The 56,801-nt window shown below is 65.3% G+C and carries 56 protein-coding genes and 1 pseudogene (1 of these 57 cut by a window edge); 26 read left to right on the top strand and 31 right to left on the bottom strand.

The window, feature by feature from the left end:
• A protein-coding gene (locus tag ACQP2U_RS14665) for a putative bifunctional diguanylate cyclase/phosphodiesterase (protein WP_433715145.1) crosses the window boundary here: on the top strand, positions 1-577 show its 3' portion. Its footprint begins 1,169 nt before the window's first position; the window shows 577 of its 1,746 coding nt (coding positions 1,170-1,746); its start codon lies off the left edge, out of view; the stop codon is at positions 575-577.
• A 5-nt stretch (positions 578-582) separates the two neighbouring features.
• Here the strand turns inward: ACQP2U_RS14665 and ACQP2U_RS14660 are convergent, their stop codons facing one another.
• The 4 genes from ACQP2U_RS14660 to ACQP2U_RS14645 form a co-directional block, all read right to left on the bottom strand.
• Positions 583-4,053, bottom strand: coding sequence for a protein kinase domain-containing protein (locus ACQP2U_RS14660; RefSeq protein WP_433715144.1), 3,471 nt, complete (start codon positions 4,051-4,053; stop codon positions 583-585).
• A 183-nt stretch (positions 4,054-4,236) separates the two neighbouring features.
• The gene (locus tag ACQP2U_RS14655) at positions 4,237-5,004 is read right to left on the bottom strand and encodes a maleylpyruvate isomerase family mycothiol-dependent enzyme (RefSeq protein WP_433715143.1); all 768 of its coding nucleotides are present in this window, start codon (positions 5,002-5,004) and stop codon (positions 4,237-4,239) included.
• A gap of 3 nt (positions 5,005-5,007) precedes the next feature.
• Positions 5,008-5,463, bottom strand: a complete 456-nt coding sequence (locus tag ACQP2U_RS14650) for an SRPBCC family protein (RefSeq protein WP_433715142.1) — start codon at positions 5,461-5,463, stop codon at positions 5,008-5,010.
• A gap of 189 nt (positions 5,464-5,652) precedes the next feature.
• Entirely contained in the window at positions 5,653-6,831 is a 1,179-nt protein-coding gene (locus tag ACQP2U_RS14645; RefSeq protein WP_433715141.1) for a cytochrome P450, read from the bottom strand.
• A gap of 275 nt (positions 6,832-7,106) precedes the next feature.
• Between ACQP2U_RS14645 and ACQP2U_RS14640 the strand changes: the two genes are divergently transcribed.
• The 3 genes from ACQP2U_RS14640 to ACQP2U_RS14630 all read left to right on the top strand — a co-directional run bounded on the left by ACQP2U_RS14640 (position 7,107) and on the right by ACQP2U_RS14630 (position 10,549).
• On the top strand, positions 7,107-8,399 hold the full coding sequence (locus ACQP2U_RS14640; RefSeq protein ID WP_433715140.1) for a transcriptional regulator: 1,293 nt from the start codon (positions 7,107-7,109) through the stop codon (positions 8,397-8,399).
• A gap of 90 nt (positions 8,400-8,489) precedes the next feature.
• Positions 8,490-10,013: an aldehyde dehydrogenase gene (gene adh / locus ACQP2U_RS14635; protein WP_433715139.1), complete on the top strand. Its 1,524-nt coding sequence runs from the start codon at positions 8,490-8,492 to the stop codon at positions 10,011-10,013.
• Positions 10,013-10,549, top strand: coding sequence for a DUF779 domain-containing protein (locus ACQP2U_RS14630; protein ID WP_433715138.1), 537 nt, complete (start codon positions 10,013-10,015; stop codon positions 10,547-10,549). Before adh ends, ACQP2U_RS14630 begins: the two co-directional genes overlap by 1 nt.
• 35 nt (positions 10,550-10,584) lie before the next feature.
• Here the strand turns inward: ACQP2U_RS14630 and ACQP2U_RS14625 are convergent, their stop codons facing one another.
• A complete protein-coding gene (locus ACQP2U_RS14625; protein WP_433715137.1) occupies positions 10,585-10,788 on the bottom strand; it encodes a hypothetical protein in 204 nt (67 codons plus the stop codon).
• 88 nt (positions 10,789-10,876) lie between these two features.
• Positions 10,877-12,589 carry a putative PEP-binding protein gene (locus tag ACQP2U_RS14620; RefSeq protein ID WP_433715136.1) on the bottom strand — a complete coding sequence of 571 codons (1,713 nt, stop codon included), beginning with the start codon at positions 12,587-12,589 and terminating at the stop codon, positions 10,877-10,879.
• Between the two features lie 146 nt (positions 12,590-12,735).
• Here ACQP2U_RS14620 and ACQP2U_RS14615 point away from each other — a divergent pair, with 146 nt between their 5' ends.
• The 4 genes from ACQP2U_RS14615 to ACQP2U_RS14600 are packed head-to-tail and all read left to right on the top strand — an operon-like array spanning position 12,736 to position 16,971.
• Positions 12,736-13,503, top strand: a complete 768-nt coding sequence (locus ACQP2U_RS14615) for a DeoR/GlpR family DNA-binding transcription regulator (protein ID WP_433715135.1) — start codon at positions 12,736-12,738, stop codon at positions 13,501-13,503.
• Positions 13,500-14,450, top strand: coding sequence for a 1-phosphofructokinase (gene pfkB, locus ACQP2U_RS14610; RefSeq protein ID WP_433715134.1), 951 nt, complete (start codon positions 13,500-13,502; stop codon positions 14,448-14,450). The genes ACQP2U_RS14615 and pfkB overlap by 4 nt, the downstream gene beginning before the upstream one ends.
• Positions 14,451-14,461: 11 nt before the next feature.
• Entirely contained in the window at positions 14,462-16,684 is a 2,223-nt protein-coding gene (locus tag ACQP2U_RS14605) for a fructose-specific PTS transporter subunit EIIC (protein ID WP_433715133.1), read from the top strand.
• 29 nt (positions 16,685-16,713) lie between these two features.
• Complete coding sequence (locus ACQP2U_RS14600; protein WP_433715132.1) at positions 16,714-16,971, top strand: HPr family phosphocarrier protein; 258 nt, start codon at positions 16,714-16,716, stop codon at positions 16,969-16,971.
• A gap of 103 nt (positions 16,972-17,074) precedes the next feature.
• Here ACQP2U_RS14600 and ACQP2U_RS14595 read toward each other — a convergent pair whose 3' ends face one another.
• Positions 17,075-17,755, bottom strand: coding sequence for a winged helix-turn-helix transcriptional regulator (locus ACQP2U_RS14595; RefSeq protein ID WP_433715131.1), 681 nt, complete (start codon positions 17,753-17,755; stop codon positions 17,075-17,077).
• A gap of 157 nt (positions 17,756-17,912) precedes the next feature.
• Here ACQP2U_RS14595 and ACQP2U_RS14590 point away from each other — a divergent pair, with 157 nt between their 5' ends.
• A complete protein-coding gene (locus ACQP2U_RS14590) occupies positions 17,913-18,341 on the top strand; it encodes an organic hydroperoxide resistance protein (protein WP_433715130.1) in 429 nt (142 codons plus the stop codon).
• A gap of 171 nt (positions 18,342-18,512) precedes the next feature.
• On the opposite strand, the gene ACQP2U_RS14585 is transcribed toward ACQP2U_RS14590, so the two are convergent.
• A complete protein-coding gene (locus tag ACQP2U_RS14585) occupies positions 18,513-18,920 on the bottom strand; it encodes a RidA family protein (protein ID WP_364350150.1) in 408 nt (135 codons plus the stop codon).
• Positions 18,921-19,056: 136 nt separating this feature from the next.
• Here ACQP2U_RS14585 and ACQP2U_RS14580 point away from each other — a divergent pair, with 136 nt between their 5' ends.
• Positions 19,057-19,437: a winged helix-turn-helix transcriptional regulator gene (locus ACQP2U_RS14580; protein ID WP_433715129.1), complete on the top strand. Its 381-nt coding sequence runs from the start codon at positions 19,057-19,059 to the stop codon at positions 19,435-19,437.
• 85 nt (positions 19,438-19,522) lie between these two features.
• Here the strand turns inward: ACQP2U_RS14580 and ACQP2U_RS14575 are convergent, their stop codons facing one another.
• Positions 19,523-20,458, bottom strand: coding sequence for an AraC family transcriptional regulator (locus ACQP2U_RS14575; RefSeq protein ID WP_433715128.1), 936 nt, complete (start codon positions 20,456-20,458; stop codon positions 19,523-19,525).
• Positions 20,459-20,588: 130 nt separating this feature from the next.
• Between ACQP2U_RS14575 and ACQP2U_RS14570 the strand changes: the two genes are divergently transcribed.
• Positions 20,589-21,281: an NAD(P)H oxidoreductase gene (locus ACQP2U_RS14570; RefSeq protein ID WP_433715127.1), complete on the top strand. Its 693-nt coding sequence runs from the start codon at positions 20,589-20,591 to the stop codon at positions 21,279-21,281.
• Positions 21,282-21,292: 11 nt separating this feature from the next.
• Here ACQP2U_RS14570 and ACQP2U_RS14565 read toward each other — a convergent pair whose 3' ends face one another.
• A complete protein-coding gene (locus ACQP2U_RS14565) occupies positions 21,293-21,745 on the bottom strand; it encodes a VOC family protein (protein WP_433715126.1) in 453 nt (150 codons plus the stop codon).
• Between the two features lie 131 nt (positions 21,746-21,876).
• Between ACQP2U_RS14565 and ACQP2U_RS14560 the strand changes: the two genes are divergently transcribed.
• On the top strand, positions 21,877-22,761 hold the full coding sequence (locus tag ACQP2U_RS14560; protein WP_433715125.1) for an aromatic prenyltransferase: 885 nt from the start codon (positions 21,877-21,879) through the stop codon (positions 22,759-22,761).
• 171 nt (positions 22,762-22,932) lie between these two features.
• Here the strand turns inward: ACQP2U_RS14560 and ACQP2U_RS14555 are convergent, their stop codons facing one another.
• The 5 genes from ACQP2U_RS14555 to ACQP2U_RS14535 all read right to left on the bottom strand — a co-directional run bounded on the left by ACQP2U_RS14555 (position 22,933) and on the right by ACQP2U_RS14535 (position 27,800).
• Complete coding sequence (locus ACQP2U_RS14555; protein WP_433715124.1) at positions 22,933-23,454, bottom strand: flavin reductase family protein; 522 nt, start codon at positions 23,452-23,454, stop codon at positions 22,933-22,935.
• Positions 23,447-23,956, bottom strand: a complete 510-nt coding sequence (locus ACQP2U_RS14550) for an NADPH-dependent FMN reductase (protein WP_433715123.1) — start codon at positions 23,954-23,956, stop codon at positions 23,447-23,449. Before ACQP2U_RS14550 ends, ACQP2U_RS14555 begins: the two co-directional genes overlap by 8 nt.
• A gap of 23 nt (positions 23,957-23,979) precedes the next feature.
• Positions 23,980-25,188 carry an SfnB family sulfur acquisition oxidoreductase gene (locus tag ACQP2U_RS14545; protein ID WP_433715122.1) on the bottom strand — a complete coding sequence of 403 codons (1,209 nt, stop codon included), beginning with the start codon at positions 25,186-25,188 and terminating at the stop codon, positions 23,980-23,982.
• Entirely contained in the window at positions 25,188-26,303 is a 1,116-nt protein-coding gene (gene sfnG / locus ACQP2U_RS14540; protein ID WP_433715121.1) for a dimethylsulfone monooxygenase SfnG, read from the bottom strand. The genes ACQP2U_RS14545 and sfnG overlap by 1 nt, the downstream gene beginning before the upstream one ends.
• 123 nt (positions 26,304-26,426) lie before the next feature.
• A complete protein-coding gene (locus tag ACQP2U_RS14535; RefSeq protein ID WP_433715120.1) occupies positions 26,427-27,800 on the bottom strand; it encodes a styrene monooxygenase/indole monooxygenase family protein in 1,374 nt (457 codons plus the stop codon).
• A 124-nt stretch (positions 27,801-27,924) separates the two neighbouring features.
• On the opposite strand from ACQP2U_RS14535, the gene ACQP2U_RS14530 reads away from it, so the two are divergent.
• On the top strand, positions 27,925-28,410 hold the full coding sequence (locus ACQP2U_RS14530; RefSeq protein WP_433715119.1) for a GAF domain-containing protein: 486 nt from the start codon (positions 27,925-27,927) through the stop codon (positions 28,408-28,410).
• Between the two features lie 386 nt (positions 28,411-28,796).
• On the opposite strand, the pseudogene ACQP2U_RS14525 reads toward ACQP2U_RS14530, so the two are convergent.
• Positions 28,797-30,019, bottom strand: a pseudogene (locus tag ACQP2U_RS14525) (acyl-CoA dehydrogenase family protein).
• Positions 30,020-30,198: 179 nt separating this feature from the next.
• Between ACQP2U_RS14525 and ACQP2U_RS14520 the strand changes: the two are divergent.
• On the top strand, positions 30,199-31,341 hold the full coding sequence (locus ACQP2U_RS14520) for an LLM class flavin-dependent oxidoreductase (protein WP_433716471.1): 1,143 nt from the start codon (positions 30,199-30,201) through the stop codon (positions 31,339-31,341).
• A 199-nt stretch (positions 31,342-31,540) separates the two neighbouring features.
• Here ACQP2U_RS14520 and ACQP2U_RS14515 read toward each other — a convergent pair whose 3' ends face one another.
• Positions 31,541-32,920 carry a lipase family protein gene (locus ACQP2U_RS14515; protein WP_433715118.1) on the bottom strand — a complete coding sequence of 460 codons (1,380 nt, stop codon included), beginning with the start codon at positions 32,918-32,920 and terminating at the stop codon, positions 31,541-31,543.
• Between the two features lie 265 nt (positions 32,921-33,185).
• On the opposite strand from ACQP2U_RS14515, the gene ACQP2U_RS14510 reads away from it, so the two are divergent.
• Both ACQP2U_RS14510 and ACQP2U_RS14505 read left to right on the top strand, forming a co-directional pair.
• On the top strand, positions 33,186-33,662 hold the full coding sequence (locus ACQP2U_RS14510; RefSeq protein ID WP_433715117.1) for an N-acetyltransferase family protein: 477 nt from the start codon (positions 33,186-33,188) through the stop codon (positions 33,660-33,662).
• 134 nt (positions 33,663-33,796) lie between these two features.
• Positions 33,797-34,222 carry an FAD-binding protein gene (locus tag ACQP2U_RS14505; protein WP_433715116.1) on the top strand — a complete coding sequence of 142 codons (426 nt, stop codon included), beginning with the start codon at positions 33,797-33,799 and terminating at the stop codon, positions 34,220-34,222.
• Positions 34,223-34,338: 116 nt separating this feature from the next.
• On the opposite strand, the gene ACQP2U_RS14500 is transcribed toward ACQP2U_RS14505, so the two are convergent.
• On the bottom strand, positions 34,339-34,659 hold the full coding sequence (locus ACQP2U_RS14500; RefSeq protein ID WP_433715115.1) for a DUF3349 domain-containing protein: 321 nt from the start codon (positions 34,657-34,659) through the stop codon (positions 34,339-34,341).
• Positions 34,660-34,667: 8 nt separating this feature from the next.
• On the bottom strand, positions 34,668-34,772 hold the full coding sequence (locus ACQP2U_RS14495) for a hypothetical protein (RefSeq protein WP_433716470.1): 105 nt from the start codon (positions 34,770-34,772) through the stop codon (positions 34,668-34,670).
• Positions 34,773-35,110: 338 nt separating this feature from the next.
• Here ACQP2U_RS14495 and ACQP2U_RS14490 point away from each other — a divergent pair, with 338 nt between their 5' ends.
• A complete protein-coding gene (locus ACQP2U_RS14490; protein WP_433715114.1) occupies positions 35,111-35,263 on the top strand; it encodes a hypothetical protein in 153 nt (50 codons plus the stop codon).
• 90 nt (positions 35,264-35,353) lie between these two features.
• On the top strand, positions 35,354-35,947 hold the full coding sequence (locus ACQP2U_RS14485; protein ID WP_433715113.1) for a hypothetical protein: 594 nt from the start codon (positions 35,354-35,356) through the stop codon (positions 35,945-35,947).
• 189 nt (positions 35,948-36,136) lie between these two features.
• Here ACQP2U_RS14485 and ACQP2U_RS14480 read toward each other — a convergent pair whose 3' ends face one another.
• From ACQP2U_RS14480 to ACQP2U_RS14455, 6 genes are all read right to left on the bottom strand, one after another.
• The gene (locus tag ACQP2U_RS14480; RefSeq protein ID WP_433715112.1) at positions 36,137-36,379 is read right to left on the bottom strand and encodes a hypothetical protein; all 243 of its coding nucleotides are present in this window, start codon (positions 36,377-36,379) and stop codon (positions 36,137-36,139) included.
• Between the two features lie 336 nt (positions 36,380-36,715).
• Positions 36,716-37,894 (bottom strand): lipase family protein, encoded by a 1,179-nt coding sequence (locus tag ACQP2U_RS14475; RefSeq protein ID WP_433716469.1) that lies wholly within the window; start codon positions 37,892-37,894, stop codon positions 36,716-36,718.
• A 431-nt stretch (positions 37,895-38,325) separates the two neighbouring features.
• A complete protein-coding gene (locus tag ACQP2U_RS14470; protein WP_433715111.1) occupies positions 38,326-38,526 on the bottom strand; it encodes an EF-hand domain-containing protein in 201 nt (66 codons plus the stop codon).
• 661 nt (positions 38,527-39,187) lie between these two features.
• Positions 39,188-39,508: a hypothetical protein gene (locus ACQP2U_RS14465; RefSeq protein ID WP_433715110.1), complete on the bottom strand. Its 321-nt coding sequence runs from the start codon at positions 39,506-39,508 to the stop codon at positions 39,188-39,190.
• A 37-nt stretch (positions 39,509-39,545) separates the two neighbouring features.
• Positions 39,546-39,968, bottom strand: a complete 423-nt coding sequence (locus ACQP2U_RS14460; protein WP_433715109.1) for an Hsp20/alpha crystallin family protein — start codon at positions 39,966-39,968, stop codon at positions 39,546-39,548.
• Positions 39,969-40,102: 134 nt separating this feature from the next.
• Positions 40,103-40,921: an SDR family NAD(P)-dependent oxidoreductase gene (locus ACQP2U_RS14455; RefSeq protein ID WP_433715108.1), complete on the bottom strand. Its 819-nt coding sequence runs from the start codon at positions 40,919-40,921 to the stop codon at positions 40,103-40,105.
• Between the two features lie 127 nt (positions 40,922-41,048).
• On the opposite strand from ACQP2U_RS14455, the gene ACQP2U_RS14450 reads away from it, so the two are divergent.
• Positions 41,049-41,696, top strand: a complete 648-nt coding sequence (locus ACQP2U_RS14450; protein WP_433715107.1) for a TetR/AcrR family transcriptional regulator — start codon at positions 41,049-41,051, stop codon at positions 41,694-41,696.
• A 138-nt stretch (positions 41,697-41,834) separates the two neighbouring features.
• Here ACQP2U_RS14450 and ACQP2U_RS14445 read toward each other — a convergent pair whose 3' ends face one another.
• Positions 41,835-42,479, bottom strand: coding sequence for a TetR/AcrR family transcriptional regulator (locus ACQP2U_RS14445; RefSeq protein ID WP_433715106.1), 645 nt, complete (start codon positions 42,477-42,479; stop codon positions 41,835-41,837).
• A gap of 173 nt (positions 42,480-42,652) precedes the next feature.
• Here ACQP2U_RS14445 and ACQP2U_RS14440 point away from each other — a divergent pair, with 173 nt between their 5' ends.
• On the top strand, positions 42,653-43,933 hold the full coding sequence (locus ACQP2U_RS14440; protein ID WP_433715105.1) for a cytochrome P450: 1,281 nt from the start codon (positions 42,653-42,655) through the stop codon (positions 43,931-43,933).
• Positions 43,934-43,956: 23 nt separating this feature from the next.
• Positions 43,957-44,820, top strand: coding sequence for an enoyl-CoA hydratase/isomerase family protein (locus tag ACQP2U_RS14435; RefSeq protein ID WP_433715104.1), 864 nt, complete (start codon positions 43,957-43,959; stop codon positions 44,818-44,820).
• 245 nt (positions 44,821-45,065) lie between these two features.
• Here ACQP2U_RS14435 and ACQP2U_RS14430 read toward each other — a convergent pair whose 3' ends face one another.
• Together ACQP2U_RS14430 and ACQP2U_RS14425 are read right to left on the bottom strand one after the other, a co-directional pair.
• Positions 45,066-46,610, bottom strand: a complete 1,545-nt coding sequence (locus tag ACQP2U_RS14430; RefSeq protein ID WP_433715103.1) for a carboxylesterase/lipase family protein — start codon at positions 46,608-46,610, stop codon at positions 45,066-45,068.
• Between the two features lie 115 nt (positions 46,611-46,725).
• On the bottom strand, positions 46,726-48,378 hold the full coding sequence (locus tag ACQP2U_RS14425) for an MFS transporter (protein WP_433715102.1): 1,653 nt from the start codon (positions 48,376-48,378) through the stop codon (positions 46,726-46,728).
• A 370-nt stretch (positions 48,379-48,748) separates the two neighbouring features.
• Here ACQP2U_RS14425 and ACQP2U_RS14420 point away from each other — a divergent pair, with 370 nt between their 5' ends.
• Positions 48,749-49,690 (top strand): LysR family transcriptional regulator, encoded by a 942-nt coding sequence (locus tag ACQP2U_RS14420; protein WP_433715101.1) that lies wholly within the window; start codon positions 48,749-48,751, stop codon positions 49,688-49,690.
• A 92-nt stretch (positions 49,691-49,782) separates the two neighbouring features.
• On the opposite strand, the gene ACQP2U_RS14415 is transcribed toward ACQP2U_RS14420, so the two are convergent.
• From ACQP2U_RS14415 to ACQP2U_RS14405, 3 genes are all read right to left on the bottom strand, one after another.
• Entirely contained in the window at positions 49,783-50,592 is an 810-nt protein-coding gene (locus tag ACQP2U_RS14415; RefSeq protein ID WP_433715100.1) for a sugar phosphate isomerase/epimerase family protein, read from the bottom strand.
• 21 nt (positions 50,593-50,613) lie between these two features.
• Complete coding sequence (locus ACQP2U_RS14410; protein WP_433715099.1) at positions 50,614-51,690, bottom strand: NAD(P)H-dependent amine dehydrogenase family protein; 1,077 nt, start codon at positions 51,688-51,690, stop codon at positions 50,614-50,616.
• Positions 51,691-51,898: 208 nt separating this feature from the next.
• Complete coding sequence (locus ACQP2U_RS14405; protein ID WP_433716468.1) at positions 51,899-52,501, bottom strand: TetR family transcriptional regulator; 603 nt, start codon at positions 52,499-52,501, stop codon at positions 51,899-51,901.
• A gap of 163 nt (positions 52,502-52,664) precedes the next feature.
• On the opposite strand from ACQP2U_RS14405, the gene ACQP2U_RS14400 reads away from it, so the two are divergent.
• From ACQP2U_RS14400 to ACQP2U_RS14385, 4 genes are all read left to right on the top strand, one after another.
• Complete coding sequence (locus ACQP2U_RS14400; RefSeq protein WP_397034493.1) at positions 52,665-53,498, top strand: mycofactocin-coupled SDR family oxidoreductase; 834 nt, start codon at positions 52,665-52,667, stop codon at positions 53,496-53,498.
• Positions 53,499-53,509: 11 nt separating this feature from the next.
• Positions 53,510-54,331: a mycofactocin-coupled SDR family oxidoreductase gene (locus ACQP2U_RS14395; RefSeq protein ID WP_433715098.1), complete on the top strand. Its 822-nt coding sequence runs from the start codon at positions 53,510-53,512 to the stop codon at positions 54,329-54,331.
• A gap of 70 nt (positions 54,332-54,401) precedes the next feature.
• A complete protein-coding gene (locus ACQP2U_RS14390) occupies positions 54,402-55,232 on the top strand; it encodes a carboxymuconolactone decarboxylase family protein (RefSeq protein WP_433715097.1) in 831 nt (276 codons plus the stop codon).
• An 8-nt stretch (positions 55,233-55,240) separates the two neighbouring features.
• Complete coding sequence (locus ACQP2U_RS14385) at positions 55,241-56,719, top strand: aldehyde dehydrogenase family protein (protein ID WP_433715096.1); 1,479 nt, start codon at positions 55,241-55,243, stop codon at positions 56,717-56,719.
• The last annotated feature ends 82 nt before the right edge of the window (positions 56,720-56,801 follow it).

Genomic DNA, 56,801 nt, shown 5'->3' with positions numbered 1-56,801 from the left:
GGGCGCGCGGGTGCTCGAGCGCGCGTGTCGCGACAGTCGGGATTGGCATGACCGCTTTCCCGGCCGGACGCCAATCGTGAGCGTCAATGTTTCCGCCGCCGAGGTCGCCGATCCGACGTGGCTGGACCGGGTACAGGATGTCATCGGCGAGACCGGCATCCCGCCGGATCAGCTACAACTCGAACTGACCGAGCGGGCATTCATGCACACCACCGGTCGCCCACTGCAGGCATTGCGCACGTTGTCCGAGGCCGGTGTGCGCATCGCCATAGACGATTTCGGTACCGGCTACTCCAATCTCGCCTACCTGGGCCAACTGCCGCTCGATGTCGTCAAACTCGCAGGACCGTTCATCCGCTGTATCCGCACCCCGGAATCGCCCGGTGCCACCGATCTGCTGGTGCTCGAATCCATTATCGAACTCATCCATGCCCTCGGTTTCACCCTCACCGCGGAGTGCGTCGAGACGCGATATCAGGCTGAGCGGCTGGAATCGCTCGGCTGCGACAGCGCACAGGGCTGGCTTTTCCACCGTCCCATGCCGGTGGAGGAGATCACCGAACTACTGTCCCGCTGACGATCTCAGATTCGTTGCGCCGCCTGCGCATTGACCAACGCGAGCAAGAATTCCGTTGGCACATCGGGCCATTCGGGGCGCCAACGACCAGCGAGCTGGTCTTCGTATACGGCAGCGAGTGTGGCGACCACGTGTGGTCCCCCGTCCAGCAGATAGCGGACCGATCCGAGTTCGGCACACTGGGCGGTAACCGTTGCCAACAGGGTCTTTGCCGCATCGATGCGGCCTGCGGCGGCGAGGCAGGCGATCAGCATTCGGCGCGCCTTCAGCAATTCCCTCGGCCGCTCGACTGTTTCGAGCAGATCCACCCATTCCCGCGCCCATGCGCAGGCGAGTTCGGTCTTTTCCGGCGTTTCCGCGGCGAGCAGCAGCCGGATCGCGGTGAATTCCTCGTATAGTACGGTGAATTCGTCGATCGGATCGACCGGCTCGCGGCGATCTCCGTATTCGACCACGGGTAGCGGACCGAATTCCGGATGCGGCGGCAATCCGAGTCGCAGCCGCTCGTTCTCCACCTCGGCGCCCAGTCGCGGTAACGACATCGAACGGGCCACCCGCGCACCTTCGTTCAATCTGCGAATCGCGGCCGCGCGATCCCCGCGCAATGCTTTGATGCGGGCCCCGACGACATAGCGCGCCAATTTGAAATCGACGACACCGGCCTCGGGCCCCAACTTGTAGCCGTCATCGAGCAGCCGCTCGGCTTCCGCGACTTGCCCACGCTCATAAAGCAATTCGCCCAGCAGGGATCCGGCCAACCGCGCGCCGTAGGAATGGCTGCCGCCGGATTGCTTGGCCACCTTCATCGCCTTGCGGAAGTACCGCTCCGCACTGGCGATATCGAGTTGCAGGCTCGCGGCCAGCCCGAGAAAGCACAGGCCGTGAATGTTGTTGTAAAAGCCCTTGTTCTGGCGCATATACGGTGCCGACCAGTCCTGGATGCGCAGCGCCTCCTCGAAGTCGTAGCGATAGCCCGCGGCGAAGGTCGCGACATTCGCGCCGATCGCCACCACATACGGTGACAGTTCCTCGGCCCGGAAAAAGCAGGGCGCCAGCAGGTCGTCGACTCCGGCCAGCACATCCGCGCGCACCGCGACCACCGCGTGCAGCACACCGGCCTCGGCCCGCAGTCGCGCGGTGTCGGCTTCGTCGAGTTCACCGAGGTTCAGCGTCGATTCCGCAAGGCGCAGTGCGCGTTCGGCCGGTGCGGCCCGGTGCAGCAGAATATTCGCCCAGGCCAGATCCAATTGCAGCCGCGGATGCGTTTCGATGATGGTGGCGGGCAGCTTGTTGACCAGACCGATGAGACTGGCGAACTGCCCGTATTCGAGCAGCGACATCCCGTCCCGCTCGACTATCTCGATGGCCCGCTGCTCGTCCCCGGCCAGCAGGGCGTGATCGACAGCCTCGCTGACCTGTCGATGCTCGGCCAGCCACCTCGAAGCCGAACGATGCAGTTCGGTGATCCGTTCGGGCCGATCGCGTTCCAGCCGCTGCTGCAGGAAATCCTGGAACAGGTGGTGATAGCGGAACCAATTGCCGTCGTCGAGCTTGCGCAGGAACAGATCCTGGAGTTCGATCTGCTTCAGCATTGCCTGCCCGTCCGGTGCACCGGTGAGCGCCGAGGCGAGTTCACCACAGATCCGCTGCGTGATCGAGGTCGCCACCATGAAGTCGAGGATTCCGGGTTCGAGGGTGTCCAGAACGTTCTCCACCAGAAATTCGCTGATCGCGTGATGGCGGCCGGTCAGATGGCTGATCAACTCGCCGGGATTGTCACTGCCGCGCAGGGACAGTGCCGCCAGTTGCAGTGCGGCGACCCAGCCTTCGGTGGATTCGGTGAGATCCTCGACATCGGCGCGATCCAACTCGAGTCCGCCCAGCTCGACCAGGAAGGAATACGCCTCTGTGACATCGAAACGCAATGCGCGGGGGCCGATTTCGACAAGTTCGTCGCGGGCTCGCATCGAACTCATGGGCAGCCCTGTTTGATTACGACTGGTAACCACCAGATGCAATGTGGGACTACATCCTTCGAGCAGAAAGCGCAGTGCGTGAGTGGTGGCGGGGTCGGTGGCGCAGTGCCAGTCGTCGATGACGACGACGAGGTCCTCACCGCGCCGATCGATATCGTTGATCAGCGAGGTCAACACATAGCGTTCGGATTCATCGCCGTGCTCCTCGAGCAGTTCGCCGAGTTCGCGCGCCAGCGAGGGGCGCGCGAGGCGAATGGCTTCGATCAGATGCGAGAGAAACCAGACGACATTGTTGTCGTCGTGGTCGGCGGTCAGCCAGGCCACCGCAACACCCTCGGCGGTCAGCGCCTCGCACCATTGGGCGGCGAGAGTGGTTTTGCCGAATCCGGTGGGGCCGTGGATGACCGCGAGCCTGCGGTTGCGTCCGTCTCGCAGCAGTGCGAGCAGGCGCTGGCGATCGACCAGTGGGCGATTGGCCACCGGTGGCCGCAAGCGGGTGGCGGGCACGGGCGGGGTGATGGTCGATGACGTCGCCGAGGTGCGGCGGCGACCGGAGGTGGGCGTTGGTGACGGCCGATGTCCGACGGGTTCGGCGGCAGGCACCGGAACCGGCATGTCGTCGGGCGGCAGACCGTGCCGCTCCTGGATTTGGCGCAGTTGCTCACCGAATTCGCCTGCGCTGGAGGGCCGTTGCGCGCGTTCACGCGACATCGCGCCTTCGATCGCGGCGGTCACGTCCGGAGGCAGGCCCGCCTCCCCCAGATCCGGTATCGGCTGTTTGGTGATGCGCAGGAACTGGGCGACCAACTGCTCGCCATTGCGTCGTTCGAAGACCGCGTGACCGGTGCTGGCGCAGAACAGAGTCGAGGCCAGGCTATAAATATCGGAGGTCACGTCGGGAACATGCCCCTGCAGCACTTCGGGCGCGGTGAAAGCGGGTGAACCGGTAATCGTGCCCGCGGTGGTCTCGAAACCGCCGACCAACCGGGCGATGCCGAAATCGGCCAGCTGTGGTTCACCGTATTCGGTGAGCAAGATATTGCCGGGCTTCACATCACGGTGCAGCAGGCCGCGCCGGTGCGCGGTCTCCAGTGCGCCCGCGATTTTCACGCCGATATGCAGCGCATCCTGCCAGCCGATCGGCCCATGCTCCTGGATGCGGGTGTCCAGGGAGCCGTGCGGGTGGTACGGCATCACGATGTAGGGACGTCCGGTCGTGGTGGAGCCCACCTCGAAGACGCCGACGATATTGGGATGGCCCGACAGCTTACCCATGGCGAGTTGTTCGCGGACGAAGCGCTCGAGATTCTCCGATTCCAGATCGGCGGTGAGCACCTTGATCGCCACCATGCGCTCGAGCGCGGGCTGGGCACACCGATAGACAACACCGAATCCGCCACGTCCGATCTCGGCGGCATCGGTGAATCCGGCAGCGGTCAGCTCTGCCGCGAACCCTGAGGTGAGGTCGCGTTGCGTGGAAAGCGGATCGATATGCGACACGACGACCCCGATTACAACTACCAGCCAGCTACTTCGAGCATATTCCCGTTGCGACGATTCCGCCCGCGCTCGGTAGCATGCCGCCGCAATTCCTGCGGTGCGGGTGATCCTGGTGGCCTAATGTCCGGATCGCCGGAACTATTCGCGCCGCGCACTCCCGAGGCTACCGGTCGGCGAACTGTGTCACGATCCGTCCTCGGTGAGCCAGAATCCGGTTCGCTCGCGCCACAGGTCGAGCAGGGCACTGTCGCCGCTGATTTCGAGCCTGCCCAGGGCCGGGCGCTGGTAGACGAACCGAAGGAGATCGGCGGCACTACCGTGCACCACCACCGATGCCGGTTCGTCGGCGCGACGCCAGGTCGGCGCCGAGCCGGTCAGATCGACGAGCCAGTCGTGGTTCGGTGTGTGAAACGACAGCCGCCGCCCCGGCCCCAGCAAACCGGACCGACCGTCTTGCGGTTCATAGGCTTCCGGCGCGGCGGCGACCTCTAGCCACTCTTCGAAGCCGTCTGCCACGACATCTTCGGGCACGTCGAGCTCGGCCTCTGCCGCCGCCGCGGCATCCCAGCCGTGCACCACCGCCTCGTGCAGTGCGCGCCGCGCCCAGAAGACCGTCGTGCCACCGGGACCCGGCGTCCAGACCTTTGTCTCGGGCCCGGCCGTCGTCAGGGTTTCGGCCAGCCGGGCGGCGCCTTCGGTGAGCCACGGCACGACCGCGCTCGGATAGTCGGACAGATCGCTGAACTGTGCGTCCGAGACCGGTTCCGCGGCGCGGGTGCGCACGATCGTCTCCATCCAGCGGTGGTACCCGCCGATGTGCCGCAGCAGCTGTCCGAGGTTCCATCCCGGACAGTCCGGCACCGGAAGCGTCGGATCGAAATCCTCGGCGAGCGATGCGAGTGTGCCGGTCTGCCTCGGGATTTCGGCACAGAGTTGGTCGAAAGGCAGCAATGCCTACCCTTCGGCGATGGCGGCGAGTCGGTCCACGGACGCTTGCAGCTTGTCCGGCGTGGTGGCGCGGGCGCGTGGGAGCCGGTTCTCGTCGTTCAATCGGGACCAGTCGTAGGTATGCGTGACCCGAGTGTGTACCGCGTCCACCGGCTCGAGCTCCCAGCGCCACAGGTGACCCGGCGGTTCGCTCGCCGGTTCCGCTGGTAGCCAGGCGATCCGGCGGCCCTCTTCGAATTCCACGATGTGGTTCTCGCGGATGGGCCCCTTGGTGGTTGTCATGGCGAAGACCTCGCCGACCTTCCGTACGCGCTGCCCCGCCGGGGCTTCGGCCAGGTTGTCGTTGCCGTCCCATCGCGGCTGTTGCGCGGGATCGGCGATCAACTCGAAGATTTCCGCCGCCCCGGCCGCGATCTCGCGGCTGGCGGAGACAATGCGTGGCACCTCGCTGTCATAGGTCATGCCATGATCGAAGCATCCGAACCCGACTCCCGCCAGATCTTCGATCCGTGGGAGCGGATTCTCCGCTTCCGGCGGGTGCCCGATCGTCAGCAACGTGCGCTCGTGACGGTAGGACGCACCGCGCACGACGTCGATCGGGACACCGCTGGAGCCAGCTGCGGCAAATGCACCGCATTACTGCAGGGCGCGTCAGAAGACTTGCAGCGGAGGGGATTTCGGGAAAGTGACCGGCAGCGCGACCAGCGCGCGGTGGAACGGACCTGGTCGCCATTCCAGTTCTTCGACCGAGACGGCCAGCCGCATTTCCGGGATGGCGTCGAGTAGTTGATCGATCGCGTCCTGTGCGACCAGGGTCGCGATATTGCGGGCGGGGCAGGCATGCGGGCCGACGCTCCACGCCAGGTGCGAACTGTTGTCGGTGTACTCGCCGGTGGTGATCGCGGGATCGTTATTGCAGCCCGTCATGCTGATGACGACCGGCTGGTGCGCGGGCAACCATGAACCCTCGATCAGCACCGGCTGCTTCGGAAAGGTGATGCAGTAGTTCGATAGCGGCGGATCGGTGAACAGCACCTCGTCCAACGCATCGCGCGTGGACAGGGTGCCGCCCAGAATGCCGCCACCGAAGCGGGTGTCGGTCAACATCAGTCGCAGCGTATTGACAATCAGATTCTGTGTAGGTTCCATACCCGCGCCGTACAGGCTCAGGACCTGGTGAATCATCTCCGGATCGTCGAGCTTCGCCGGATGTGCGAGCAGCCCGGAGACGATATCTTCGCCCGGCTCGTCGCGCTTGAGACAGACCAGCTCGAACATGGCATCCATGACCATCTTGTTGCCCTCGACGGCGGCCTCCGCACCCTCCATCAGGGCGGCCATGCCGGTCGCGGCACGCTGGCCGATCTCCTGCGGGCAACCGAGCATCGCATTGATCATCGCGAAGGACAGCGGTAATGCGTACTGCCCGACCAGGTCCGCCGTACCGTCCTCACAGAAAGTGTTGATCAGCGGAATGGCGATCTTCTCCACGGTGGAATGCAAGGCGAACAGGTCGACGAGACCGACACCGGCCACGGTCGCCTCCCGGTAGCGGGTGTGCTCGAGGCCGCTGGAACGAATCGCCGCCGGACGCCATTCGAGCATCGGACGCACCGGGCAGTCCTCGGGAACACCCTTCTGCCAGTTTCGCGAATCGTGCGGAAAATGGTCGGGATCATTGAGGATCTGCAGTGCGGTGTAGTAGCCGATCACCAGGGTCGCCGGTACACCCGGCGCCAATTCCACCGGCACCAGCGAACCGTATTTCTTGCGCATCTCGCGGTACGCCTCGTGTGGGCTCGCGGCGAATTCCGGTGAGAACAAAGACATTCGGGGGCCATCGGTATCGATCGGCGATCCGTGCGCGACAGGGAACGGGCAAGTGGTGGTGGTTGCCGACTCTGGCGTGGTCAAGAGACGTGACTCCAGTCGTTGTGCAGAAGCGATGAGCATGGTGCGCGACCGCAGGCGCATCCGTGCGCCTGCGCAGAGCAGACTCAGCCTACGTCGGCGACTCGGTCGGCGCGTATCGAGCGCCACCACCCTTGGCCATACAACATGTGACGGGCATTACAGTGGATAGGGGCCGACACGAAGGACACCGATTGAGCACAGCAGCGCACGGCAATCCCTGGGTGGCCGTTCGACCAGAGGATGACCTCGCGCAATTGGCGCGACAGGTGTCCTGTGCGCATCGCTGCTTCATCGAAGGCGACGCGGGGCTGCCGAGTGATCCGGTGCGCCCGGTGGTGCTGGATTCGTGGCGACGCAGCCTCAGCAACGGCGTCGACCCGGACCGCTTCGGCGCCGGTGTCGACCTCGATGGCCTAGAGCTGCAACGGTATCGGGCCACGCATCCGACCGCGCTGATCCGACCGGTGGTGCGCAAACTACTGGTCGAAGACGCCGCCGATGCCGGACTGCTCGTCGCGATCAGCGATGCCGAGGGCCGATTGCTGTGGGTGGAGGGCGATTCGAAGGTCAAGGACCGGGCGCTGGCCATGAATTTCGTCGAGGGCGCGGACTGGAGCGAGGACCGGGTCGGCACCAATGCCCCCGGCACCGCGCTCGCCCTCGATCACCACGTGCAGATCTTCGGTGCCGAACACTTCAGCCGCGTGGTGCACGAATGGAGTTGTTCCGCTGCGCCCGTACATGATCCGCGCAGTGACCGGATCATCGGCGCCATCGATATCACCGGCGGACCGCGTGTCGCGGCACCGGAGGTGTTGTCGCTGATCCGCGCGACGGTCTCGGCCGCGGAAGCCGAACTGCGCCTGTTGATGCTCGACGCGCCGAAACCGCTCGCGTCGACGGCCTCACGCCTCGAGGTACTCGGCCCGGCTCGGCCGACCCTGATCCGCGATGGTGAGCGCATCCGCCTATCGCAGCGGCATGCCGAAATCCTTTTGCTGCTGGCCAACTTCCCGGAGGGACTGAGTGCCGACCATCTCGCCATGCTGCTCGACGAATCCGAGCTGGATCCGGTGACGGTGCGCGCGGAGATGTCGCGGGTGCGAAAGATGTTGGGCGCCAATGGTCTCGGTTCGCGTCCATATCGGCTGCTGATGGATCTCGATACCGATGTCGACGAGGTGCGGCGGGCCCTCGCGCGCGGCGATACGTCGGCGGCATTGCGCGCCTATCCCGGCCCGATCCTGCCGCGATCGCTCGCACCGGGCATCAACGAACTGCGCGTCGAATTGCGCGGACGCCTGCGCGCGGCCCTGCTGACGGCCGGTGACCGCCGCCTGCTCGCCCGCTGGACCGGTTCGGCCGAGGGTCGCGAGGACGTTGCCGCCTGGACCGCCTACCTCTCCTCCCTGGACCGACGATCGTCGCTGTATGCCCAGGTGAAGACCCAATTACGACTGCTCGACCGCAAATTGGGCATCTGACCAGTTTCTTGCAACTGTCGTGCAACATGGACGCTTCTAGTGTTCCGGATCACACCTGACATAGGAAGTCAGCAGATCGAGGAGCATTCGATGACCGTCTTCGCCCGCCCAGGCACACCCGGCGCCGCCATGTCGTTCCAGACGCGATACGACAACTGGATCGGCGGCGAATGGGTCGCGCCCGTCAAGGGGCAGTACTTCGAAAACCCAACGCCGGTAACGGGTCAGCCGTTCTGCGAGGTCGCGCGGGGCACCGCGGAGGATATCGAACTGGCCCTCGATGCCGCGCACGCCGCCGCACCCGCCTGGGGCAAGACCTCGGTCGCCGAGCGCGCGGTCATCCTCAACAAGATCGCCGACCGCATCGAGGAGAACCTGGACGCGATCGCCCTCGCGGAGGCCTGGGACAACGGCAAGCCGATCCGGGAAACCCTGGCCGCCGATATCCCGCTGGCCATCGACCACTTCCGCTACTTCGCCGGTGCCATTCGCGCACAAGAGGGTTCGCTATCGCAGATCGACGCCGACACCGTGGCCTATCACTTCCACGAGCCACTCGGTGTGGTCGGGCAGATCATTCCGTGGAACTTCCCGATTCTGATGGCCACCTGGAAACTCGCGCCCGCACTCGCCGCCGGTAACGCGGTCGTGCTCAAGCCCGCCGAGCAAACTCCCGCCTCGATCATGTTCCTGATCGGCCTGATCGGTGATCTGCTGCCACCCGGGGTGCTCAATATCGTCAACGGTTTCGGTGTCGAGGCGGGTAAGCCGCTGGCCTCCAGCCCGCGGATCAAGAAGATCGCCTTCACCGGTGAGACCACCACCGGTCGCCTGATAATGCAGTACGCATCGCAGAACCTGATCCCAGTCACGCTGGAACTCGGCGGTAAGAGCCCCAATATTTTCTTCAGCGACGTCCTCGCCGCCAATGACGACTTCCAGGACAAGGCGCTCGAGGGCTTCACTATGTTCGCGCTGAACCAGGGGGAGGTCTGCACCTGCCCCTCGCGCGCGCTCATCCAGGCCGATATCTACGACGAATTCCTCGCGGCCGCGGTGGTGCGCACCAAGGCTGTGCGCCAAGGCGATCCGCTCGATACCGAAACCATGATCGGCGCACAGGCCAGCAATGATCAGCTCGAAAAGATCCTGTCCTATCTCGAAATCGGCAAGGGTGAGGGCGCGACATTGCTGACCGGTGGCGAGCGCGCCGATCTCGGCGGCGATCTGTCCGGCGGATACTACGTCCAGCCAACGGTTTTCGCGGGCAGCAACTCGATGCGGATCTTCCAGGAGGAGATCTTCGGACCTGTTGTCTCGGTAACATCGTTCGCGGATTACGACGAGGCCATCAAGATCGCCAACGACACCCTCTACGGACTCGGCGCGGGCGTATGGTCGCGCGACGGTTCGGTGGCCTACCGCGCCGGACGCGATATCCAGGCCGGACGGGTGTGGACCAACACCTACCACCAGTATCCGGCGCATGCGGCATTCGGCGGCTACAAGCAGTCCGGTATCGGCCGCGAGAACCACCGCATGATGCTCGACCACTATCAGCAGACGAAGAACCTGCTGGTCGGCTATGCGTCGAAGGCGCAAGGCTTCTTCTGATGGCCGCAGTCCCCCGGCGCGTGCGCGCCACCGCGGCGGCGATGGATCTGCTCCGTCGCCTCCGCGGGCGGCACGGACCGCTCATGCTGCACCAGTCCGGTGGTTGCTGTGACGGATCGGCCCCGATGTGTTATCCCGCAGGTGAATTCATCATCGGCGATCACGATGTACTGCTCGGATTGCTCGATCTGCGGTTGCTGGTCGACGAGGTGCCAGCTTCCGCCCCGGAGCCGGACGACCTTGCGCCGGTGTGGATCTCGGGACCGCAGTTCGCCGCCTGGCAGCACACCCAGCTCGTCCTCGATGTCGTGCCGGGTCGCGGTTCCGGCTTCAGTCTGGAATCGCCGGAAGGTTTCCGATTCCTCAGTCGCGGACGGGTTTTCGATGACGATGAGCTCGTTGCGCTGGCCGCGATCGAACCCGTGACGGGAGCGGGCTGGGAGCGCGGGGAACGTCCTGCGGCGTCGAGCGAACCGCAGGTCGTCGCCGAGGCAGCCGATGCCTGCCCGGTCCCGGGAACGCGCCCCTCGGTTTGACAGCTAACTTTTGCTGTGGCCCTGCCGCTTCCGGCTCAGGCTTCGGTGTGCGGCTCGATCGCCACCAGATCGAGCACCAGATCCTGGAGTACCCGGCGGGTGGTGTGAGCCTGCGCGATCAATGGTTCGGACGATTCCGTCTCGGCTAGCTCTACCAGCTTGTTGACTACGTGGCAGACCGCGAGGAGTCGTCGGATCGCGTGACGTCGCTCGGCGAGATTCACGGTGTCGGTGGCCATATACACCAGATCGCACCGACACCCCTGACCGTTTCGCCCGAGTTTTGCCGGGTCACGAAGTGACGCATCCAGCAAACACGACCGCCGATCATTCGGTGGGCCGCAGGACGGCGCGAGCGGCGGCGCGAGCGCTGTCCGGATCGGAGGTCGACAGGACGGCGGCTGCGGCGCGGCGGCAGTCTTCCAGGGTGACCGCGGCCAGCGCGGCGCCTACCGCGGCTACAGCGGCACCAGCGGCGGAGAGTGAGCTGATGCCGAATCCGGCGAGGACGCAGGCCAATAGCGGATCAGCGGCAGCTTCACCGCAGACCCCGACCGGCTTGCCCGCGGTCGCTCCCGCGGTCGCGGTGCGCGCCACCAGTGCCAGGACCGCTGGTTGCCATGGGTCGGTGAGTGCGGCGAGGTCGGCGGACATGCGATCCGCGGCCATGGTGTATTGGGCGAGGTCGTTGGTGCCGATCGACAGGAAATCGACATGTTCCAGAATGGCCTCGGCCAGTAGGGCGGCGGCAGGAACCTCGATCATGACGCCCGGGACCAATCCGCGCGCTCGTACCTTGGCGGCGAACGACTTCGCCTCGGCCGCAGTGGAAATCATCGGGGCCATGACCCACGGTGTCGGCGTGCGGTCGGTGGCGGCCTGGGCGATCGCGTCGAGTTGGTGGTCCAGGATTGCGCTGTCATGGGCGGCGATCCGGATGCCGCGCACACCGAGCGCCGGGTTCGCCTCATTGGCGTGGTCGGCGAAACGCAGTGGTTTATCCGATCCGGCGTCGAGCGTGCGGATCACCACCTTCGACCCGTCGTAGGCATCGAAGACCTCGCGATAGATGCCCGCCTGTTCGGTGATGCTCGGCTCGGATTCGCGGTCCAGGAAACATAATTCGGTGCGGAACAGTCCGATGCCCTCGGCCGGTTGTGCGCGCGTCGCGCGGGCTCCGGCCCCATCCTGGACGTTGGCGAGAATTTCGACCCGATGTCCGTCGGCGGTCGCGCCCGGACCGGTCCAAGCCGCCGTGCGCGATTCTTGCGTGCGGTACTCGGCGACTGCGCGAGCAGCGGTTTCCGGGTCCGGACCGATGGCGACCTGTCCGGCCGCGCCATCGATCAGCACCTCGACTCCGGCGGGCACATCGTCGAGTCCGGCGATCGCGACCACGCACGGGATGCCGAGTTGGCGGGCGATGATAGCGGTGTGGCTGGTCGGGCCGCCGCGCGAAGTAGCGAGGCCGACAATGAGATTCGGGTCCAGACCGGCGGTATCGGCCGGGGCGAGGTCCTCGGCTAGCAAGATCGATGGCCGGGTCGGCGTGGGAATGCCCGGTTCGGGCGCTCCAGCCAATTCGGCGATCACCCTGTCGCATACATCGCGGAGGTCGGTGACACGTTCGGCCATCAGCCCACCCAGCTTGGTGAACACCTCGGCGAACTGATCGGTTGCCGCGGCCGCCGCGACGGCGGCGGGACTGCCCGCGGTGATCAATTTTTCGGCGGCGCCGAGCCAGCCGCGATCGGCGGCCATGGCGGCATTCGCGGCGAGCACCTCCGCGGCCGCACCGGTCGCACGGGCAGCGCGTTCGCGCAAGCGCCGGGCAACCACCGATGTCGCGGCCAGGAAGGCCTCGTATTGGAATGCCCGATCGGACTCGGCGACCGGGTCGGAACGAAGGTCCACGCGGATCCGCGGCGCCGGGCGCACGGTGGGCGCGGCGGCGATTCCGGGCACCGCCGGGGTGCCGCGCAATGTCATAGCACTGCGCGCTACCCGCGCGGGGCCTGCGGCCTGCGGTGATCCGGACATTCGATTCCTCCTCCACGCCGATGTCGAGTGAGTGCGACCGATTACTCAGCTCGGCTCGATGTGATCCAGACTACTCGAATCTCTTGACAAAGCAACATAGACGGGCATAAAACAACATAAACACACATTGCCAATCGGAGGATCGGATGTACGCAGAGGAGCGCCAGCAGGCCATCGCCGCCCTGGTCGGGCAACGCGGGCGCGTATCGGTCGCCGATCTATCCGAGCAATACGGGGTCACCACCGAAACCGTGCGCCGGGATCTGGCGGTCCTCGATCGGATGGGGCTGATCCGCCGGGTGCACGGCGGCGCGGTGCCCGCGGCGGCGCTCACCGCGATCGAACTCGGCACCACCGAGCGCGAACATACGCGGGCCGCCGAAAAGGACCGCATCGCCAAGGCAGCCCTGGATTATCTGCCGCCGACCGGCGGCAGCATACTGTTCGACGCCGGGACCACCACCGCGCGGATAGCCGCCGCCCTGCCCGCGGACCGCGAACTCGTCGCCGTGACGAACTCGGTGCCCATCGCCGCGCGGCTCAGCGGATTCGGCGGAGTGCGATTGCATCTGATCGGCGGTCGGGTGCGGGGTGTCACCCAAGCCGCGGTCGGCGCGGAGGCCTTGCGGGTACTCGGCGAACTGCGGGTCGATGTGGCATTCATCGGTACCAATGCGCTGACCATCGGCCACGGACTGTCCACCCCCGATCCCGACGAGGCGGCGGTCAAGCGCGCCATGATCGCCAGCGCGCATCGGGTCGTAGTAGTCGCCGATGCCACCAAGGTCGGGCGCGAGGATCTGCTCAGCTTCGGTTCGGTCGAAGAGTTCGACGTGCTGGTCACCGATACCGGACTGCTGCCTTCGGTGCACAACGAACTCACCGAATACGGCATCGAGGTGGTCACGGCATGATCGTCACGCTCACCGCGAATCCCAGTATCGACCGCACTGTCAGCCTGCCCGACCCATTGCGGCGCGGTGCGGTGCATCGTGCCGAGACCGTGCTGTCGCAGCCCGGCGGCAAGGGGGTCAATGTCTCTCGCGTGATCGCGGCCGCCGGAGTCGAGACCGTTGCGGTATTGCCCGGCAATGCCGGTGATCCTTTGCTGCGCATGCTCACCGATGCCGATATCGAGCACCGTGCGGTGCCGTGCGCCACCCCGGCGCGCACCAATCTCACCCTCGCCGAGCGCGACGGCACCACCACGAAGATCAATGAGCCCGGATCATCGCTGTCCGCCGAATGCCTTGGCGCACTGGCGAATCAACTCGATGAGCTGGCCGATAAGGCGAGCTGGGTGGTGCTGTCCGGATCCTTGCCGCCCGCCGTCCCCACGGATTGGTACGCGTATCTGCTGCACCGGCTGCGCGGCGCTCGGGTCGCGGTCGACACCTCCGACGCTCCCCTGCTCGCACTGGCCGCCGAACTGGAATCGGCGGCGCCGCAACTGCTCAAGCCGAATGCCGAAGAGCTGGCGCAACTCACCCACGGCGACCCCGCCGAACTAGAGGACCCCAACGCCGCCGCGCGTGCGGCGAGCACTCTGGTTGCTCGCGGCGTCGACGCCGTGCTCGCGACACTCGGTGCGGCCGGAGCCGTGCTGGTCACCGCGGATGGCGCCTGGCATGCCGCCGCGCCCGCCATCACCCCGCGCAGCACCGTGGGCGCAGGCGATTCCGCACTGGCCGGATACCTGCTCGCCGATCTCGACGGGCTGGACGCGCCGGATCGGCTGCGCCGCGCCGTCGCCTATGGCAGCGCCGCCGCCGCGCTGCCCGGGACCGGGCTGCCCGGCCCACACCACACCGACCCCCGCGCCGTGGCCGTCACGACGTTGGAATCCCTGCACAGTCGCTGAAGGACACTGCGATGGCCCACTCCCCTGATTCGATCATCACCACCGAGCTGATCAGCCTCGATACCGACCTCGGCAGCGCCAAGGAAACGGTCATCGCGACGCTCGCACAGCGACTCACCGACCATGGGCGCGCTACATCCGCCGAGGCACTGCGTGATGCGGCCCTGGCGCGCGAATCGCAGTCCGCGACAGGGCTTCCCGGTGGGATCGCCATCCCACATTGCCGAAATGCGGCCGTGACCAGTGCGTCGCTCGGGTTCGCTCGGCTCGAGCCCGCAGTGGATTTCGGCGCTGCCGATGGGCCTGCGGATCTGGTTTTCCTCATTGCCGCGCCGGAGGGGGCCGGGGCTGAGCACATGAAGTTGTTGTCGAGTTTAGCTCGGGCGCTTGTGCGGCCGGAGTTCGTGGGGTCGTTGCGGGGTGCCGCCAGCGCTGATGAGGTAGTTTCGCTGGTTACGGATGTGCTTACGCAGAAACCTGCCATGACGCCCAAAACGCCTGCGCCCGAAGCTGTTTCGAACGGCGCACCCGCGTCCCAAGCGGCTTCGAAAGGTGCCGCGCCTGCACGCGAACCAGATACGAACCGCACTCCCGCACACGGAGCCATTTCAAACGGCGCACCCGCATCCGATGCGGCTCGATACGGCACCACACCCGCACACAAGCCGGATTCGAACGCCACACCTCCAGCGGCGGCCGGACTCAGCAGCGCTGACAGCGCGATAACGCCTGCACCCCATGGTGTTTCGGACGAGGCGATAAACGCGGCAGCCGGGCAAACGATCGTTGCCGTCACGGCGTGCCCCACCGGCATCGCCCACACGTACATGGCCGCCGACTCACTGGTCGCCGCCGGTGACCGCGCGGGCGTCACGGTGCACGTCGAAACCCAGGGTTCCAGCGGCAGCACCCCGCTGAGCGCCGAAACCATCGCCGCCGCGAGCGCGGTCATCTTCGCCACCGACGTGGGCGTGCGCGGTCGGGAACGGTTCGCGGGCAAGCCGATAGTCGAGTCCGGGGTCAAACGCGCGATCAACGAGCCTGACACCATGGTCGCCGACGCACTGCGCGCCGCCCTCGACCCCACGGCGGCGACCGTCGCGGGATCCGTACGCAGCGAGGGCGATTCAGCACCAGCAACACTCGGCTGGGGTACCCGATTGCGCCAGATCCTGCTCACCGGCGTCAGCTATATGATCCCGTTCGTCGCAGCGGGCGGCCTGCTCATCGCGCTGGGATTCCTGTTCGGCGGCTACGAGATCGCCGACCACGCCAAGAAGATCGTGCTCGACAACTCGCTGACGGCACTACCCGACGGCGGCCTACCGACCTATCTCGGCGCGGTGCTGTTCCAACTGGGTTCGCTCGCATTCAGCTTCCTGGTACCGGCCCTCGCCGGATATATCGCCTTCGCCATCGCCGACCGACCAGGCCTGGCACCAGGATTCACCGCCGGTGCGGTGGCCGTCTTCGTCGGCGCAGGGTTCCTCGGCGGCCTCGTCGGTGGTCTGATCGCCGGATTCGCGGCCCTGTGGGTGGCGAAACTACCTGCCCCACAATGGGCGCGGGGACTCATGCCGGTGGTGGTCATCCCGCTGTTCGCCTCACTGATTGTCGGCGCGTTGATGTTCATCTTCCTCGGCAAGCCGCTCGCCGCGATCACCAGCGGACTCACCAATTGGCTCAACAGCCTGACCGGCACCTCCGCGCTTGCCCTCGGTGCCATCCTCGGCCTCATGATGTGCTTCGACCTCGGCGGCCCGGTCAACAAGGCCGCGTATTCCTTCGCCGTAGCCGGGCTGTCGGTCACCGATCCGGCCTCGCTGCGCATCATGGCGGCCGTCATGGCCGCCGGCATGGTCCCGCCGCTGGCCATGGCGTTGGCCACGGTGCTGCGGCCCCGGCTGTTCACCACGGCCGAACGCGAAAATGGCAAGGCCGCATGGCTTCTCGGTGCCTCCTTCATCTCCGAAGGCGCGATCCCCTTCGCGGCCGCCGATCCGCTGCGCGTGATCCCCTCGATGATGGCCGGTGGCGCAGCCACCGGTGCGCTGATCATGGCGACCGGAACCACGCTCAGCGCACCGCACGGCGGCATCTTCGTCTTCTTCGCCGTCGGCCACATCGTCTGGTTCCTCGCCGCCCTCGTCGCGGGCACCGCCGTCGCCGCCCTGTGCGTCACCGCCGCCAAGGAATTCATCAAGCCACGCACCCCCGCCCTCGCCGCCGCCTGAAATCCCCTCTCACCCAAGGAGAATCCCCCATGCCCAGCACTACCGTCACCGTCGCATCCGCCATCGGCCTGCACGCCCGCCCCGCCAACATCATCGCCGAAACCGTCACCGACTCCGGCGCCGAGGTCACCCTCTCTCTCGTCGACGGCGACCCCGTGGACGCGGGCTCGGCCCTCATGATCATGACCCTTGGCGCGGCCCACGGCACCGACGTAGTAGTCACCAGTGACGACGCCAACGCTCTCGAGCTCGTAGCCAAGCTCGTAGCGACCGACCTCGACGCCTGAACGACCGGTCCGTGGACGCCGATCCCCTTATCTCATCGGCTGATTCGCGAACCTGGGCGCACTCTCCATGGACCTAGGTGCGCGACGGCTCCAGCCGGCACAATCACGTGTGATCGGGCGTGCGGGAACGCGAGGGCGGCAATCGAAACAGGCCCTTCAGCCTGCGCAAGGCCTCGCTGTCCCCGGACGCCGACGCAGCACCGGTCTCGATCGCGTCGGCGAAGGTCCGCCCCTGACTCGTCACCTCGAGGAACGCCTCCTCGCTGATCGCGATAGTCGCATCAGGGTGTTGAGCAGGTCCATGCAGCGCCTCGATCGTCCCGTCGTCGATCCGGGCATGGAAGACCTCATCATCGATCCGGAACTCGTACACCGCACGCAGCCCGGCGGCGACCTCGGCATCGAAGCAGGCCCGTAGGCCGAGCACCGCCCAGCCCGGATGGAACGTCTCGGTCTCGCGCCGTTCGCCCATCGCCCACTTCAGACCCCACCGGGCCAGCTCCAGAATCGGCGGTCCGAGTTCCTCGCCAGCCTCGGTCAGGGCGTACGCGGGGGTACGAGCGGGTGCTGGGAGCGTGATCTTATGTGCGAGTCCCTCGCGCTCGAGATGTTTGAGGCGGGCGGCCAGCAGTCCAGTGCCCAAGCCGCGCATGCTGGCCTGCAGGTCGCCGAACCGTTTGGGCCCGGTCAGCAGTTCGCGGATCAACAGCAGCGTCCAGCGCTCGCCGACAAGGTCGAGGGTGCGCGCGGTCGCGCAGTACTGGTTATAGGTTCGCTGGTCCACTTCCTAATTCTAGACTCCACGCTTCCTGTTCTTGGATGAACGAAGACCAGGACGGACGACTTGGCGCGCCATCGTCAGATTCCAAACTTTAACCCATTGACTTCCTATTCTAGAAGTGCCAAGTTCTTTTACTGGTAGCTAGCGAAGGGAGTTCAATATGACCGAGGCGCTGTATACGGCGGAAGCGCACGTCACCGGGGGAAGGAACGGCCGAGGGCACACATCCGACGGACGGCTGGATCTGGAACTACGGCAGCCCAAAGAGCTGGGCGGAGACGGTGCGGGAGCCAACCCCGAGCAGCTCTTCGCAATCGGCTACGCCGCCTGTTTCGGCACGACACTCGCCCTGCTGGGGCAGCGCGCGAAGCTCGAGGCAAACGACGCGGAGATCGACTCCTCGGTCTCCCTGGTCGCAATCGACGGCGGCCGCTTCAAACTCGGCGTCGAACTGCGAATCTCACTGCCCTCGCTCACCGGCGACCAGGCAGTCGAACTTGTCGAGACGGCCCACCAGGTCTGCCCGTACTCCAACGCCACACGCGACAATATCGACGTCGCACTGGTGGTGAACGACACCCGGTTGTGACCCCTTCCCCGCTCCTCTCCCGATGAGAGAAGCGGGGCATCACAACAGATTCAGTGCCGGGGCTGGTAACAGCCCGCCGGCGGACCGCGGTTTCAGCGGCTATTCCAGGCAGTGGATCAGGAGCCGGTATGCCATTGGTAGCTCACCGCTCGGGCGCTCATCGGTAAATATTCAGTCGAGGACTGCGGTGGCTTCGATCTCAACCAGATGCTCGGGGACATCCAGCGCCGCGACGCCGATCAGCGTGGTCGGCGGCACCGGCGTGACCCCCAACTTCGCGGTCGCCCGGGAGATTCCCTCCAGGAGCGCGGGCATCTTGTCGGCAGTCCAGTCGACGACATAGAAGGTCAGTTTCGCTACGTCGCCAAAGGAACCGCCGGCCTCACCCAGCGCGGTGGCGATGTTGAGGTAGCACTGCTCAACCTGCGCGGCGAGGTCACCCTCGCCGACCGTGACCCCTTCCGCGTCCCAGGCGACCTGCCCGGCGATGAAGACCAACTTCGAACCCGAGGCGATCGCCACCTGCCGGTAGACATCGATTTTCGGCAGTCCATCGGGATTCTTCAGGGTGATGGCCATGCTGTCCGCCTCCTTGTCCGGGCTCGTGTAAGCCCGTGTTCGTCAAACGACCTTTGGTCTCTTGTAGTTACTCAGGAACTGTAGGAGAGTGTGCGTTGACATGGAAGAACGCACTTTTCAGTGACTGAGGAACCTTATGGTGACCAAGCAGCTCAGCGGCTCGGCCGACGATGCCGACCTGCGGCGAGCCGACTCCCTGGCGCGGGAGATCTTCTCCGATGTCGCCAACAAGTGGGCACTGTTGATCATCGAGGCCCTAGGGGATGGCACCCTGCGCTTCAGCGAGCTGCGCAGCCGAGTCGAGGGCATCAGCCACAAGATGCTCACCCAGAACCTGCGTATGTTGGAGCGCAACGGCCTGGCCGAGCGGACCGTCCACCCCACCGTCCCGCCCCGGGTCGAATACACCCTTACCGAAGCGGGCCACGGACTTCGAGCGACGGTCGACGGAATATGCGAGTGGACCTACCGGTACTTCCAGCACATCGAGTCCGCCCGGCGGCACTTCGAAGCCTGACGGTTGGTGAATGCGGAGCGCGCGGACTTCAGTGCCGGAGTCGGTGACAGCCCAATCGTGCAGGCCCCGATGGCTGGGTAGCGGTTCACGCTCCGAGATCGGCGGTGGCGCGGAAATCGCTGGGGCGGATACCTCGATGGCGCTTGAACGCCGCGCTGAAACCGAAAGCGTCCGCATAACCGACAGCCTTCGCGACCTGCGCCACGGTGAGACTCCGGTCGGCCAGTAGTTCTTCCGCCTCATCCATCCGGCATTCGGTGAGATACGCCAGTGGCGACTGCGCCATAACCTCGGAGAACCGCCGGGCGAACAGCGCCCGCGATACCCCCGCCTCGGCGGCCAGCGACGCGACCGTCCAACCGGCGGCCGGCCTTGCGTGCATGGCCTCCAACGCCGGCCCGACCACCGGATCGGCCGGCCCGCGATACCAACCCGGCGCGTCGGCGTCCAGCTCGTCGAACCAGTCGCGCAGCGTGCACACCAACGCCCAGTCGAGCAGCCGGTCCATCATCGCCTGCGCTCCGGCCGGACGTCGGGCCGCATCCGCGGCGATCGACTCCATCCACGCGCACACCTCCACATCATCGGTCACGACCAGGACGGGTGGTAGAGCACGCAGCAGCCGTTCGTGGCGCCGGCTCGAGGCCCGATAGGCGCCGACAATCAGAGCGGTCTCACCGGCGGGGTCGTTCTCCCAGCGACCGCTGTCCAGCGCGGGATCGCATTTCGCGTCCGGCGCGAAGCAGGCGACTTCGTATTCCTCGTGCGGCAGGCCGACAGTATCCGCGCGGTCGACGAGGACGAACGGTTCCGGGCCGCGCACGATCGCGGTGTCTCCCACCGTGATCCGATGCTCGAGACCGCCGGGCAGCAGCAGTGTTCCCCCACCGCGCAGCACAGTGACCATGGTCAGCGGTGCTTCGTCGGCGAACCGGATGCTCCACGGTGCTTCCAAGACCGCGTTGGTGAGCACAGCTCCCTCGGCCCGGATACCGCTCAGCAGTTTGCTCAATGGATCCACACCATCGACGGTAGACGAACTCCTATCGAATGTAGATCCTTACCCATAGATCGTCCATTGCCCGGGGTGTGGAATGAAATCCGGACCGCACAACCGATCGTCCGGAACTCCGGACCACAGAGGAGGCCCCGTGCAGCACAACTCGACCGTGGACACCGCGACCACCCGCACCGCGCTGGTCGTCGTCGCTCATCCCCGGCCCGATTCGCTGACCACCCATATCGCCGAACTAGCCACCGGTCGGCTCGCCGCGCTCGGCTACCGGATCGATCTGCTGGACCTGCACGCCGAGAACTTCGATCCCCGGATGACCGCCGCCGACCTCCCGGAATGGGGCAACCGGGAGAAGGCATACTCCCCCGAAGTCGAGAACCATATGCGGCGCATCCTCGCCGCCGACGTGATCGTCGCGGTGTTCCCGGTGTACTGGATGCAGGTCCCGGCGATTCTGAAGGGCTGGATCGATCGGGTGTGGAACTACGGATTCGCCTACGGCCGCAGCAAACCCCGGCTCGCGGGCAAGCGGATGCTGTGGCTGGGCCTGGCGGGCGCGGCAGACGACGACGCGGTCGTCGATCTCATGCAGGATGCGCTGAGCGCGCAACTCAACGACGGTATCGCCTACTACTGCGGCCTCACCCAGTCGTCAGTGGGGTTGCTGGCCGGCGCGGAAGAAAAGCGGCAGCGCCTGGATGCCGCGGGCAATCTCCTGCTCGACGAAGCCCTCACCGGCGCGGTCCGCGAAGCCCACTATGCGGGCTTGGAAGAGCGGGCGCTGGGCTTCGTCGACGATTTCCTCGCCGCCGACAGGGTTCCGGCCTGACCACTGAAGGCCTATGCGGCGCAGAATTCGTTGCCTTCGGGGTCGCGCATAACCCACCAGTGACCGGCTGGTCCTTTGTCGATTTCGCGGACCCGGGTTGCTCCCAGCGCTTCCAAGCGCGCAACGAGCGCATCAAGGGTGCCGGGTTCGCTGTGCACGTCGATGTGGAGACGGTTCTTATCGGATTTTTCCTCCGGAACGTCTTGGAAGAGCAGTCGCCGACCCTGCCCGACGCCGCTGATCGGGTCGAACGGGTCGTCGGGATGACGGATGGCGGCGTAGCCGCGGAATGTCTTGCGGCCGTGATGGTCGACGACCGCGTCCGCGGGGAGCTGCCCGGCGGCCAGTAGTCGCTCGACGAGGGCGCTCGGGTCTTCCACCTCGTAGTCCAGTGCCGCGGCCCAGAAGTCGGCGAGGGCGGGGGCGTTCCTGGTGTCGATGACCAGTTTCCAGTTCAAAGCCACGGGCGGAACCTACCCCAATGTGGGCACACATCAAGCGCATGCAGTGGGACAGGCGGCCCACTGCATGCCACCGCCCGCGAGATCATGCGAAGCGCTGCCGTCGCGCGGAAGTTTCCGGGACGATGAACGTCATGGCAAGGACACTCGATCAACTCCGCAAGGATCTGCAAGAGTATGCGCGCCTGGCTGAGGTTCGCTACGACTCCACGATCGTGGATCCCGTACTGGAGACCCTCGCTGAGCTGTGGACCAACTCCGTTGTCGGCGTGCGCACCACCACACATCCGGTGGGTGAGCGCGAGGTCAACGCCCGGGTGATGCATCCGGGCGAGCCGAGCGAGCTCATCGAGAAACTGCTCCGCGCAGGGCTTCTCAGCTACACCGGTCATCCGATGGAGAAATTGCTGGCCGAGATCTCGGCCGAGGTGCCAGTCAATTCGGGCGTCGACCTCGCACTTTCCGGTGGGGTGCAGAAGATCTGGCTGGTCTTTCCCGAATTGCTCAGCGTGGAACGGGTTCTCGGCTTCGCCGGAATTCCCGAATCGGCACGCGCGCACGCCGACCATCTATCCCGCTACGGCGGCCGAATCGGGATTCTCGCGGTAGATTTCGATGCCCGCACGATGAACCTCTACTCGAACGTCTTCGAGCCCGGCCATCTCACACCCGCGGATATCACCGGGATCCTGGCCGAACTCGACTTCACCGCGGCCACCGAGACCGAACTCGCCTTACTCGCCCGCACCTTCAACCTCTACCGCACCTTCTCTTGGACCTCATCGCATATGGAGCGAATCTGCTTCCCGGTGCGCTGCGAACCGTCCAGCTTCCCAACCCACCTCGACCCGGTCCTGGCCCGTTTCGTCGCCGAAGCACCATTCGCCGACCCCGACACCCGCGGCTTCGTCTTCTACGCCGCCTACGGCCCGACCAACCGCTACTACAAGGTTCAGGCCGAATACGCGGGCGTCCGCGTCGCCACCTTCCCAGGCGGCACCGCACCCCGCCCAACCTAGTCTCTGGCCGGATAGCTTCTGCCGTATCGAGCCTTGGTTCGGGGGGTTCCGTCGAACGGAGTCCAATCGTGGTCGCCCACGCCGCATTCGACCGCCACATCACTTGGCTCGGCAAACAGCCGGAGCGGGTGGCGCACAAGCTATCTGGACCAGGCGCTAGCTCATCGAATGTCAGCTGGCGATCTCGGTGATCTCCCGGTGCGGGTGCAGGCTGCGAAATTTGCTGCCGTGGAAGATCAGTGGTTCGGCATCAGCACGGGCGGCGAGGCGATTGATCCGAAGGATGACCACTGTGTGGTCGCCCGCGGGGATGCGTGCCTCGACCGCGCCCTCGATCCACGCCGTCGCACCATCGATGAAGATCGCGTCGGCCGCGCCACGGTGCACATCCACATTATGGAAGCGATTGCCGTTGCGGTTGCTCAGTGCCCGAGCCGCGTGCTCTTGATCGGTGCCGAGCAGACTCAGACCGAGGTGCGTTGCGGTATCCAGCTTCGGCCAGGTCGCCGAGCTGTTCTGCACACAGAACGACACCAGGGGCGGGTCCAGCGAGACCGGGACGAAGGTGCTCACCGCCAAACCGTATGGCGTACCTTCGATTTCGGCGCACACCGCGACGACACCGCTGGGGAAGCTGGCGAAGACGCGACGTAGTCCGCAACCGTCGGACGGAAATTCGAAGAGCTCATGCATGATCGGCCGCCTTCGAGGCGAGCGCCGCGGCGACCGGGCGCCAGCGTTCGGTATAGCGCGCGATGGCGCCGTCTTCCTGAAATGTACTGTCCGAGAGATAGAGACCGGGCAGCGCCGCCGTCGCGCCGAGTTCGACCAACACCGGCTTGAGCAGCAGATCCGGGGCGAGCGCATGGGCCGGGCCCGCGCCGAGCATGAGCGGTACCGCCACCACATCGGCCAGGCCGGTACCGCCCTCGAACTGTTCGAGGAACAGCTTCAACAGCCCGGTGTAGGTGGCCTTGAAGGTAGGACTGGCGAAGACCACCAGCTCCGAATTCGCCACCGCGCGAATGGCGGCCGCGACCTCTGGATCACCCCAGGACAGCAGCCTCGCGCCGTAGGAGACCAGATCGATCACCTCCGGTTCCACGTCCGGGCGTAATCCCGCGGCGACCAGCGTTGCCGCGGTCAGGGTACGAGAGGCTGGCTTCGGATTCCCCACGACGACCGTAATTGTCACTTCCGTATCCTCTTCTCGCTCGATCAGATCACGCCGTGCAACGGTGGCGCGGTGTCATGCAGTAGTGCCCGGCCGATGTGCTGATATTTCCACCGGACCGGGTCGTGCAGGGTGTGGGTTCGGGCATTTCGCCAGAAGTGGTGCAGGTTCAGATCTGCTGTGGCACTGCGTGTTCCGCCGACCTCGAACAGCGCGGCCGAGACCTCGTTGGCCGCTCGATCGGCGAGCACCTTGGCGGTGGCTACGGCAAGCGAGGCCGCGCCGACGGATTCGGCGGCAGCGACGGCGGCGTCGACGGCGACACCGGCGACGGTGAGCGTGGCCTCGGCCGTCGTCACCGCGACCGAAAGCTCACCGAAACGCTGGATGAGCAGCGGATCGTCGATAGCCCTTTCGACACTTGATTCGAACCACGGGCGACTCGAAGTGCGCACGAATTCGGTTGCGGCACTGAGCGCGCCGCGAGCGATGCCGGTGTCGATAGCGGCATGCAGCAGTTGCGCGTAGGCACCGTAGCCGGTCGGCGCGTGCACAGCCGCCGAGCGGGCGATCAGCTGATCCGGCTCGACGAGCACCTCGGCGAATTCGATGGTCCCGCTGCCAGTGGTGCGCTGGCCGATGCCGTTCCAGTCATCGATGATCCGCACACCCGGGGTATCGGCTGGCAGATACGCGATGTACTCCCCCGCAGGCAGTCCACTGCGGCCCTCCGGATCATCGAGCCGGGTCAGCACCGCGAGCAAATCCGCGAAAAGCGAACCCGTACAGTAGAATTTGACGCCATCGATACGGAACCGATTCCCCACCGGACGCACCGTAGTGGCGATATCGGCGACGGTCGCGGTGCCGCGCTCGGACTGCGCATTGGCAATGCGAGCCCCCGCGAGAACTTGCCCGAAGTACCCCGCCTGCTGATCAGCGGTACCCGCCAAGCGCAATAGGTTCAGATATACGAAGTGGCTGTGCGGAATCTGCGCGATATTCGGGTCGGCGCCCGCCAGAATCCGCACCACCTCGGCCACCGCACTCGGCGGCAGATCAGCGCCCCCGAATGCCGCGGGCACGGTGATCGCGAGCAATCCACTCGCCGCGAGTCGATCCACCTCGGCGAAGGGCAACTCCCGGCCGAGATCACGTGCCGCCGTGCCGTCGGCGAATTCCGAAGCAAGCTGGGCCGCAACCGAATACGCTTGCGCGGCGGATTCGATCCGGTCGGCGACGACGGCGGTCATCAGTGCCCCACAGTGGCCGGCGTACGTGCGGCCTCCAGTTCGCGGACCAGCGGCAGCACCTTCGCGCCGAAGTACTCGACCTCCTCCTGAAAGTGCAGGAAACCGGCCAGAATCAGGTCGACGCCGAGTTCCTTGTAGGCCACAATGCGCTCGGCGACCTGTTCGGGTGTGCCGATCAATTTGGTCCGGAATCCGTCGTTGTACTGCACGAGATCTTCGAACGTCGAATCCGCCCACATCCCCCTGCGGTCCTTCGTCGACGCACCAGCTTGTTGCACCGCGTCCCGGAAGCCTTCCACCGCAGGCTTATTCGCCTTCTCGATGATTTCGCGCAAGGTATCGCGGGCTTCTTTCTCGGTATCGCGAGCAATGATGAAACCGTTCAGACCGAATTCGACCTCGCGTTGATTCGCCTGGGCGATACTGCGCAGCTCTTCCAATTGTTCGGTGACGCCGTCGAAATCCTTGCCATTGGAGAAGTACCAGTCCGCGTAGCGGCCACCATTGCGACGCGCAGCGGTCGAGTTACCGCCCTGGAACAGTTCGGGATTCGGCCGTTCCGGAGTGTTCAGTGGCTTGGGCTTCAGCGTGAAGTCGCGGATGCGGTAGAAATCGCCGCCGTAGTTGACATCATCCTCTGTCCAGATCTTGCGGATCACCTCGAGGAATTCGGCGCTGCGCCGGTACCGCTCGTCGTGTTCGAGCCACGGCTCGCCGAGTGCGGTGAATTCCCCTGCGAACCAACCGGATACGACGTTGATGGCGAAACGACCATTGGAGAGGTGATCGGCGGTGGCGCCGAATTTGGCCAGCACGGCCGGATGCCAGAGGCCGGGATGAATCGCGGCGATCACCTTCAGCCGCTCGGTCGCACCGAGCAGCGCGAGACTGAACGAAGTCGACTCGTGCTGGTATTCCGCGCCGTAGGACGCGGTGTAGCGGACCTGGGACAGCGCGTAATCGAACCCGTTGTTCTCCGCGGTTTGCGCCAACTTCTTGTTGTATTCGAAGTCCCAACTGGTGCGTTGTTCGATATCACTGGTGACCAGCCCCCCGCTGACATTCGGCACCCAGTAGGCGAACCGGATCTGATCGGCGATGTGCTCTGTGGTCATACTTACTCCATTGGTGTCGGGAACCGTCTATCGCCAGGGGCGCACCATGCGCCCCTTCCACTCCAGCACCGCAAGCCCACCGACAGGAGGGTTTGAATCTGTGCGATCGGATGGGTGTAGCGATCAGGCGTTGGCGAGGCTGTAACCGGATCGGCTGAATCGACCGGCCGGTGTGAACCGTCCGAGCAGCGCCTCGGCATCCGCACCGGTGACCTGGGCGATGAATTCGGCGGCCGATTCGAGCGAATCGACACCGAGGAATGGCTGCGGGCCGTGCAGCAGTCCGACGAGTGCGTTCGCGAAGCGCTGATCAACCGCGGCCGCGGCGAAGAGCTGATTGCCGATATCGGCCAATTCCGGATCGCCGAGGAACAAGCGGGTGACCTTATTCGCCGCATCCCCGCGCGCGGCGAGGAATGCGGCGTACTGTGCGCTGATCCAGTCCGCGTCGAACGGTCCCTCGTGCACGGCGGCCGCCGCGACCAGTCGTTGCGCCTGGATAAGTCCACTCTGCGCGCCCTGCCCCGCGATCGGGTCGTAGGCGGCCGAGGTATCACCAAGCGAGGCAACGACATGACCACCGGCGGTCCGCCCGACGCCGGACCGGACGACCGGCCGGACCGCGCCCTCGAGCCAGGAATGCGGATCCTCGGCGATCACCCGGGTTTCGAGCACCTCGGGCAGATCCCAATCGATGAAATCGCGGTACAGATCCTGCACGATCCGATGCGCCGATTCGGCCGAATCCGCTGCGGCGAAACGACTTTCCCATTCACTGCCCGGCCGTGCCCAGCCGAGGAATGCCCAGCTCGGACCCACGTCCTTGTGCAGATACGGTCCCCACCAGCCCTCGCCCTGCTCGGCGAAGATGGAGAAGCCGCTGTGCGCGCCACCGGCCCGGCTGCGGTGCGCGAAAACGCTTTCGTCATGGCCGATTCCGGTCACGGTGACGGTGAGCAGCGACCGCTGTGGCGCATCGTAGGGGGTGCGTGCCTGATCGATCGCGAACAGATCGGACAGGCCGCCGCGTCCAGTGGCGACCAAGGTGAGATCGACGGCGGCGGCAATGGTGTCGAGTTTGTCGGGCGTCACCTGTTCGACGACGAAACGTCCGCCGCGTTCCAGGAATGCGGTCAGCCGTTCGTCGGCCTTCAAACGAGTATCGACCGCAACTCCGACAAATCCGTCGAAATGACCGTCGAATTGGATCAATTCCTCGCGCTCGGGTCCGGCAATGCGCACGCTCAGCCCGGTATGCCGGGGTGCGCGACCGGTGTAGGTGTCCAGACCGAGCGCGGATTCGGCCTGTTGGGTCTCCCCGAATTCGAGTGCTGTGCCGGTGGCCGGCACATCTTCGCGCAACGAACGCTGATCGCGATCGCTGTAGAGCGTGACGTCGAATCCGGCGTCGAGTAATCCTAGAGCCGCAGTGACGCCGGTTTGACCGGCACCGATTACCGCGGCCGAACGTGTGGAGCGGGTATTCTGCGATGTCATGCCAATCATGGTCCGTCTACCGCCGCGATGATTGCAGTGTTGCGATCATCGAGAATCAATGGGGTGACCTGGAATTCGCGATCGCGCCGAACGCGCCCGATCGTAGCTGCCCTACGATTCAGCCATGTCGTTCACTGTTTCCGAACTGACCGGTGACCGGTCCGAACAGTACCGTCAACTCCTCGCGCAGGCCGGGGCGCTGGTCGCGGGTGAGACCGACCGGATCGCGAATGCCGCGAATCTGGCCGCGCTGGTCTTCCACGCGCTGACCGAGGTGAATTGGGTCGGATTCTATTTCTACGACGGGCAGGAATTGGTGGTCGGGCCGTTCCAGGGCAAACCGGCCTGCGTGCGCATCGCCATCGGCAAGGGTGTCTGCGGCACCGCCGCCGAAGTCCGGGAGACCCAATTGGTGCCCGACGTGCACGCCTTTCCCGGACATATCGCCTGTGATGCCGACACCCACTCGGAAATCGTGATCCCGCTGGTGCGCGACAATATCCTCGTCGGCGTCTTCGATCTCGACAGCCCGCGACCGAACCGCTTCGACGATATCGACAGAAAAGGCCTGGAATCCATCACGCAGGCCTTCCTGAATTCGCTGGATTAAACGGCGGCGGCGCCCGGCCGCGATACGGCATCGGGCAGGGCCGTCGATGATGACCCGCCGAGGCGATACCGTACGCCGCGGTGTTCCTGCGGCAGCCGATCGCCCTTGTCGGAGGTGATGACGCAGTTCATATCGAAAGCAGTCAACTTCTCGGCCCTGCAGGACCGAACTCGCAGCTCTTACCCGCGCCTGGCTGGCGTGGGCTCGGCCGCGTCGTCGGCAGCGTGACTCACTGCCCAGCCCGTAACAGCGCGTGCGGCGATGTTACGGGCTGCGTTCACGTGATCGCGGAGTACACCGACCAGTAGAAACGACCGGACTAGCATCCGGTCCGCAATTCCACCCGAGCCCTGAAGCGCCGGGCTTGCACAACCCAATACGGCACGTCACTTTTTGTCTCCCGTCGCGGGCTTGCGCTCACCCGCGCTCCATGCGAACGGCAGTTGCGTACCGTTCAGCAGATAATCACCGATCGCCCTGGCCTTTTGGATGGCCGGATTGTGCACCGAGATGGTGCGGGCATTGCGCCAGTGCCGATCCAGCCGCAGGCGCTCGGAGACGACCGATGCACCGCCCACCTCGAACAGCAGTGTGGTGGCGGGCAATACGAGATCGATGACCGCGAGTTGTGCCTGCGCGGCGGCGAGTTCGGCTGCCACGATGGCCCCTTCGTCCTGCGCACCGCCGACGAGCACCTTGTCGAGTACATCAGCGACGGCGAGCACGGTGGCCTCGGCGGCGAAGGCGGCGGCGGAAGCCGTCCGATCACCTGTTGCACCAACGGATCCCGGCGTGGCAGGTCGGCGGCGGAATGGGTGTAGCCGCGGGTGCGCGCCGCCACCCACTCGCGGGCATCGCGCTCGGCCCGCTTGGCGATACCGGCGAGCACCGACAGCTGGACCAACTGCAGGTATGAGGTCGCATAGGTCGGTCCAGGCGCGCCGTAGCCGGGCCCGAGAATGCGCTCCGGCTCGACCGCGACATCGGTGAATTCCGTTGTGCCGCTCGCGGTGAGCCGCTGGCCGAAGCCGTCCCAGTCGTCGTGCTGGCGGACGCCGTCGGCATTCGCATCGACGAGCACGCCCACCCGCTCACCGTCGCGATCGGCGGCCGCCAGGATGTAGTCCGCGTAGAGCGAGCCGGTGCTGTAGTACTTGGCGCCGTTGAGCAGCCAGCGGTCGCCATCCTTGGTCAGCCTCGTGCGGTAATGGTCGACCGCACCGACGCCCGGTTCGGTGATCGCATTGCCGACGAGCGTGCCTGCGGCGGTGGCACGCAGCCAATGCGCACGGTTCTCGCCCGGCTCGGCGAGCAACTGGTCTTCGACAAAGGAGAAGTGCACCCGCAACGCCTGCGGCAGATTCGATTCCGCGGCCGCCAATTCGATGAGCAAGCGGAACAGCTGTCGCACCGTGACGCCGTAACCGCCGAATTCGACCGGCACCCGCAGCGCACCGAATTTGGCCTCGCGCAGCCAGCCCACCTCCTCGAAGGGCAGCCGATGATCGATCTCGCGCTCGACCGCTCCCTGCGCGATGCGGTCGAAGATCGGGCCGAAGATCGCATCCAGGTCGGAGTCTGTGGTGGATTTCGCCTCGATGGATGTCATCACACCACCATCGCGCGCAGACACCGTCAGCTCACCAGTTATCCGCACTGCGATCTAAACGTGCTGCTCGAGGGTAAGAACCACACAGATTCCAACCGGTGACACGGCTCGGCGACGCTGGCAGCATCGCCGCTATCCGTGCCGAAAACGGCATCCGAACCGGCGAGGAGCAGTTGTCGATGTCACTGTCGTTCCATTGGTTTCTGCCCACCTACGGCGATTCGCGTGGCCTGATCGCGGGTGGTCACGGCACTTCGATGTCCGGTGACCGTCCGGCATCGCTGCGCTATCTCAACCAAATCGGCGCGGCAGCCGAGGACAATGGATTCGAGGCTGTTCTCACCCCGACCGGCGCATGGTGCGAGGATGCCTGGCTGACCACCGCCATGCTCGTCGAAACCACCGAAACACTGAAATTCCTGGTGGCGTTCCGCCCCGGACTGCTCAGTCCGACGCTGGCGGCGCAGATGGCCGGAACCTATCAGCGCCACTCCCGCGGCCGCCTGCTGTTGAATGTGGTGACCGGCGGCGAACCGCATGAGCAACAGGCCTACGGCGATTTCCTCGATAAGGAACAGCGCTACGCACGCACCGCCGAATTCCTGCACGTGGTACGCGAGCTGTGGCAGTCCCGCGAACCGATCAGCTTCGAGGGCACCCACATTCAGATCCGCGACGCCCTGCTCAACAACCACCCGGACCCGATCCCGCCGGTATTCTTCGGCGGCTCCTCCGGCCCCGCCGGACCCGTCGCGGCCCGCTATGCCGACACCTACCTCACCTGGGGTGAACCGCCCGCGGCGGTCGGCAAGAAACTCGATTGGATCCGCGGACTCGCCGCCGACGAAGGCCGAGAACTCAGCTACGGGCTACGCATTCACGTTATCAGCCGCGACACCTCCGAAGCAGCCTGGGCCGTCGCCGATCGACTGCTGTCCGGCCTCGACCCCGCCGAAATCGCCCGTGTGCAGGCCAGTCTCGCGCGCAGCGAATCCGAAGGACAGCGCCGCATGCTCGATCTACACGGCGGCCGCACCGATCGCTTGGAGATCGCGCCGAACCTGTGGGCGGGCGTCGGTCTGGTACGCGGCGGGGCGGGCACCGCCCTGGTCGGCTCACACGAAGAGGTCGCCGACCGCCTGACCGAGTACGCCGACCTGGGCATCACCCATTTCATCCTCTCCGGCTATCCCCACATCGAGGAGGCCTACTGGTTCGGCGAGGGCGTGCTGCCCATCCTGGAACGCCGTGGCCTGTGGACGCACCCGAACCGCACCGAATCAGGGCCGGTAGCAACGCCTTTCGCGACCGCCACGCACTAGCGGGAACCGTCCGGCGTTCTGTGGCGTGCCGCCGTCGGTGATCACGGCGGCGCAGTGGTAGGCGGCGGCGAGGATCAGGCCCGTTGGGCGAGGAGCTGGTCCGATCAGGGCAGGTCGATGCCGGTCTCGGCGGCTTCGCCGTCTTGACGCTGCGCTCTGCGCCGGTTCTGGGCTCGGCCCGCGATCCGCTGGTCCGAGCTCACCGCCTTGGGCATTCACTCGGGGCGGGCTCGCCGCGCAAACGTCCATCGATCCAGCCGATTTCCCCGGGAAACCCGGTGAACAGGGCGATGATGTGCTCGCCGGGTTCGGTGCGGTGCACCGCTGGGACACCGCGCGCGCATTGGTCGCGGTAGAGATCGTCACCGTTCTCGTGCGGGATCCAGAAGTCGCTTGCGGCGTGATAGATGTAGAGCGGCGTACCCGCTTTACGGTCCGTCAGGTTGAGCTGCCCGAAGATCCGATCCGCGAAGCCGCTGGTCAGCGGGGCACTGATATTCGCGGCGGCGTCGATCGGGACGCCGACCACACCGAGCGGGCCGTTGCTGTCACCACAGCTGTCCTTGATCGGTGAGGTCGCTGCCCACTGCGCCAGATGGTTCAGGTAGCCGAGGATCTCCGGATGCTCCCGGCTCATCGCCAGCGCGACAACCAGCAGAATGCCGGATGCGGAATTTCCGTTGAACCGGCTGGCGACCATTCGATAGTCGGTGACGACTCCGCCTATGGCCGCCCCGACCACCGAACCCGACAGCTCCGGCGCATACTCGTCGAGCAGCATGGTGGCCGCATACGATGCGATCGCACCGCCGGAATATCCGGTGATCGCGAAACGGCTGTCCGTGAACTCGGTCGGCACTATGTTGCGCACAGCTCGAACGGAATCCAGCACCACATGCCCGGCAACCCTGGGTTCGGCATAGGCCATCCACGGACCCTCATGGTCGGGAATCAGCACCGCGTAGCCGCGGCTCAGCCCCCATGCGGTGTTCGGTGGAAACAGATCACCCACATTGAACTTGCTGTGCAACCCGTGCGCCATCGCGTAGCTCGGCGTGCAGTTCAGCCCGAGCGAATTGATCGGCAACGCATTCACCAGTACCGGCCGATCCCCCGGCCCCGTCCATGCGGCGGCGGGAATCACCAATGTCGCGGTACCGAAGGATGGCACGCCCGATGCGTCCGTCGTCCGGAATTTCATCAGGATCGCACGCTGAATCGGCACAATCGCCAGCGGTGCGGAAGTCGCTGTCACATCACGCCACTCGACGATATCGCCGGGAGCGAGACCATCGAGCCCATCCGGCCACGCGTCGAACATCCGGTCCCCCGACGGTGTGGACCGCACCGCTTGCCACAACGCCGCCAAGTCCGCGGGCACCGCACCGGACGGCGGTGACGCGGCGGGCGGAAGCGATGGCGCGGGGATCTGCGCGTCGATCCAGCGCTGCAGATCGGGCGGGGCGGGCGACACCGGCGCTGCCGGGCCGTTGGTCGGGTCGGCGTGTACGGGCACCTGCCCCACCAGCAGCGAGTAACCCACCATGCTCGCGACGACGACAGCTCGGAGACTCGACATCTGACACCTCCCGAATTCGACACCCCGACGAAGGCCAGACCATGTCGCGGCACAATCACTCCTCGGATCTATTTGGATTTGTCACGACTGCGCCCGCCCGACATGCTGGCCGACCCCAATTTCCGAAAACCACTGGCGCGCAAACAACCTCCGATGATCGTCGGCCCTGCCGCCACATCCGGTCTACTGCCGTCCTCATAAACACTGGTCAGCCGAGTATCGTTCTTGGTGGTCCGCGATGACCTTGCCCGGCACTAGGAAGCTCATGGACATCGTAAGAGCGCCGCAGCCGCAATACCGGCAGGCACGCCTCGCCGATATCGAAGATATCGCGGCCATCGAGGCCGAGGTGTTCGCCGAGCCGTACCTGTATCTGATGCTGCGCCAGCTCTACGACCTGCACGGATCCGATTGGCTGGTCGCGGAGCTGGACGGCCGGGTGATCGGCTATGCGCTGACGCTTCGAAAGGCGGGTCGGGCGCTGCTCTTCACGTTCGCGGTGGCCGAGCAACATCAGGGCAAAGGCTACGGCCCCACCCTGCTGCATCAGATGCTGCAACATTGCCGGACCGATGGAGCCGAGGTCGTCTATCTGACGGTTCGACCCGACAATCAGACCGCGGCGAACTTGTTCAAGCGAGCCGGGTTCGAATTCGTCGAACATGATGACCAGTATTTCGGGCCGGGTGAACCACGAGGTGTGTTCGAGTACCGATTGCGTAGGCGACACCTGGACTCGTGACCATGTTCGTTGCGGCCGCGAAATCGCCAGTTGAGCCACCGCGCCTCCAACGCATCGCCGAATATCAGCGGTTTATCGAATTCTTTGTGCGCCAACGCTATTGATCCATCGGAACGAGCTCACCCACGCGTGACATGTCAACATCAGAATTCACTCAAATCTCAACTAGAACCTGTTACAGTCTGCCGATTCGAGGCACTTTCCTACGCCTCACATCGGAAGGTTTCGCTCATGTACGACCGACGCCCTCGGCCAGCACCGGCGTTCGCCAAGGGATGAATCGCCGGAAATTCTTGGCGGGCACTGCAATCGCGGCCGGGGCGATGGCGCTCAGCGCCGCGGCGTGGACCGCCAAGGCGTCGGCGGCACCCATCGGCAACGGGGATCACGTGCCGAATCTGATTATCGGCAGCGGCTACGGCGGTGCGGTCGCCGCACTGCGTCTGTGTCAGGCGGGCAAGCAGGTGGCGATGATCGAGATGGGACAGAACTGGACCACACCGATAACTATGGCCGACTCAACGGCTACGCCGGGCTGTACGTCATCGACGGATCGCTGATCCGGGTAACACCGGCGTCAATCCCTTCCTGACGATTAGCGGTCTCGCCGAACGCAATATCGAAAAGATCATCGCCACCGACCTGGCATGACACTCGGCCGTTCGTGCGGGGTCGATCAGCATTCTTCCCCGTCCGAATCGGACCATGCGTCATCGATCGGCCAACCCGCGGCCAGCAAATGCGCTCGGACGCGGGCGATATCGGATTCGAGCGGCATCTCATCGGTGAGCTTGGTGATGAGCACGCCGACATCGACCCGGTCAGCTGGAATCGCCCCCTGCTCGATGAGCTCGCCCGCCACTTGTCGCACATCCGCTTCGGGCAGCCGCCGTGACAAGAGAGCCAGCAACGGCACGTAGTCCGGATCCGGCACACCGTGCGGATATCCGGCACGCAGCCACGCGACGATTCTGGTGAGCAGATCGGATAGGGCCATAGGAGGTCTCAGGTGTCGGACGGGTGTGCCAGCGGCCACCCGACCGCGGCGAGCCGGGCCGCGACTCGATTCATATCATCCTCGCCAGGCTCTTCGGGCGCGAGTTCGCCGATCGCGTCCTGGACCTAACCGCCCGGGCTTGATGGTGGCCGAGGTGGCCGAAGCGCACGGCTGCCCGGCTTTGGCGGCGGCATCCCGGAACCACCGGCCGGATGGCTGCATCGACACGGATCGCGTTCACCAGCGGTGGGAAGGGTCGGGCAACCGGCCTGGGCGAATATTGGAATGCCGCCTCCCGAGAAACTAGCTGTTCGGAATTTGCGTGACGATGATCTGGCACCCCGCACCACGGTCGACCATGCTCACCGATGCATGCACATCGCTGGAAAATCCAACGACTGCAAGACCGCCCCATGAGCCCGACGTACACCTGCGAGTCAACCTGCGTGGAGTGATCCTGGACTTCATAGCCCGGGCCAGCGCCGCCGAGCAGTTCATCGAGGACCACAGGACCCACCACTATGTCGACGCCGTTTCGGTAATCCCGGGCGACGGGCGCGGACTGCCGCGACTCCCGAACGAGGAGTTATACGTCGGACCCTAGAACCGGGTGCCATCAGCGCCTGTCCGGTATCGTTGCTGGACCGACCTGATCGATTCCACGTCGGCCCCGGGGGTCAGCAAGGAGTTCGCCGTGGTTACACCACACCAACCCGAATCCTTTCCGCCGCAAGGGAATTACCTTGATCCACAAGGCTATCCGTATGCGCAGCAGCGTCCGGAGTATCCGCGCCCCGGGTTCGGTGCACCGCCGCGCGCGGGGGCCTCGCCACTGGACTGGATCACCGCAGGGCTGCTCGTCGTATCCGCGATTCTGACGGGAATCTGGCGGTTCACCAACGACTACCTCGATTTCGGGGAACACATCCCGTTCCTGCTCATCGCCGCGATCGCCGTGCTGGCGGCCATTATCTTGGTGACCGGCGCCGGTGCCAAGAACGGCGCGTTCCGTGCACTCGCCGCCGTCGCCGCGGGCGCTCTGTTCTCCCCCGGTCTCTGGTTCGTGATCAGTATGGCGCGTCACTCGGAATTCACCGAGGCTAAAGATTTCGCCCTCGGCATCCCCGGCGCACTACTCGCCTTGGGCGCTTCGGTGACGGCAATCATCTCGGCTCGGTCGTCCACGCCACGAATCCCGACCCCGCCGTACCCACCGCAGTGGCAGCAACCACCCGCCCAATACCCGCAGCACCAGTACCCACCGCACTCCTCCTGGCCGCCGAGGTAGCCCTTCCGGGACGCCGATTTCCGGCAGATTTGGGCGAACCGCCCACGCCACAACGAGCCCCTCGCACCTCGGCATGGCTGGATGGGCGCACAGCGACCCAGGTTGTTGACACGCACTCGGATGTGGCCCAAGGGGATTGGATGTCGCTGCACCTCGCGCCCAACGCTCGCACACCCGCAGCGATTGACGCTAATGCTGCGGCAAGCCCCAACAGGGATAATCACGTCCGGCATCGACAAGGCCGACACTCTGCGGTGTTCGGCAGATGACGTGTGGTTTGTGGCGATAGTCCACAACCAAGTGCAGAGTCGCGGCCTTCTCCCCCGTGAACGTCTGATGGCATTGCGAACAGTGGCACACATTGTGCGCGCTCAATGGCCACCAGCGCTGACATCCCCGGCATTTCACCGTCTCCGGCGATCTCGTCTTCATGATCACTCACCCACTTGCGCAACCCGGATGCGGTCGGCCATCACCATCTCGGTCGTACCCGCACCTAGCCGCGTCACACCTTCATCCTCGACCGGCGAAAAGACCATCCTGCCATGGCATCGTCTCATCCGCTCGTCGCTCGGACACCAGAAAACCCCTTCCGAACATACCGGAAGGGGCTTCTTGTCAACCGATCGAATCGTTGTGCACTGGACCGAATCAGATCCGGCCACAACCACTTTCACGATCTTTTCGGACGACCACGCGCAGCACTGCGGCCCGACCGCGGGTACTACGCCGCCGCAGCGCACACGTCGGCGGACGAGTGGCGATCTCTCAGCAGCTGGCGGGCGCGGGCTCGCCGAGAATCCGGGCGTTCAGCCAGCTCAGCGTCTCGGGGGCACCGACCACCGCGGCCGACAGATGCTCTAACGCGGGCACTTGCAGCGTCTGCAACCGCACCCCGGCCGCACACCAGCGGGCATCGACATTGTCGATCGCGTCGATCGGAATAAGGGGGTCGGTCGGCGAATGCCATTCGAACACCGGTATTTCCGGAAGCCCCGCAAAGAATTCGAGGCTGTTCTCCCTCAACACCGCCCGCGCCTCGGGCAGCGCACGGGTAGGGCTGCTGGCGAGGAATTCGCGGGCGCTGCCGCCGACACCGGTGACGAGGATCTGGTTGGTACAGCTGTTGGCCATGGCGTCCCGGATAGCCAGGCCGCGCTCGTTGAGATACGCACTGACGGGCATCCGCTGCGGATACTCCCGCTCCAGACCGATCGCCGCAGCCATGGCCAGTCCGAAGGCCGGATGGGTCTCCATGCCCACCGCCTCCGCCATCTTCTCGAGGTTCATCGGGGCGCCGCCGATGGCCGCGCCCGCAAGCTGCAGTTCCGGTGCGTACGACCGCTGTATCGCAGCGGCCCATCCGGTGGCCATGCCGCCGCCGGAGTAGCCGGCGAGGACGACCGGGCTGTGCTGCACGGCGAGTTCGGGCAGGTGTTTCACCGCGCGCACACCGTCCAATACGATCTGGCCGCCCAAACGCGCAGCCCCGAAAGCGAAGTTCGGGCCGAGATGATCCGGCAGCGCGATACTCCAGCCCTGCGCCAGCACTGTGTTCAACATCGCCGCTGTCGCCACGAGATTCGGATCGCCGGTGTAGAGCTGGTGTGATACCGAGCAGTCGGTGCCGAGCGCATTGATGAAATGTTGGTACGACAGCAGCGGCCCGTCGGGCTGGTGGCCGAGAGGTGTAATGACCGTCGTAGTCGCCGCGATCGGTGCACCGTGCGAGTTGGTGGAGCGGAAGGAGACCAGTGTGACGGTGGCGCCGGGGAAGAGGACCACCGGTGGCAGCGCCCGCACGTCGAGCACATCACCGGGCCGGTGCGCCGCCAGATCCGTCGGGGCGGAGTAGAACGGGTCCGGATCGGGCTCCGGATACAACGGCTCGGCGGTTGCCGTCGTCACCAGCAGCAGCCCGAATATCACGCTGGCGAGCGCACTCAGGGCTTGGAGCGAACCGCTGCGCCTGCCGCAGAGAAAGCGAAGAAACTGACGAGTCAAGACCATGACCTCCATGGGTAGTTCACGGTGTCCGTTTGACCAGCAAGTTCGAGCTCACGTGCGACCTTATCGGCAAACTATCAGCAATACGCCGAAATAGCCGATGCGCAGGGAAAATAACACCGCACCTTCGGTATGGGCAAACCTAATCTGCGAAACGGTGGGCATCACATGGGCGAGCGGTCGCCACGTCGGCAGGTTCTTCGCCGGAGAGGTCGCCCTCCGGCGACGCCATGGTGACGTCGTGGCCGTCGCGCGACCGAAACCACGACTACTCGGCGACATAAGCGGCCGCCCGGAGATTACTCCGGGCGGCCTCGTAACCTTCCATGGGGATCGTCGGAGGTAGCCCCCGCGATCCCGGTGGACTGCGGTTACGGGGTGAATGCCTCGAACTCCTCGAAACTGAGTGCACCGTCGCTGTTCGCGTCGGCGAAATCGACGATCCTGCTTGCTTCAGCGGCGGTGATCTTCGGATCACTCTGGAGGTGCATTTTCAACTCGTCCACCGTGATGACACCGTCGCCGTCGATGTCGATTTCATCGAACTGATCCCTCTTCGTCCTCTGTGTCATTCTCTGCTCCTTTGTCGGTGCGGATTCCTGACGTGCTGACTGATAGAGACAGTTGTTTCGGCTTGTCCTGGTTCGATCACTGTTGGCGCAGCGGCGGGCTACTCGCCGATCCATACCCGCTTGCGTTAATCGCTGGTTCCGAAAGTTGTGCGCGTTTCGGTATAGCGCGGCAAAGTCCGCTGGGCATGCTTGAAATACTACGTTTGTGCCGACCAGGCCAAATCACTCCGATGGCCAGCACTCGAGCCAGGACCGAATCAAGTATCGGCGATCCACTCGGCCGAGAACAGACGAATGAAAAGAACGGACCTGCCGAACGATAAGACCGAAGAATCCAACTTTCGGTTCGCCATTGTCGACGCAAAGGCTGTGGCCATAACATCATCCGGCGAACGGGGCGGGTGGGCCCGAACAAGGTGCTGACCGGGCCCACCCGTAGATGGAAGGAGTCTGGAACTATGTGACGCGCTCTCGCGGGCGGGCGCGACGCGGTGTCTGCCTGGCTGCCACATCCGGTGGCTGTGCACCGCCCGGCCACGGCCATCCCCACCAACCGGGGGACCTCGGGGCGCGGGTCGGTGCTGGTGTGCAGGCTCGGGGCCGCGCCTCCCACCACCCTGCGAGAACGATTTCTTGTTGTAGGACGGGCATCACCTCGCTCTCATGCTGGTAACCATGCTGCCGGTACCACGCAGGGGCCCGCGATCAGCGGAGGGCTGCGCTGGGTGGCTCGCCCGGTCGTGGGGCGCCGGCCGCGCAACCGGGCGAAGTACTCGCGGTTCGCCGGCCGCACCCGCGGCCCTGACCTGGGCACCGGCACCGGCACCGGCACCGGCACCCGCGGTGTACCGGGTACCCGCGCGAGGGCTTCGCGCAGGATCTGATCGACCTCTGCGAAAAGCTGCTCGAGGTCCGGGTCCAGATCGAGCAACACGGGACCGAGTGGTTCAGTGCCGGAAGGGCTCGACTGGGTGTGGATCATGACGCTGCCTCCTGCGGGAGAAGCGCCGGGCCGGGTGTCAGGCGTTGATGGCTTGGCGCTCGTGGTCGTGGCGGACGATCTCGATCTTGCGCGGTTTGGCCTTCTCCGCCACCGGGATCACCAGACGCAGTACCCCGTCGCGGTAGTCGGCGCGGATCGCATCGGTATCGAGGTGCTCGCCCAGGAACAGCTGGCGGGCGAACACTCCGCGGGTGCGTTCGGCGGCGATCATCGACCGCTCCGAGTCGAGCTCCGGTCGCGAAGCCCGCACAGTCACCACGTTGCGTTCGATATCCAGATCCAGCGAGTCCGGGTCGATGCCGGGCAGATCGAGTTCCACCAAGAACTCGTCCCCCTCGCGCCAGGCGTCCATCGGCATCGCCGCCGGACGGGCCGGTGTGCCGAACACCTGCTGGGTCAAACGATCCAGATCACGGAAGGGATCGGTGCGCATCAGCATGGTCGCCACCTCCAACTCACTCCAATCTCAATTGTCGAGGCAGATAACCTATGTCATCCAACACAGATTTTTTAGCACTCGATACGGAAGAGTGCAAGACCCTACGACAGGAAATCTCAGCAGCGGGCTCGTGATCAGATGGTGCTGCCGCCGTCGGCGAGCAGCGTGCTGCCCGTCATAAAGGCCGAGAGGTCGGACGCGCAGAACAGCACGACTCGGGCGATGTCGTCGGGAACGCCGATACGGCCGATCGGCCCGTTGAGCATCAAGGGGGTGGGCGGGGTAGCGCTGTCCGCGACCGGAGCGGTGGCCGCGGCCATCTTCATATTGCCCTCCGTGGGGACGAAACTCGGCGCGACTCCCAGCACTCGGATGCCCAGCGACGCGAGTTCGAGCGCCAGCTCGCGGGTGAGGCCGCGCGCAGCGTGCTTGGAGCCTACGTAGGCGGCCAAACCCGGTGCGCTACCACGGAATCCGGCGGTCGAGACGATGTTCACGATGACGCCGCCGGTACCCGCGTCGGATATGCGCCGCGCCGCCTCGCGTGCGCCGAGAAAGACGCCGCGAGCGTTCACGGCGAACACCTTCTCCCAGTCCTGCTCGCCCATCTCGAGCAGCGGAATGCTCGGGAAGACGCCGGCGTTGTTCACCCAAATCTCCAGGCCGCCCAGCTCCGCGACCGCACGGTCGGCCGCCGCCGCCACCGAGGCCGCATCGGTCACGTCCATGGCGGCGCCGATCACGTGCACGCCGTGCGCTCGAGCCAGCTGCTCGGCGGTGGCTACGGCAAGCTCTTCCTCGATGTCGCCGATCAGGACGTCGGCCCCGGCCTCCGCCAAGCGCAGCGCGATTGCCTTGCCCAGCCCACGAGCGCCTCCGGTCACGACCGCCCGCCGGCCCCGCAACGAAATGAGGTCGACGAGAGATTTGCTCGATACGTCCGCGATGGACATACATGGCCTCCTGTTGCTGTACCGAGTCGACACCTTCGCAGCAAAAGTAACCATGGTGGTTACTTTTTGCAATACTAGACTACGGCGATCGAGAGACTCTGCCCCGAGAACCGACCGAAGGACGCTCGTGCCCCCTTCCGCGCAGGCCGATAACCCCGCTGAACAGACTGGTCCGGGGCGGCGCCGCCGCGGCCCGAACGCGTCCACCCCGGCGCGGCGCGCGCAGATCGTTCGCGCCGCGCTGGAGAGCTTCGCCCAGCACGGTTACGAGCGCGCCTCCCTTCGCGACATCGCCGCGCGAGCGCAGGTGACGCATGCGGCGCTGCTGCGGCACTTCTCCGGCAAGGACGAGCTTCTCGTCGCCGCTTTGAACCAGCGCGACGCGGACGAGGAGAAGTTGGCGGCACAGATCCTCGAGGCCGGAACGGCCGGGGAGAGCGTGCTGGGCGAGGTCCTCCGCGCCGAGTTCGACGACCCCGGCTACCAGCGCAACTGGATGGCGCTCGCTGTCGCGGCGACCGACCCGGCGCATCCGGCGCACGAGTTCTTCACAGGTCGCCGTGAACGGCTGCGCGCACACCTGGCCAACAGCCCGCTGCCCACCGCCCACGACAGCGAATACCTTTCGGCCGACGAGAAGGTCACCCTGGTGCTGGCGATGATCGATGGCCTGCGCATCCAATCCCTGCTCGACCCGTCCCGCGAAACCCTCGGTCTGCTGGAGGTTGTCATGAAACTGGTGATCACGCCCCGGGACGACCGGTCTGGGACGTGAGCACACCGAGTTCTACAGCCCTCGCACTCGGATCGAACTAGGGGGTGCGATCCCGACGGCCAGCATGTCCAGCCTCACGCCGGTCAGGACCGACGGCGATACCGCTGGCATGGAACCGGTCGATGTTCCCGCAATCAGCTACTCGTCGCCGACCGGCTCTCGTGTTGCTGGTGCGAGGGCCACAGCCGGCTCACGCGGCGGCAGCGGTGTGCCGAAACGTCGCAGGTAGCGTTCGACGAACGCACGCAATTCGGCATGCCCCTGCTCGACCCCCACCGCACTCTCGTTACCGAGAATGCGCGCCGCCCCGGTGAGCAGCATCGACATCACCACCGGCGGAAACTCGTCCAGGTCCATGCCGTACGCGCGCAGGACCAGGGTGACGGCGGCGGTCTCGATGTCACGCACCCGTTCCGCATACGCCTTGAGCTCGGCGCCGATCACCTTGCGATGGTTGGCCAATGCCATGAATTCGGTATTCAGCTGGATGAACCGGGAGTCGGTGTTGATCGACCACAATGCCCGCAACGGATCCTCGTCGGTAAGCACTCGACGCACCCGAGCCAACTCGCGCTCGGCGCCGGCACGCAGCACGTCGAGGAACAGGTCATCCATCGTGGGGAAGTAGTAGTACAACAATGCGGGCTTCACCCCGGCCTTGGCCGCCACCCTGCGCGATGTCGCCGCGGCGTACCCCTCTTCGCGCATAATTTGAGCGGTCGCCTCCATCAGCCGGCTACGCGCTCCCGCATCCTTGCCGCTGACCGCACGCTTGTTGGGCATCAGTGAAACCTCTCGAGAAGAACACCAAGACAAGGCATTTCAAGGACATTTACGTCCCTTGACCGCTCACTTCGAGCCGTGGTAAGCATGCATCATCCTAACAGTTTGATCGATCGCTCAGTCTTGTGTCGACTGATCGAGCGCTCCACCCGCCACGAAAGGCCGGCGAGAAAATGACCGATCTGGCCGCAGTCGACTACTTCTCCGACCCCGCCGTCACCCAGAACCCCTACCCCTACCTGGAATACCTGCGTAGTCAGAACCCGGTGTTTCGCGAACCCCGCTACGGCGTCATCGCCGTCACCGGATACCAGGAAGTCATCGAGGTCTTCCGCGACACGGATACCTACTCCGCCGCTGTCTCCATCGGCGGCCCCTTCCCGCCGTTGCCCTTCGAACCCGAAGGCGACGACATCAGCGCCCAAATCGAAGAACACCGGCACCAGTTCCCGATCAACGAGTTCATGGTGACGATGGATCCACCGAACCACACGCGGACCCGGGCGCTGCTGAGCCGACTGATCACCCCCAAACGGCTGAAAGAGAACGAGGACTACATGTGGCAGCTGGTGGATCGCCAGCTCGACGAGTTCCTCGCCAACGGGCGGTGCGAATTCCTGGCCGAGTACGCCAAACCCTTCGCCACCCTCGTCATCGCCGACCTGCTCGGCGTCCCCGACGACGACCGCGACGAATTCCGCGCCACGCTGGCCGGGCACAAGACTCCAGGAAGCCGAGTGGGTGCGCTCGACGGCGAACCGGTGGGCACCAACCCGTTGCAGTGGCTGGACGACCAGTTCAGCGCCTACATCACCGACCGGCAGCGCACTCCGCGCGGCGACATCCTCAGCGTGTTGGCATCGACCACCTACCCCGACGGGACCAACCCCTCGGTCATCGAACTCGTCCGCCCCGCCACTTTCCTGTTCGCCGCCGGGCAGGAAACCGTCACCAAACTGCTCAGCTCCGCCGTGAGGGTGCTGGGCGAGCGGCCCGACCTGCAACAGCGGGTCCGTGACGATCGCAGCCTGATCGGTGGCTTCATCGAGGAGTCGCTGCGCACGGAAAGCCCGACGAAAGTCGACTTCCGGCTCGTGAAGAAGACCACCACACTCGGCGGCGTCGACATCCCCGCGGGCACCGTGGTGATGCTGTGCCTTGGTGCCGCCAACCGCGACCCCCGCAAATTCGAGGATCCGGATCAATTCCACATCGACCGCCGCAACGCCCGCGAACACATCGCCTTCGGCCGCGGTATCCACACTTGCGCCGGCGCACCACTGGCCCGAGTCGAAGGCCAGGTCACCCTCAACCGCCTCCTCGACCGTGCCTACGACATCAGCATCGACGACACCGCACACGGTCCCACCGGCGAGCGCAGCTACAAATACGAACCCACCTTCCTGCTGCGCGGACTCCGCGAACTGCACATCACCTTCACCCCCAGCGCGTAGCGAACGTTTCCGAAGGAGCGGCCGTGGTCAAACGTTCGAGATTCGCCGAGTATAAGGACCGCTACGCCAACTACCGCTTCGAGCTGAGCGACGATGGCGTGCTGCTGATGCAGTGCCACACCAACGGTGGTCCGTTGGTGTGGGACTGGCGTGCGCACGACGACATGGCCGACGCCTTCGCCGACGTGGCCGGTGACCGGGAGATCAAGGTGCTCATCCACACCGGCACGGGCACCAACTACAACGCCGACTGGGGCCGGCTCCCCGACGGCACCTCGCCCGCAGAGCCGGTATACCAGGCCATGCCGGGTCGGGACGGGCTACGGAAACTCGACGAAAAGGCTTGGTACGGCCAGAATCTGGTGTTCAACGTACTCGACGTCGACGTTCCGATGATCAGTGCGGTGAACGGGCCCTGCAACCTCCATTCCGAGGTACCCCTACTCGGTGACATAGTGCTGGCGTCGGAAGACGCCTGGTTCCAAGATGTTCCGCACTTTCCGCGCGGCATGGTGCCGGGCGACGGCCAACACGTGATCTGGAACTTCCTGGTCGGGCACAACCGTGGCCGATACCTCCTGCTGACCGGTAAGAAGCTGACCGCCCTGGAGGCCATGGAGTGGGGCGCGGTCGCGGAGGTGCATCCGAAGGACGAGCTCCTCGACCGCGCCTGGGAGCTGGCACATGAACTGGCCAAGCGGCCACCGCTGACCCTGCGATACACCCGCCGCTTGTTCACTCATCAGCTCAAACAGGCATTCCTGGCTCAGATGAACCAAGGCACCGCGCTGGAAACCTACGCACAGCGCGAATTCTTTCCGTTCGGCGGCGGCATGGAACCGCTCGACCGCGCCTGGGACGACCGGCCCTGGACGCGCCGCCAATAGCTGACTGCACCCACTCACCAACCCGCGCCGACCGCGCAGGGCGAGGTGCCTACGCCGGGCGAAGCATGATTCCGAGGTCGGCCGCCAGTCACGCCCCATTGCCCGAATGCGCTGCCGCGGTATTGCTTTCGAAACAGTCGTGATTTGCGGGTGCCTGCATCCACTGATCGAGCCGTCCAGACCTGCTTCGGGGACGCTGCACGTCCTTCGCCGAGTCTCGCTCGGCACTGTCGCTATACGCGTCGCTACCGCGACGGCTGCAGCAGAGGCAGAGCGCCGAAAGTGTATCGCTGCCAGAGCCGCCGGGATGGCTCCTCCGGATACGGGGCTACGGTCGGCTTCGCATCGAGGAGCTGAACCAGCCGCCGGCCCGGCTCGTAAGCGGGCCAGCCCGGATCGCCCGTCGCGGCGAAGCGACCCCAGGCGGCGCGCATCCGGACCGACAGCTCGAGCGCCTCGGCTGAGGGCTCGGAACCCAGCAGCAGTGGCCCGAGATGTGTTTCGTACGTACCGAACAGCAGCGTTTCGTCGAGTGCGTGACATGCGCCGAAAACCCCGCGCCGGCTGGGCGCCGCCCACGTGAGTTCATACATGTAGACGCGTCCGCCGGCCCCAGCCTGGGCATCCGCGAGATGTACTGCGGGCATGCGGTATTGGTTGTCGGACTGCACCAGTTCGCACAACTGCGCCGCAGTGGCATCCGGGAATGCCGCACGATAGGCCCGCTCGCTGCCAGGCCCCGGGCCGTAGCGCCGCAGGTCGAATTCGGCGCGCTCGTCATCGATCGCTTCCAGTTCTCCGGTCAGCACCAGAAAGAGCTGGCATTCGTGCCGGTTGTGTCCGATGATGAGGTCGATGTCCCGACCGGCACCGTCCGCGATCGCCTGCCACGGTGTCGTCGGCAGGATCTCACCGTCCACTACGGGAGCGAAGGGCGCGAGCAGATACGCGGCCGAGCCCCAGGTTTCGGCGTACTCACGCATCGCGGCCCCCACGGCCGCACCGGCATCCGGCAGTCGCCGCGGGTCGACCCCGGCCAGGTCCGCCACCGTCGGGCTGCGGCCAACGGCCTTCGCGATGACCTCGGCGATGTCGGCGGCCAATTCGTCGGAGAAGTACTTGCCGGGCATACTCTGCATGACGGCCCGCCGGAAAAGCCCTGCGGCACTGGGCATGGCTAACAACGCCGCCACCGAACCGGCGCCGGCGGACTCACCGCACACGGTGACCCGATCGGCGTCGCCACCGAATGCGGCGATGTTCTCCCGCACCCACCGCAGAGCGGCGACTTGGTCGAGCAGGCCACGATTCGCCGGGGCTCCGGATATCCGGGCGAACCCCTCCACACCGACCCGGTAGTTGAACGTCACGACGACGACGTCTGCCTCGCGGGCAATCCGGTATGCGTCGTAACCGGGGCTACCGGAGAAACCGAGTTTGTATGCCCCGCCGTAGATCCACACGATAACGGGCCGGCGTTCAGCCGAATCCGGTTGCGGCGTCCAGACATTCACCGTCAGCCAGTCGTTGCCCTCCGGGATCTTCGACATACCTGTCAGCCCGGCGATTCCCGCTTCCTGCGGTGGCGGCGGACCGAACTCGAACGCGTCGCGGACGCCTGGCCAAGGGGTGGCCGGGCGCGGCGGCGCAAACCTGGCATCGCCCACTGGTGGCTGCGCGAACGGAATCCCACGGAAGACGGCTACCCCGTGCTCGATTCGGCCACGTACCGCGCCACCACAGGCGCGGACGACAGGTTCGACCGGCTCTTGGAGCGACGCTTCGGACATAGTCAACCTCGCATTCTGCGCCGTATGACCGGCGCGCGAAATCGCCTCGGGCCCAACTACACGAGGCGAGCAGAGCCGACATGCGGCGCCTGGGTGGGCGCCGCATTCTCGGCGATCAGACCTCGAACCCGCCGGTCGCCGGCTTGTCGAACTGGCGCATGGCCACCACGGCGAGCACCAGCGCCACCGCAGCCGCGATGGCGAACATATAGAAGGCGTCGATGTAGGCCGACTCGCTCGGCAACTGCGCCATCGGCCCGGTGTCGAGCTTGCGGGCTTCGACGTGCCCCGGCGCGTTGATATGCAGGATGAGCGGATGTGCCGAGAAGATCGCCGCCGTGGCCGCGGCGGCCGCGGCGGTACCGAAACTGTTGAACGCCCCGTACATTCCGGCGCTGATACCCTGCTGTTCCTGCGGCACCGATTCCACCACCATGTTCGGCAGCGTGCCAAGGAAGGCGCCCGCGCCGATACCGGCGATCATCGCAATCAGGGCCAGCTGCAACGCATTCTCGTGATACAGCGCGAACAGCACCGACGCAAGAATGAACATCACCGGCGAGATGATGTAAGGACGCCGTAGCCCGAAGCGGGTGGACAACCAGCCGCACAGCGGTGACACGATCACGTACACCACCGTCATCGCCAACAGGGCCCGCACTGTGAACTGCAGCAGCGTCAGGTTGAGGCCCGGCAACTCTCCCTCGACCGAGAAGTACTGCATCATCATCGACGGGGAGATGTTCATTTGCGTCTGCTGCGACGCCTGCGCCGCCGCTTGCTGGGCAGCACCCTCGACGACCTGCCGCTTGATCGCCTCACCGGCGGCGCCGCCGGGCGTCTCGGCAAGGTAGCTCATCAGATAGCCGAGGCCCTGCATGATACCCACCGATAGGAATGCCGCCGCCATGATGGTGACGAACCGGGGCGTGCGCAGCAATGTCGGGTCCATGATCGGTTCGGGCGTGACCAGTTCCCAGCCGTAGAAGACGATCAGTAGGACAACACCACCGATCAGCCAAGCCAGCGCAGAGAGGCTGGCCCATCCCCAGACGACTCCTTGGCTGAGGTAGATCAGCACGCCGCCGATTCCGGCGCCCAGCAGGACCGCGCCGACCCAGTCGATGCGGCTTTTCACCCGCAACTTCGTCTCGGGCACGAGGATCGCCAGCGGGATGATCGTCACCACGGTCCAGCCGACGCAGAACCAGAATAGCGACCGCCAGCTGAAGTGATCGGTCAACAAACCACCGGCTACCGGGCCGAGCACGGCGCCGACCCCGGTACCGCCACCGGCGAGGGCGATGGCCATATTGATGTGCCGTCGCGGCATCAGATCGCGAATCAAGCCGTAAGAGACGAATATCGCCGGGAACGCCACCGCCTGCAAACCGCGGCCCAGCAACATCAGTGGCCACGTCGACGTGACCGCGACCAAGACACTTCCGATCAGAGATGTTCCCAGACAGGCCAGGATGATCTTCTTCTTGCCGAGGCGATCGGACAGTTTGCCGGCCACCGGGACCAACACCCCGCCGACGATCGCATACAGGGTCGACATCCAGGTCAGCTGGCCCGCGCTTTGTTGCGGGAAGTCCGCACCGATGTAGGGCGTGGCCATCGAGACGAAGGTGAAGTAGTACGTACCGACCTCGGTGGCCAAGACGATCGCCAGAATTATCAGGATCACCCGCAGTCGCGAGGCGCCTTCGAGTCGTCCGGTGTCGACCTCGTCAGGACGAGCGACATCCACAGACGGTGTTGCCATGGGCTTGCTATCTCCCTTCGTCCGCATCCAGCGCGGACTGCTGTGTTCCCCCTCCAGAACTACGGATCATCATTATCCAAAAAGGAGAATCGCATTTACGTAGAATGTACACATCACATATCTCGATGCAGGTTCAGCATTCGCGCCAGCCCGCGCCACCACATGTAGGGCGACTGAACACATCGTCGAACGCCCGGAGCCACAGCGGACCCTTCGCTGCCACACCACATCTCAACCGCCCCTATCTCGCTATTGACCAGACAGCTCACTCAGTGCTATCCATAGCCGAACTCGTAGTTTGGGCACACGTCTAGCATCCTGGACGAACCCGAACAATTTCGGAACCGAACCAGAGGGCGTCCGAATTGTCATGGACATCAAGCAGTTGACCGCCTTCGTAACGGTCGCCGAATTGGGCAGTGTGACCAGGGCGGCCGACTCGTTGCATTCGACCCAGTCCTCGGTCACCCGGCAGATCCAGGCCCTGGAGCAGGAACTCGGCGTCATGCTGTTCGAGCGGAACCGCCACGGCATGACGCTGACCAGCGCCGGGCGGGTGATGGCCGAGCGTAGCCGATCCGCCCTGCTCGAACTCGGCCGCGCACGGGCGGAAATAACACCGATGCCGGCCGCCACCGGCACGGTAACCGTGGGACTGCTCGAGAGCATCGCCGAGACGATCGGCCTACCACTGGCAACCACCGTGCTGCACGAATATCCCGGGCTCGACCTGCGTGTGGTCGTCGGCGATTCCGGCCATCTCCAGCGCAGGATGGACGCGGGCGAGCTGGACGTCTGCCTCTCCGCGGAGCGCCCTGGCATCACGGCACTGTCGCCGACCCCGTTGGCGACCGAGCAGTTGTGGGTGATCGCCCCGGCGGATGCGCTATTGCGTGCCGATGCGCCGGTCGCGCTGCGCGACGTCGCCGAACACCCGATGGTGCTGCCGCCCGTCGGCAGCGCGCTGCGAGATTTGCTCGACAGCACGGACGTGCGTTTCCGGGTTGTGGTCACCGCTTCGCTGCGGATACAGAAGCAGTTGGTTGCCGGAGGGCGAGGGTGGGCAGTCCTGCCACCGATCGCTTTCGCGGAAGAGCTCGAGGCGCACTCGATCAGCGCTGCGCCACTGCACGGACCGCAACTGCGGCGCCGGATCGTCCTGACCATCGCCCCAACCGCTCCTCGCACCCCGGCGGCGGAAGATGTCGCCCGGCTACTTGCGCGGCTGGTGCGCTCCGAGATCCGCGACGGCCGCTGGCCGTCGGCCCGGCTGATCGGCTATCGCGGGGACGACAGCCGGCTCTGCCGTTGACTGGTACCGGTATGCGCTGACCTCGGCTACTACCGACCGCGGCCGAACCACTGCGGAAACCGAAAACCGACGCACGGCAACGTCATTCGTGATCACGAAATGGTGCGGCCAGCATCGATCAGGATACGGCGGTTGATGGCGAGAAGCTCGAACGGATCGGCCTCCGTGATGTCGATCTCGGTGATGTGCCAACAGCCATCGGGGGCCACACTTACGGCAGCGGGCACATCGACGACTCCGGCACCGATCGGAACCTGAGGCTTGGGCCGCATCGGGTCGTCAAGCCCACCTGGGCCGTCCTTCAGATGCAGGGCTGCCACTCGCGCACCGAGCCGGGCCAGAATCTCGACGGGGTCCTGCCCGGCCGATACCGCCCAATAGACGTCGAACTCGGCCACGACGATCGGGTCGAGCAATTCCCACAACACGTCGAAACCGACTACACCGCCATCCAATTCGGCCCATTCGAATTGATGGTTGTGATAGCCGAGCCGGACACCACGATCAGCGAGCAGGTGCGCGACCCCGTTCATGCGCCCTGCGAACCTCTCCAGCGACTCCCGGTCCCCGAACACCGCACCGCCGAATCCCTCGACAAGCAGCGGAATCGCCACGATGACGGTGTCCGTCTCCAGGATGCGGCACACTTCGGCAACGGCATCCTGGCTGCCCGCGGGAATGGCTGCGTGCACAGAGCTCACGGCGAGCCCGGCAGCGTCGAGGTCCGCCCGCAAGTCGCGGGCGTTGGCGAGCAGTTGCTCGGTCGGCGTATTCCAGAAGCCGAGCGCAAATGGCTCGACGTACCGATAACCGATCTGCGCCAGCCGGGCAAGGGTTCCGCAACGATCGACCGCGAGCGCATCGCGGACGCTGTAGAGCTGCACACTGAGCGTGCCGGACATGGCGGTACTCCTACGGGCCGATCATGCCAGCGACGCTGTAATAGTGGGAAGGTCGACCGCGGTGCGGATCCCGGGCGCGGCTGCGCAGACGAATGGAATCGCGTTCACCGGCCGATTGGCGGTATAGGCCGGTGAGATCTCGTTCATCTGCGTCAGCGGGAACGGAAAGCGCATATCGATGTCCAACGGCGCGTCACCGTCGACCCGCACGCGCCACCCGGTAGGGCGAAGATCCCAGGCGGCGTCGATGTCGGTGGTGCAGTACCAGTTGGCGCGAAACTGCAGCAGCACCGTCCCCTTGTGTCGCCCGGAAATCGTGATTCGTTGCGCCGCCACCGTTCCCGCCTCCAGTGTGCCCGCGACGATCTCCGTCCGACGCCGGGCGAGTGCGACTTCGGCGGTGGCGTCGACGGCATCCAACGGCCTGCCGATGGCGTCGGCGACCAGCTGCAGCGACGGCCCGAAGGCGTGCCGCAGATTATCCGCCCGCCGGGTGTCGAACTGTGCGGGCGGACGGCCGAACCCCATGATCTCGAACGGGATCGCCGGTGAATCCCGTTGCGACATATCGGCGTATTCCTCGATCGTGAGGCCACGCAACTCGCGCTGAATCGAGGACAGCACGAGCGGAACCGCTTCGGTGATGAAGCCGGGACTGCTTCCGGTGCTGTGGATCGAGGTGTTCCCGGCCCGACAGGCGGACTCGACGCGCGCGCGGACGGCCGGATCCATACTCGCAGGACGGTGGAATTCGCCGCAGGTGGTGACGATATTGGCCCCCGATTCCAGCAACCGGCACACGGTATCGATATCACAGCGCAGCGGCATGTAGAGCACACAATCGGCGCCGAGGGCGAGGATCTGATCGAGACTGCCGGTAGCCGTGACACCGGTGGCGCCCAGCCCACACAACTCCCCCGCGTCGCGCCCGACTTTGTCAGCCGAGTAGGCGTAGACACCGACCAGGGCTAGGTTCGGATGCTCGATCACCGCTCGCAGAGCCCGTGCTCCGACATCGCCGGTAGCCCATTGGACCACCCGATAGGAAGAAGTGATCGGCGAGTCGATGACAGTGTGGGACAACGAAACCGATTTCATGCCTGCCTCGTTCGGTCGGTCTTCCTCGACGAGCTGGGGCGGTGGGTTCCACATGAAGGAGCGTGCTTCGCGTACACCCGACGAGAATGACAATCTCTTATTTTGATAACAGTATTACCACAGGTCAGCAACTAGGTGGCCGAGTTTTCCGCGTCGCCGACGCTCGACGGTTTCGGGTCACTGCCGACTCCGATCGAAAGACCCAGCGCTACCGGCTCTTGTGCGCAGCTTCGTACCCCGATGTCAGCCAGTACACCGTGCGGTCGACCGCGGGCACGATCGCGGTTACATCGATCTCGCCGCACGCGAAGCGCCCCAGGAGGCCGTAGACCAGGCTCGACAGGATCGTCTCGAGATCTCGCACGAAATCGGCGGCGACGTCGGCCAGCACCGCCATGGCGGCGGGAACGACGGCGTCGAATCCGCGTCGGATCAACTTCTCGCCACCCGGCGTGGAGCGGGCCCGGAAATAGGCGGCAAGCAGGGCGGGGTGACGCTCCCACGGTTCGAAAATGCTGCGCAACACCCGCATGAGACCGACATAGAGGCTCTCGTCGAGACCTGAGACCTGCACGTCGAGTCCGGCGTACCGGTTCTCCGCCATCCACAAGTCCAGCGCCGCCAGGATCAGCTCATCCCGGGTGCCATACAGCTTGTAGATCTTGGTCAGCGATACCCGGGCGCGCCGTGCGACCTCGCGCAACAGCAATGCTTCGTACCCCTCGGTCTCGAGCAGTTCCACGACCGCCCGCCGGATCCGGTCGCTCGCCTCCTCCGGCACCTCGCCCGACTCCACACCCGCCCTCGCGATCAAAATCCGATTCCTTCCCGCACGCCAGCGAGCGTGCTACTCTCCAATTCTGGTAATCAGATTACCGCAGTACAGCGCACACTTTCGCGCTTTATGATAACCGTGTTCTCGCCCGACTCGGCCGGGGCGGCACGGATCCGCTCGGCATTGAAGTGAGGATCAAATGGGTTCGTTAGATGGCAAAGTAGCCTTCATCACCGGTGTAGCGCGTGGGCAGGGCCGAAGCCACGCCGTGCGATTGGCTACCGAAGGTGCCGACATCATCGGTGTGGACATCTGTGCCGACATCCCCGCCAACCCGTACCCGTTGGCCACGCGCGAGGAGCTCGACGAGACCGTCGCACTCGTGGAGGCCAAGGGCCGTCGCATGCTCGGCTCGGTCGCCGACGTACGTGACTTTCATCAGATACGCGCCGCCTTGGACTCCGGTGTCGCCGAATTGGGCCGCCTCGACATCGTTTGCGCCAACGCCGGGATCGCCCCGACATCGTTCGAAGAGGTTCCGATCGAGACCGAACTCGAAATGTGGAACGCCGTGATCGGAGTCAATCTCTCCGGTGTTTTCCATGTCACCCGCGCCGCGATCCCGCACCTGATCGCCGGCCAGCGCGGGGGCGTCATCACCTTGACCAGTTCCACCGCCGGTCTGGTCGGCCTCGGCGGCATGGAGGGTGGTGGCCTCGGCTACGCGGCCGCCAAGTCCGGCCTCGTCGGCATCATGCGAGTACTGGCGAATGTGCTTGCACCGCATAGCATTCGGGTCAACACCGTGCACCCGACCGCGGTGAACACCATGATGGCCATCAATCCGGCGATGATGGAGTGGGTGCAGAACCATCCCGAATCCGGGGGTCCGCACCTGATGAACCCCATGCCGGTCGCGATGCTCGAACCCGAGGACATCAGCGCGGCGATCGCCTTCCTGGCCTCCGACGAGGCCAAATACATCACCGGTGTGGCACTGCCCGTCGACGCCGGCTTCTGCAACAAGTTGTGAGCAGGGCCGAGATGACCGAAAACACGCAACGTATCGGACGCGTAGCCGGCAAGCGAGTGCTCATCACCGGCGCTGCCCGCGGTATGGGTCGCAGCCATGCGGTCCGGCTGGCAGAAGAGGGCGCCGACCTGATCCTGATAGATGTCTGCGGACCGCTGCCGGAGATCGAGTACCCACTGTCCACGCCCGCGGATCTGGCGGAGACGGCGCGCCTGGTCGATAAGCACAACCGCCGCGCGATCACCAAAACGATAGACATCCGCGACGCTGCGGCACTGGCTGCGGCCGTCGCGGACGGTGTCGCACAGCTGGGCGGCCTCGACGCCGTCGTGGCCAATGCCGGTGTACTGACCGCGGGCACTTGGGATACGACGACACCCGAGCAGTGGCGGACCGTGGTGGATGTCAACCTGATCGGTACGTGGAACACCTGCGCCGCGGCGCTTCCGCATCTGGTCGAGCGCGGCGGCAGCATCGTCAACATCAGCTCGGCCGCCGCTATCAAGGGCACGCCGCTGCACATCCCCTACACCGCCTCGAAGCTCGGCGTCGTAGGAATGAGCAAGGCACTCGCCAATGAGCTTGCGGCACAGAATGTTCGCGTCAACACGGTGCATCCGACCGGAGTCCCGACCGGAATGACTCCGGCGTCACTGTTCAAACTGCTCACCGAAGAGCGGCCGGATCTGGCTCCGCTGTTCGGCAACGCACTCCCGGTCCCGATGGTGGAGGCCCTCGACATCAGTAATGCCGTGCTGTACCTGGTCTCCGACGAGGCGCGCTACGTCACCGGCATGGAGTTCAAGGTCGACGCCGGCGTCACCCTCAAGTAGCACTCCGCTCCCGCACGCGAGACCCGATCACCGCAGCGCCCGGAGCACCGACACAGAAGGCACACAATTCATGACAACAAACACGGTGGGTACCCCGGACCTGGCCCGCTCGGAACGCGGCAAGCGCGAGTTCGCCGAGGTGATGACGTTCCCAGCCCCGGACGATTCGAGCCCGACCATCGCCAATGGCCTGGTCGACTTCGTGTTCGCCGAGATCTGGACCCGTCCCGGGCTGACCCGGCGGGAACGGCGTTTCATCACGCTGTCCTGCGTCGCCGACGCCGACGCCGAGCAGCCGATCCTCGACCACGTCTACGCGGCGCTGAACAGCGGTGACATCACCATCACCGAAATGCGCGAAGCGGTCTTACATTTCGCGGTCTACGCCGGCTGGCCCAAGGCCTCCCGATTCAACATGATCGTCGATCAGCAGTGGGAACGCATCAATCGCGAACGCGGACAGGAGGTTCCGCCGCAGGAACCGCTGCTGCCGCTGGTCACACCCAGCGACCCCCAAGCCCGGCTGGCCCGCGGCGAACAATCCTTCATGGACGTCAACTGTCTGCCCTACTTTCCCGACCGCGACAACCCGTACCAGGGCGCGGGAATTCTCAACTTCGTCTTCGGTGAGATGTGGCTGCGGCCGGGGCTGGGGATGAAGGAGCGGCGTCTGATCACGGTCGCTTGTGTGGCATTCCAGGACGCGCCGTACCCGATCATGTCCCACGTCTATGCCGCGCTGAAGAGCAAGGATCTGTCCTTCGCCGAAATGGACGAATTCGCATTGCATTTCGCCGCCTATTCCGGTTGGCCGAAGGCGTCTCAGCTCAACCAAATGATCGCCGAGCAGAAGCCGCGGGTGCTGGAGGAATGGCACGCCGAAGACGGAAAGACACCGTAGGAGCACTCATGTCTACGACAACGGAAACTCTGCAACCGCCCGAACCTCCATTGCGGGGTGGATTGGTCATCGGCGGTGACCGGCTCGAACGGACCTCCGGCGGCAGCCAGGAACACATCTACCCTGCCACCGGACGACCCAACGCGACGCTCCATCTGGCAGGCCCCGCGGAGATGGACCAGGCGGTCGATTCCGGGCGGGCGGCGCACCGGGAATGGATGTCGTTCACCGCCGACCGCCGCCGAGATCTGCTCATCGATCTGGCGGACGCGGTCGGACAGGGCATGGGGGACTTCTCGCGGCTCAACGTGCAGGACTACGCGGTACCGGTGTCGCTGGCCATCAATACCGTGCTGCTCGAACGTTTCCTGCGCCATTTCGCCGGATATGTCGACAAACCGCACGGCCTCAGCACACCGGTGGCCGGCTCCCTCGACCTCAACTTGATCGAGCGCGAACCCTACGGTGTGGTCGGTGTGATCGCGCCGTGGAACGGCGCCATGGTCGTGGCCGCGTCGTGCGTAGCGCCGGCGCTGGCCGCGGGCAATGCCGTCGTGTTGAAGCCGTCGGTGCTGGCGCCCTTCGCCGCCCTGCGTTTCGGAGAGCTGTGCACGGAGGTCGGGCTGCCGACCGGGCTAGTCAACGTGGTGCCCGCGCGGGCCGAGGGCGGTGACGCCCTCGTGCGACACCCCGGCATTCGCAAGATCCATTTCACCGGTGGCGGCGACACCGCGCGCAAGATCCTGGCGAGTGCGGCGGTCAATCTGACGCCAGTGGTGGCCGAATTGGGCGGCAAGTCGGCCAACCTTGTCTTCGAGGACGCGAACCTGGATGCGGCGGCGCAGCTGGCGGCGTACCAGGGTCCGATCGTGCAGTCGGGGCAAAGTTGTGCCTGCGCGAGCCGCATCCTCGTGCACGAGTCCGTCTACGACGGCTTCCTCGAGAAGTTCGTCGCAGTTGTCGAGGCTGCGAAGATCGGCGACCCCTTCGATCCGACCGTCACGTTCGGTCCCGTGATCAGTGCGGGCGACGCCGAACGAATCCTCGGTGTGATCGACCAAGCCGTTGCCGACAAGTCCGGAGAGCTGATCACGGGTGGCAAACGCATCGGCGGCGATCTGGCCGATGGTTACTACATCCAGCCCACGGTGTTCGGCAACGTCGACAACTCCTCGGCGCTGGCGCAGATCGAGACCTTCGGCCCGGTCGTGTCGGTGATCAAGTTCGCCGACGAGGCGGAAGCGATCCGCATCGCCAACGATTCGCCGTACGGGTTGAACGCCTTCATCCAGACCACCAATCTCACCCGGGCACACCGGGTGGCGCGGCAACTGGAGGCGGGTTCGATCTGGATCAATCAGATCAGCGACATCTCGCCACAGGGACCTTACGGCGGCTACAAGCAGAGCGGCTACGGCCGCACCGGCGGCCTCGATGGCCTGTACGAATTCCTACAGGTCAAAAACATCCGGATCGGGATGACCTGAGACGAACTCGGCAGGTAGACCGACGATGCGGGCCCGGTGACCGAAACGGCCGCTGGGCCCGCACCATGCCCGTCGATATGCC

Source organism: Nocardia sp. CA-084685 (genome assembly GCF_050955785.1).
In the GTDB taxonomy this organism is placed as follows: domain Bacteria; phylum Actinomycetota; class Actinomycetes; order Mycobacteriales; family Mycobacteriaceae; genus Nocardia.
The sequence above is the reverse complement of the archived record's forward strand: the minus strand, read 5'-3'. Positions and strand labels throughout refer to the sequence as shown.

Coding starts and splice junctions, on each gene's coding strand:
- ACQP2U_RS14650 (WP_433715142.1), bottom strand. CDS start 5,463: ATGACCTATGACAGCGAGGTGCCACGCATTGTCTCCGCCAGCCGCGAG.
- ACQP2U_RS14645 (WP_433715141.1), bottom strand. CDS start 6,831: ATGTCTTTGTTCTCACCGGAATTCGCCGCGAGCCCACACGAGGCGTAC.
- adh (WP_433715139.1), top strand. CDS start 8,490: ATGACCGTCTTCGCCCGCCCAGGCACACCCGGCGCCGCCATGTCGTTC.
- ACQP2U_RS14630 (WP_433715138.1), top strand. CDS start 10,013: ATGGCCGCAGTCCCCCGGCGCGTGCGCGCCACCGCGGCGGCGATGGAT.
- ACQP2U_RS14625 (WP_433715137.1), bottom strand. CDS start 10,788: ATGGCCACCGACACCGTGAATCTCGCCGAGCGACGTCACGCGATCCGA.
- ACQP2U_RS14620 (WP_433715136.1), bottom strand. CDS start 12,589: ATGTCCGGATCACCGCAGGCCGCAGGCCCCGCGCGGGTAGCGCGCAGT.
- ACQP2U_RS14615 (WP_433715135.1), top strand. CDS start 12,736: ATGTACGCAGAGGAGCGCCAGCAGGCCATCGCCGCCCTGGTCGGGCAA.
- pfkB (WP_433715134.1), top strand. CDS start 13,500: ATGATCGTCACGCTCACCGCGAATCCCAGTATCGACCGCACTGTCAGC.
- ACQP2U_RS14605 (WP_433715133.1), top strand. CDS start 14,462: ATGGCCCACTCCCCTGATTCGATCATCACCACCGAGCTGATCAGCCTC.
- ACQP2U_RS14600 (WP_433715132.1), top strand. CDS start 16,714: ATGCCCAGCACTACCGTCACCGTCGCATCCGCCATCGGCCTGCACGCC.
- ACQP2U_RS14590 (WP_433715130.1), top strand. CDS start 17,913: ATGACCGAGGCGCTGTATACGGCGGAAGCGCACGTCACCGGGGGAAGG.
- ACQP2U_RS14585 (WP_364350150.1), bottom strand. CDS start 18,920: ATGGCCATCACCCTGAAGAATCCCGATGGACTGCCGAAAATCGATGTC.
- ACQP2U_RS14580 (WP_433715129.1), top strand. CDS start 19,057: ATGGTGACCAAGCAGCTCAGCGGCTCGGCCGACGATGCCGACCTGCGG.
- ACQP2U_RS14560 (WP_433715125.1), top strand. CDS start 21,877: ATGGCAAGGACACTCGATCAACTCCGCAAGGATCTGCAAGAGTATGCG.
- ACQP2U_RS14555 (WP_433715124.1), bottom strand. CDS start 23,454: ATGCATGAGCTCTTCGAATTTCCGTCCGACGGTTGCGGACTACGTCGC.
- ACQP2U_RS14545 (WP_433715122.1), bottom strand. CDS start 25,188: ATGACCGCCGTCGTCGCCGACCGGATCGAATCCGCCGCGCAAGCGTAT.
- sfnG (WP_433715121.1), bottom strand. CDS start 26,303: ATGACCACAGAGCACATCGCCGATCAGATCCGGTTCGCCTACTGGGTG.
- ACQP2U_RS14535 (WP_433715120.1), bottom strand. CDS start 27,800: ATGACATCGCAGAATACCCGCTCCACACGTTCGGCCGCGGTAATCGGT.
- ACQP2U_RS14530 (WP_433715119.1), top strand. CDS start 27,925: ATGTCGTTCACTGTTTCCGAACTGACCGGTGACCGGTCCGAACAGTAC.
- ACQP2U_RS14520 (WP_433716471.1), top strand. CDS start 30,199: ATGTCACTGTCGTTCCATTGGTTTCTGCCCACCTACGGCGATTCGCGT.
- ACQP2U_RS14515 (WP_433715118.1), bottom strand. CDS start 32,920: ATGTCGAGTCTCCGAGCTGTCGTCGTCGCGAGCATGGTGGGTTACTCG.
- ACQP2U_RS14510 (WP_433715117.1), top strand. CDS start 33,186: ATGGACATCGTAAGAGCGCCGCAGCCGCAATACCGGCAGGCACGCCTC.
- ACQP2U_RS14505 (WP_433715116.1), top strand. CDS start 33,797: ATGTCAACATCAGAATTCACTCAAATCTCAACTAGAACCTGTTACAGT.
- ACQP2U_RS14500 (WP_433715115.1), bottom strand. CDS start 34,659: ATGGCCCTATCCGATCTGCTCACCAGAATCGTCGCGTGGCTGCGTGCC.
- ACQP2U_RS14480 (WP_433715112.1), bottom strand. CDS start 36,379: ATGAAGACGAGATCGCCGGAGACGGTGAAATGCCGGGGATGTCAGCGC.
- ACQP2U_RS14470 (WP_433715111.1), bottom strand. CDS start 38,526: ATGACACAGAGGACGAAGAGGGATCAGTTCGATGAAATCGACATCGAC.
- ACQP2U_RS14465 (WP_433715110.1), bottom strand. CDS start 39,508: ATGATCCACACCCAGTCGAGCCCTTCCGGCACTGAACCACTCGGTCCC.
- ACQP2U_RS14460 (WP_433715109.1), bottom strand. CDS start 39,968: ATGCTGATGCGCACCGATCCCTTCCGTGATCTGGATCGTTTGACCCAG.
- ACQP2U_RS14455 (WP_433715108.1), bottom strand. CDS start 40,921: ATGTCCATCGCGGACGTATCGAGCAAATCTCTCGTCGACCTCATTTCG.
- ACQP2U_RS14445 (WP_433715106.1), bottom strand. CDS start 42,479: ATGCCCAACAAGCGTGCGGTCAGCGGCAAGGATGCGGGAGCGCGTAGC.
- ACQP2U_RS14440 (WP_433715105.1), top strand. CDS start 42,653: ATGACCGATCTGGCCGCAGTCGACTACTTCTCCGACCCCGCCGTCACC.
- ACQP2U_RS14430 (WP_433715103.1), bottom strand. CDS start 46,610: ATGTCCGAAGCGTCGCTCCAAGAGCCGGTCGAACCTGTCGTCCGCGCC.
- ACQP2U_RS14425 (WP_433715102.1), bottom strand. CDS start 48,378: ATGGCAACACCGTCTGTGGATGTCGCTCGTCCTGACGAGGTCGACACC.
- ACQP2U_RS14420 (WP_433715101.1), top strand. CDS start 48,749: ATGGACATCAAGCAGTTGACCGCCTTCGTAACGGTCGCCGAATTGGGC.
- ACQP2U_RS14415 (WP_433715100.1), bottom strand. CDS start 50,592: ATGTCCGGCACGCTCAGTGTGCAGCTCTACAGCGTCCGCGATGCGCTC.
- ACQP2U_RS14410 (WP_433715099.1), bottom strand. CDS start 51,690: ATGAAATCGGTTTCGTTGTCCCACACTGTCATCGACTCGCCGATCACT.
- ACQP2U_RS14400 (WP_397034493.1), top strand. CDS start 52,665: ATGGGTTCGTTAGATGGCAAAGTAGCCTTCATCACCGGTGTAGCGCGT.
- ACQP2U_RS14395 (WP_433715098.1), top strand. CDS start 53,510: ATGACCGAAAACACGCAACGTATCGGACGCGTAGCCGGCAAGCGAGTG.
- ACQP2U_RS14390 (WP_433715097.1), top strand. CDS start 54,402: ATGACAACAAACACGGTGGGTACCCCGGACCTGGCCCGCTCGGAACGC.
- ACQP2U_RS14385 (WP_433715096.1), top strand. CDS start 55,241: ATGTCTACGACAACGGAAACTCTGCAACCGCCCGAACCTCCATTGCGG.